Here is a 43,269-nt window from a genome sequence, read left to right as displayed (position 1 = left end):
CTCCCGGAGCGGGGGAGGTCGCGGCCCGTTCGGCGGCGGTGGTGGGGGTCAGGCGCGGGCGCCCGCCGGGGCGGTGCGCGTGTCGCCGTCCGCGAACCCGCCCAGGACGAAGTCCTCGTCCACCTGGGTCGCGAGGTCGATGCCGACCTTGGAGTTGGCCCAACTCTCCGCGTTGCGGCGGTGGAAGAGCACCGCCTGCTCGGTGTAGCGGCGCGCGTCCCGCCGCCCGTACGCCGCGTCGGCCTCGATCCGCAGCTCCTCCAGCACGGCCCGGTCGGCCGTCTCCAGGGACTTCAGCGGCGGTTCGGCGCCCTGCTCCAGGCGGCGCACCCAGTCCGACTGCCGGAAGGTGGTGAGCAGGTCGTCGCCGACCTCGCGGCGCAGGAAGGCCAGGTCGTCCGGCCCCTGCACCTTGTTGCCGACCACCCGCAGCCGCACGCCGAAGTCGCGGGCGTAGTCCTTGTACTGGCGGTAGACGGAGACGCCCTTGCGGGTCGGTTCGGCGACCAGGAAGGTCAGGTCGAAGCGGGTGAACAGGCCGGAGGCGAAGGAGTCCGAGCCCGCGGTCATGTCGGTCACCAGGTACTCGCCCGGGCCGTCCAGCAGGTGGTTGAGCAGCAGCTCCACCGCGCCGACCTTGGAGTGGTAGCAGGCCACCCCGAGGTCCTCCTCGGTGAACGCGCCGGTCGCCAGCAGCCGGACCGAGCCCTCGTCCAGCGCGATCGGGCGGGCGCAGGCGGCGTAGACCGGGTTCTCCTCGACGATCCGCAGCAGTCGCGAACCGCGGCCGGGCGGCGTGGTTTTGATCATCTCGTCGGAGGAGTGGATGAGCGGGTTGCTGCCGCGCAGGTACTCCTTGATCTCCGGCAGGTGCCCGCCCAGTGAGGGCAGGGCTGCGGCCTGATCGTCCGTCAGGCCCAGCGCGGGGCCCAGGTGCTGGTTGATGTCGGCGTCCACGGCGACGACCGGCCGGCCCAGGGCTGCCAGGTGGCGGATGAACAGCGCGGACAGCGTGGTCTTCCCGCTGCCGCCCTTGCCGACGAAGGCGATCTTCATCTGGGGACTCCGGCTCTCGCTCAGGGCCCTCGCTGCGGGCCGTCCGCCCAGGGGCCGCGCGACGCGCTCCCTAGTTGGAAATCGTTATCGTCTCCGATAGTGGCCATGCTAGCCGGGGTTTGGGTGTCGCCGGGGGCGGGAAGTGAGGATTGCCTCTAACGGGTGATGCGGGGTTGCTGTTCCGGGAGGGGCGGCCCGTTCATTACTCTCGGGTAGGTGAGCACTGGAACTGATCCCCTCGCCCCGCTGGCCCAGCTCCCCGGGGTGCCCGACGCGGTCGCCGAGGTGCGCAAGGCCGTCGACCGGCTCTACGGCCACCGGGTGATGCGCCGCCGCGCGGCCGAGGTCACCTCCGAGTCCGCGCTGCGCGGCGCCCGCGCGTCGGCGGCCCTGGCCGGGGCCGACTGGCCGCTGGAGGAGGTCCGCCGCCGCAGCGACTTCGGCGCGGACCCCGAGGCCCGGACGGTCGGCGCGGCCCTGCGGATCGCCGCCGAGGCCGGCCAGCTGCTCAGCATCTGGCGGCACTCGCCGCTTCAGGTGCTGGCCCGGCTGCACCTGCTCGCGGTCGGCGACGGCGATCCGGCCGCCGGTCGCCCGCGGCGGGCCGGGGAGGGCGCGGAGGTGCTGTTCCCGCAGGAGCTGGAGCCGGTGGAGAGCGTCGAGGTCGAGGCCGTCGACGGGCCGCCGCCCGTGCTGCCGCCCGCTCCGGGTGCGGAGGAGGTCGCGGCCCGGCTCGACCAGCTCTCCCGGCTGCTGGTGGCGCGCGCGGAGGGCCAGGGCGTGGGCACGCCGGCCCTCGTCGTGGCCTCGGTGGTGCACGGCGAACTGCTCGCGCTGCGGCCGTTCGGCGCCCACAACGGCGTGATCGCGCGGGCCGCCCAGCGGATCGTGCTGATCGCCGAGGGGCTCGACCCGAAGTCGATCTGCCCGGCCGAGGTCGGCCTGGCCGAGCTGGGCACCGCCGCCCACCGCCGAGCCCTGGCCGGCTACCTGGCGGGAACCCCCGAGGGGATGGCGGCCTGGATCGCGTACAGCGGTCGGGCGCTGCGGCTCGGGGTGCGGGAGAGCACGGCGGTCTGCGAGGCGATGCAGCGCGGGATGGTCTGAGCGCCCCTCTCGGGACGGCGCGCGCGCCCCGAGAGGGGGCGCGCGGAGACGAGGATGCGGCGGCACCTGCTCCTGCCGGGTGCCGCCGCTGGTGCAGATACCGGGTGACCATGCATGCACCGGAAGTGCCGATCAGACGGGGATCCTGCCCGTTCGTCTGGTCCGGCGGCCCGACAGCGGGTCGGCTGCATGTGGGTGCCCGGATATCTGTACGTGCGGTCCGTGGGGCCTGAACTGCGTTGTCGGTTTGACCTCTTAAGGTCCTGACCGGGTCTCGCGGGCCGTGCTTCATTTGTATCGCGTTTCGGGGGAAAGGGGAACCCGAAAAGAGAAGTCTGTCCCGATTGACCGTTTTGTCCAAGGACTGCCGGGCCGCCCGCCTCAGGCGAGGGGGCGCCTCCGGCGGGCCAGGTACCAGATCACCCCGGCGGTCACCACGGCCGTCCCGACCGCCACCGCGGTCAGCACCGAGCCGCTCGGGGCCGAGAACTCGGGCAGTCGGCGCCGCAGTTCCACCGGCTTGTCGAAGACCAGCACCGGCCACTCCCGGGCCTGCGCCTCCTTCCGCAGCGCGCGGTCCGGGTTGACCGCCGACGGATGGCCGACCGCCTCCAGCAGCGGCAGGTCGGTGGAGGAGTCGCTGTAGGCGAAGGAGGCGGCCAGGTCGTAGCCCTCGGTCGCGGCCAACTCCCGAATGGCCGCGGCCTTGTTCTCGGCGTAGGCGTAGTACTCGATCTCGCCGGTGTAGCAGCCGTCCTCGACCTGGAGCCGGGTGGCGATCACGTGGTCCGCGCCGAGCAGCCGGCCGATCGGCTCGACCACCTCGGAGCCGGAGCTGCTGACGATCACCACGTCCCGGCCGGCCGCGTGGTGCTGCTCGATCAGCGAGGCCGCCTCGTCGTAGATGATCGGGTCGATCAGGTTGTGCAGGGTCTCGGCGACGATCTCGCGGACCTGCTGGACGTTCCAGCCCCGGGTGAGCGCGGAGAGGTACTGGCGCATCTTCTCCATCTGGTCGTGGTCCGCGCCGCCGACCAGGAAGACGAACTGGGCGTACGCGCTGCGCAGTACGGCCCGACGGTTGATCAGTCCGCCCTGGTAGAAGGGGCGGCTGAAGGCCAGTGCGCTCGACTTGGCGATGATGGTCTTGTCGAGGTCGAAGAAGGCCGCGGTGCGCAGCCCGCCGGGTCGGGGGCGAACGGGCGGGCGGAGCTCTTCGGGCCCGGTGGCGTCGCCCTGGGACTCGTCGGCGTAGTCGTCGGCGTTCTCGGTGGTGTCCACGGGAACCGAGGATAGAGGGAGCCGCAAAAGACCCCGCCATTCGGCGTACTCGCGGGCGTGCGGGTTTGTGTTTCTGGCCGCTCGGGTACACCATGGAAGTCACGGATCGTTCGCGACCGTGCTAACCCGGTCCGGCTCCTCCCCCCCGAGCCGGGCTGTGGATAGACGACCCCCGCTCTCCCCCCCGGCGGGGGTCGTCGCACGTCCGGGGCCATTTTCAGGGCTTGAACGCCCCTCGCCGCGGGTGCGCCGCCGTCGTGTCGACGGCTTACAGGGGGTGTCGCCACTCCGGCCCGTCGATCGACTTTCGTCACTCTGTGTCGCCATTTGCTCATGCCCGTCGAGGATCGAACGGCTGGTTCCGATCGGTGGTGCGAGCCCGTTCGGAAGCCGTTCGGAAGCGGTGTCCGGAAGGCGGCGGGTGGAGGTCGGGAGAACGGCTGAACGGGACGGGGCGGGTCGCCGGTTCATCTCGGTGACCCCCTTTCGTCAATTCTTCGCCGAATAGCCCCCCGCCCGGGTGAACGTTTTCCTCCACAGCACACGAGTTATCCACAGGCAATCGGAACCCGGATGACGAAATCCGGATCTCCCCCCACCGTGATGACCGGCGGCGGTCGCCGGGCAGGGCCTCACCCCCTTCCTCCCTCAGAGGCCTGTCGGGCGGCCGTCCGCCGGAACCGTCCGACGTGCGCCGTCGGCCACCCCGGTGGCCGGCTGCGCGGAGGGGAGCAACCATGTCGACGCCGATCGCCGACCACATCACCGCCGAGGGCCCCGCGGTCGCCGGGCCGCTCGTCGTCACCGAGGACGAGGGCCTGGCCGAGCACCTGCTGCGGATCTGCGCGGCGGCGGGCACCGAGCCGAGGCTGGTCCGGGGCGCGCCGCCGACGCGGGACCTCTGGGAAGGGGCCTCGCTGGTCCTGGTCGGGGACGACCAGGCCGTCCGCTGCTCCGGGCTGGGGCGGCGCGGCGGAGTGCTGCTGCTCGGGCTGGACCTGGACGACCCCGGGGTGTGGGTCAGAGCCGTCCAACTCGGGGCCGAGCACGTGCTGTTCCTGCCCGACGCCGAGGCCTGGCTGCTCGACCGGATCGCCGACGCGGCCGAGGGCGTCGGCTGCCCGGCGGTCACCGTCGCGGTGCTCGGCGGGTCCGGCGGGGCCGGGGCCTCGACCCTGGCCTGCGCGCTGGCGGTCACGGCCGCGCGGGCGGGCCGGCGGACGATGCTCCTGGACGGCGATCCGCTGGGCGGGGGCCTCGACATCCTGCTCGGCGGCGAGCGGGTCAGCGGGCTGCGCTGGCCCGATCTGGCCGGCTCCCGCGGGCGGGTCAGCGGGGCCGAGCTGGCCCGGGCGCTGCCCGCGCTCAAACGGCTCTCCGCGCTGTCCTGCCTGTCCTGGGACCGCGGCGACACCCTGACGGTGCCGCCGGAGGCCATGCGCAGCGTGCTGGCCGCCTCCAGACGGCGCGGCGGGCTGGTGGTGGTCGACGTGCCCCGGCACCTCGACGCGGCCGCCGGGCAGGCGCTGGAGCAGTCCGACCTGGCGCTCCTGGTGGTGTCGGCCGAGCTGCGCGCGGTGGCCGCCGCCGACCGGGTCGCGGCGGCGGCCCGGATGCGGCTCGGGGACGTCCGGGCCGTGGTGCGGCCGGTGCGGGCCGGCGGGCTCCCGGCCCGGCAGATCGTCCGCGGGCTGCGGTTGCCGCTGGCGGGGGAGCTGGAGCCGGAGCCGGGCCTGGCCCAGGACGTCGTGAAGGGCGTCCCGCCCGGAAGCCGGGAGGGCGGCCCGCTCGCGCGCTTCTGCGCGAGCTTCCTGACCGAGGTGCTGCCGCCGGTGCCGGTGGCCGGAGGAGGTGTGTACTGATGGTCCGTCTGCGCAGAACGGTCCTTCGGAGCGGATCGCCCGGTCCGGGCGGCGGTGCGCGGGAGCACCGGCCGCTGCGGAGCGTGCCGCCGCCCGGCGGGCCGCCGGAGCCCGGGCACGGGCCTTGTCCGTACGGTCGTACGGCCCGCGAGCAGCGGGCGGCGGCCCTGGTGGACGCGGTCCGGCTGCGGCTGGCCGAGTCGGGGGCCGCCCCGACGGCAGGCTCGGTCGCGGCCGCGCTGCGGGCCACCCGCCCGCCGCTCGGCGGGGACGAGGTCCTGGACACCGTGCGCTCGCTGCGCGCCGAACTGGTGGGTGCGGGCCCGCTGGACCGGCTGCTGGCGGCGCCCGACGTCACGGACGTCCTGGTGAACGGTCCGGACGAGGTGTGGGTCGACCGTGGCGGCGGCCTGCAGCGAACCACCGGAGTCCGTTTCGCCGACGCCGAGGCGGTGCGGCGGCTGGCCCACCGGCTGGCCACGGCGGCCGGCCGGCGGCTGGACGACGCCCGCCCGTGGGTGGACGCCCGGCTGCCGGACGGCACCCGGCTGCACGCCGTACTGCCGCCGATCGCGGCCGGCTGCACGCACATCTCGCTGCGGGTCTGCCGCCCCCGGCCCTTCACGCTCGACGAGCTGGTGGCGGGCGGGTCGCTGCCACCGCAGGGTGCGGAGCTGCTCGCGGGCATCGTGCGGGCCCGGCTGTCGCTGCTCGTCTCCGGCGGGACGGGCTCGGGGAAGACCACGCTCCTGTCGGCCCTGCTCGGTCTGGTCGGGCCGGACGAGCGGATCGTGCTCGCCGAGGACTCCGCCGAGCTGCAACCGGCCCACCCGCACGTGGTCCGGTTGCAGAGCCGGCCTCCCAACCAGGAGGGGCTGGGCGAGTTCACCCTGCGGGACCTCGTCCGCCAGGCGCTGCGGATGCGTCCGGACCGGCTGGTGATCGGCGAGGTCCGCGGGCCCGAGGTGTCGGACCTGCTGGCCGCGCTGAACACGGGGCACGAAGGCGGCTGCGGCACGGTCCACGCCAACACGGCGGCGGACGTGCCGGTCCGGCTGGAGGCCCTGGGCGCGCTCGCGGGCCTCGACCGGACGGCGCTGCACGGCCAACTGCGGGCCGCGCTCGATGTGGTGGTGCACCTGGTCCGCGATCCGGGCTCGGGACGGCGCCGGGTGGCGGAGATCCACACGCTGGCCGGGGCCGGTGACGGGTCGGCCGTGACCACACCCGCGGTGGCCTTCCCGGCGTCCGGTGGCCTGAGCCCCGGTGCGGGGTGGGAGCGGCTGGTCGGGCTGCTGGCGGCGCGCGGGGTGTCGCTCGGGCGGGGGCGCCCGTGATCGCGGTGACGGTGGCCGGGCCGGTGGGCGCGGACGTGCGGGTGGTGGAAGTCGCCTTCGCCCTGTTGGTGAGCGGGTGCGCCGTGGGAGCCCTGGTGCTGCTCGGCGGCGCGGGCCGGAAAGACCGAGGTCAACGGAGGTGGGTGAAGTGATGCAGAGTCAGCTCGCGTTCTGCTGGGTGCTGGCGTTGTTCCTGGTGGCCGTCGCCGCGTGGCGTGCGGTGCAGGAGCAGTTGCCGGGCGGGCAGCGCTCCAGGCTGGTGCTGGCGGGCAGCGGGCCTCCGGTGCGGGGGCCCGGCCCGGAGATCGAGGTGCGGTCCTGGGTCAGGGGGCGGCTGCCGGGCTTCCTGGTTCCCGAACTGCTGCTCCTTCCAGTGGGGTTGGCCGCTGGGCAGGCCACCGCCTCGCCGGTGCCGGTGCTCGTGGCCGCGCTGGCCGTCCTACCGCTGCGCAGGTGGCGGCTGCGGCGCCGCCTGGCGGTGGAGGCCCGGCACCGGGCCGCGGCCGTGGTGGAGCTCTGCGCGGGCCTGGCAGGGGAGTTGCGCGGTGGTGCGACACCTGAACAGGCGCTGCACCTGGTCACCGCGCGGCTCGCCGCCGACCCGGAGGGGCTGCGCAGGCTCGGCGAGGAGCCGGTGGCCAGACTGGCGGCGGGCCGTTACGGCGGGGACGTACCCGCCGCGCTGCACCTGCTGGCCGAACTTCCGGGCGGCAGTGGGGCCGCGGCCGTCGCGGCCTGCTGGCGGGTGGCCGAGGGCAGCGGATCGGGGTCGGCCGATGCGCTGGACCGGGTCGCGGAGGCGCTGCGCGGCGAGCGGGCGCTCGCGGAGGAGATCGCCGGGGAACTGGCAGGACCGCGCGCGACGATCGCCGTCCTGGCCGCGCTGCCGGGCGTCGGGCTGCTCCTCGGTGCGGCGCTCGGTGCGCACCCGCTGGAGGTCCTGCTGCACACCCCGGCCGGGCTGGGCTGCCTCGTGGCGGGGGCGGTCCTGGAGGGGCTGGGCGTGCTCTGGACGGCACGCATCGTCCGGGCGGCGGCCCACGGCGCGCTGGAGGCGCCGGCTGGGCGGGGTGGGCGGTGTGCGGCCCCAGGTCGTGCGGGGCCCGCTCTTCGGCCGGGCGAGCGGAACCGCGGGCTGTCGCGGGTGCGCGCACGGGCGCTCGGGGTGGAAGCGGGGGCGAGGTGATGCGGGGCATCGAGTGGGCGGCTTTCGCCCTCACGGCAGGCGTGGTTGCTGCGGGGTGGGCGTCGGTGCGCGGCCGGGTGAGACGCCGACGGGTACTCGTCCGGGCCTGGGGTGGAGAGGGGATCGGAAGGCGAACCAGGGCTGCTGCCTTGGTGGTTGAGCGTCGCCGACGGCTGTTGGTGGCGGGCGTCGCCGGGATCACGGCGGCGGTGCTGCTCGGTGGCGGCCCCGGGCTGGCCGTCGGGGTGCTGCTCGCGGTGGGTGTCCATCGCTGGTCGGCCCGGGTGCGCTCGCCGGCCGATCGCAGGGCGGCCCGCGAGGAGGAGCTGCTGACCAGGCAACTCCCGCTGGGCGCTGAGCTGTTGGCGGCCTGCCTCGGCTCGGCGGCGCTCCCCTCGGAGGCCGTGTCGGCGGTGGGTCGGAGTGTGGGGGCGCCGCTGGGGCCCCGGCTGGCGGCGATCGGGGCCGAACTGGCCCTGGGCGCACCGCCGGAACTGTGCTGGCACCGCCTGGGCGAGCAGCACCCGTCGCTGGCGCCGCTGGCTCGCTGTCTGGAGCGCAGCAGCCTCGGCGGCGTCCCCGCCGCCGGCCCGCTGATCGGGCTGGCGCAGGGGCAGCGCACGGCGGCCGCCCGCGCGGCCCACACCCGGGTCCGCCGGGCCGCGGTGCTCGCCACCGCGCCGCTGGGGCTCTGCTTCCTCCCGGCCTTCGTCCTGATTGGCGTGGTGCCGGTGGTCGTCGGCCTCACCAGCCGCTTCGCCGAGGCGATGTGAAGGATCGTCGGCCACATGAGCGGCCGTCGTACGTCGAGTGACAGGAGAGTTCCATGACTGCAGTGATCGCGATTCGGCCCGGTGCCGGGCGTCCGCTCCGCCCGTTGGCCGAGGAGTGGCGGCGGAGGAGCCACCGGTCGGCCCGTCGGGTGCGCTGGGCAGCCCGCCGGGTCCGCCGGGTGGCGCGCCTCCGGGGCCGCTCGGACGCCGGGATGACCACGGCCGAGTACGCCGTCGGGACGCTGGGCGCGTGCGCCCTCGCGGCCGGGCTGTACAAGGTGGTGACCAGCGACGCCATCACCGGTGCGCTGACCGACATGCTGGTACGGGCGCTCCATGCGACCTGAGGCCGGCTGCCGAACTCCCGCTGGTGGGCCGCCTTCGGCCGGTGGACCCCTGGCGGCGGGCGCACCCCGTGGGGCTGCCTCCGGTCGTCGGTGGCCCCCGGCCGGGCGGTCGGGAGGAGGTTCTGTCCCCGTCTCGCGAGGCACGCGCCCCGGCGGCGCTCCGCCCGTGCTCCGGGCAGGCGGCAGGGGCCTGAGAACGGGCCCAGGCCGGGCGTGGTCGCTGCGCCCGGGGCGGCGCGGCGACGCGGGCTTCGTGACGGCGGAGACGGCGGTGGCACTGCCGGCGCTCCTCCTGCTCGCGGCGATGCTCATCTGGGGCGTGCTCGCGGCGGCCGCGCAGATCCGCTGTGTGGACGCCGCCCGGGTCGGCGCCAGGGCAGCCGCTCGCGGGGAGGCGGACGCCGCCGGGCTCGCCCGCGCGGCGGCCCCGCCGGGCGCACAGGTCCGGGTCGCCCTGGCGGCCGACACGGTCCGGGTCGAGGTGGAGGCGCCGTGCGCTGGGCCGGGCAGGCTCGGCGGGCTGCTCGCCGTCCGGCTCACTGCGGCGGCCGTGGCGGCCCGGGAGGACGTCCTGGTGGCGGGCGCGGAGGCAGGTGGTGGCCCGTGGCCGTCCTGACCGGGCTGCGGGAGGCGGCGGAGCGGCTGGCACGCGCCCGTGCGGCCCGAGCGGTCGCGGTAGGCGGCCGGGGGCCGGACGCCGGCTCAGCGACGGTCTGGCTGCTCGCCCTGGCGATGCTGGGCACGGCGGTGTTCGCCGGGACGATCGCGGTCGGCTCGGTGGTGGCCGCTCGGCACCGGGCCGAGTCGGCGGCCGACCTCGCGGCCCTCGCCGCGGCGGACCGACTGCTGCTGGACCGGGACGGCGGCTGCGCCCGGGCCGCCGGGATCGCCGCCGTCCAGGGCGCCGGGCTGGTGTCCTGTGCGGTCGACCGGTCGGCGGACGCCGTGGAGGTGGTGGCCGAGGTGGAGGTCCGCGGGCTCCCGGCCCGACTGCCGGTCGGCCCGGCGCGGGCGAGGGCTCGGGCCGGGCCGGTACGGGCCCCGGTCACCGGCCCCGAGGACGCGTCGGAGGGCGGGCCGGGCGGGGCTCCGGGCGGAGTCCCGAGTACTGCTCCGGGAGCGGCCTCATGAACTGGCTGGTGCCCCACCGTCCGGTCCCGGGACCGCTTCCGGTCCGTCTGCCTCCGGCCCGTCCGGCCCGTCCGGGGCCCCCGGCCCGTCGTCCGGTGCCTCCGTGGCTTCGGGTGCCCCGGCCAGCAGGACGTCTAGGAGCCGGACGGCGGCGGCCTTGTCCAGCGGGTCGTTCCCATTGCCGCACTTGGGCGACTGGACGCAGGACGGGCAGCCGCGCTCGCACTCGCAGGAGGCGATCGCCGTCCGGGTGGCCGTCAGCCACTGGACCGCCCGCTGGAAGCCGCGTTCGGCGAAGCCGGCCCCACCGGGGTGGCCGTCGTAGACGAACACGGTCGGCAGGCCGGTGTCCGGATGCAGCGGCACGGAGACGCCGCCGATGTCCCACCGGTCGCAGGTGGCGAACAGCGGCAGCAGCCCGATCGAGGCGTGCTCGGCGGCGTGGGCGGCGCCGGGCAGCTGGTCGGGCGGGATGTCCGCGTCGAGCAGCTGGTCCTCGGTGACGGTCCACCAGACCGCCCGGGTGCGCAGTGTGCGGGGCGGCAGGTCGAGCTTGGTCTCGCCCATGATCTCCCCGGTGGAGATCCGCTTGCGGAGATAGCCGACCACCTGGTTGACCACCTCCACCGAGCCGAAGCTGAGCCGGCCCTCGCCCCAGTCCACGGTGGTGTCGGTGTCGAGGACGGAGATGGAGGTGATGTCGCGGGCGGCCGTGGTGTACGGCGGGTCGGCCGGTTCGACCAGGGCGACGGAGTTCTCCAGGTCGAACTCCCGGACCAGGTAGGTGCGGCCCTGGTGCAGGTGGACGGCGCCGGTGTGGACGGTGGTGTGCGCGGCCGCGGCGTCCACCGTGCCGAGCAGCCGGCCGGTGTCGGCCTCGACGATCTGCACCGGGCTGCCGCCGCTGCCGCGCAGGTCCACCGCGTCGGCCGCGCGCTCGCGACGGGTCCAGTACCAGGAGCCGTCGCTGCGGCGGCGCAACAGGCCGCGCCGCTCCAGGACCGGTAGCAGTGGTGCGGTGGACGGCCCGAACAGCTCCAGGTCGGCGTCGGTGAGCGGGAGTTCGGCGGCGGCCGCGCACAGGTGCGGGGCGAGCACGTGCGGGTTGTCGGGGTCGAGCACGGTGGCCTCGACGGGGGCCGCGAACAGCGCCTCGGGGTGGTGCACCAGGTAGGTGTCCAGCGGGTCGTCCCGGGCGATCAGGACGGCCAGCGCGCCCTGGGCCTCCCGCCCCGCGCGGCCCGCCTGCTGCCAGAGCGAGGCCCGGGTGCCGGGGTAGCCGGCCATCAGGACGGCGTCGAGGCCGGAGATGTCGACGCCGAGTTCGAGAGCGGAGGTGGAGGCGAGGCCGAGCAGTCGGCCGGAGTGCAAGTCGCGTTCCAAGGCCCGGCGTTCGTCGGCGAGGTAACCGCCGCGGTAGGCGGCCACCCGTCCGGCGAGCGGGCGGCCGAGCTGGTCCTGGGCTTGGAGCGCGACGAGCTCGGCGGCGCGCCGGGAGCGCACGAAGACGACGGTGCGGGTCTCCCGTTCGACCAGCTCGGTCAGCAGGTGGGCGGCCTCGGCGGTCGCGGTGCGGCGCACGGGCGCGCCGTGCTCGCCGACGTTCTCGGTCAGCGGCGGCTCCCAGAGGCCGAAGACCATCGGCCCGCGCGGCGAGGCGTCCTCGGTGACGGCCACGGCGGGCAGGCCGGTCAGCCGCCGGGCGGTCGCGGCCGGGTCGGCGGTGGTGGCGGAGGCCAGCAGGAAGGCGGGTGACGAACCGTAACGGGCGCAGATGCGGCGCAGTCGCCGCAGCACCTGGGCGACGTGCGAGCCGAACACGCCCCGGTAGCTGTGGCACTCGTCCACGACCACGTAGCGCAGCGCCTTGAGGAAGGAGGACCAGCGGGCATGGCCGGGCAGGATGCCCCGGTGCAGCATGTCCGGGTTGGTGAGCACGTAGGAGGCGTACTGGCGGACCCACTCGCGCTCCTCGGGCGGGGTGTCGCCGTCGTAGAGGGCGGCGCGCACCCTCGGCGGGGCGAGTTCGGCGGCCCGGCGCCGCTGGTCGGCGGCGAGCGCCTTGGTCGGGGCCAGGTAGAGCGCGGTGGCGCCGCGGCCGTTGCGGGCCTCGGTGCCGTCCAGCAGGTCGCTGAGCACCGGGGCCAGGTAGCCCAGCGACTTGCCCGAGGCGGTGCCTGTGGCGATCACCACAGTCTGGCCGCTTTTGGCCAGGTTCATCGCTTCTGCCTGGTGCGCCCACGGCTGTTCGACCCCGACGGCACGAGCCGCGGCCACGACCTCCGGACGGATCGAGTCCGGCCATGGTGAATAACGCGCAGGTCGGGCGGGAAGGTGCTCCGTATGGGTGAGTCGGTCGGACCGCCCCCGGCCGGCGGCCAGGGTCGTGAGCAGTGCCTCGGGCGGGCTGTGTCGGGGCGGCATGAGGACCCAGTGTGTCACCGGCGTGACGGAGAATCGTCGTAAGCCATCGTGCGGGCATGGTCGCAGGTGGTTGAATGTGGCCGTGACGGCCGTATGGCCGTGGGTCGCAGCGCCGAGGCTTGCCACGCGTGGCTGGGCGCGCCCGGGCTCGCGACCATGCGGTGGCGGCCGTCCGGCCGAGGATCGCACATGACGTAGCAAGGCAAGGTGCTGGAGGTTCCGTGGACCTGTCCCTGTCGACCCGTTCAGTCGGCGATCGTACGGTCGTCGAGGTTGGCGGCGAGATCGATGTGTACACCGCCCCGAAGCTGCGGGAGCAGCTGGTCGAGCTCGTCAACGACGGCAAGTACCACCTCGTCGTCGACATGGAAGGCGTTGACTTCCTCGACTCGACCGGCCTCGGTGTGCTGGTGGGCGGTCTGAAGCGAGTGCGTGCCCACGAGGGCTCGCTGCGCCTCGTCTGCAACCAGGAGCGCATCCTGAAGATCTTCCGCATCACCGGCCTGACCAAGGTCTTCCCGATCCACACCTCGGTGGACGACGCGGTCAACGCGACCGACTGACGCGGCCGGGCCGGCCTGTGCGGCCGGCCCCGCTCGTTCTTCGCGTCCGGGTGCCCGGGTCCGTGTGGCCCGGTGCGTCCCCCGGGCGCCCCTGGGCCGGTTCCGCCGGCCCGCACGGGCCGGGTCTCCGGCCCCGGTCGGAGCACCCCGAGGGGGAGAGATGGCAACCGTCGAACTTCGATTCAGCGCGCTTCCCGAGCACGTGCGGACGGCCAGGCTGGTCGCCGCGGCCGTCGCCAGACGGGCCGGGGTCGACGAGTCGGTGCTCGACGAGGTACGGCTCGCGGTCGGCGAGGCGTGCTCCCGCGCGGTCGGACTGCACCAGCGCGGCGGCATCGGCGGCGCGGTCCGGGTCGCGCTGACCGATCAGGAGAAGCGTTTCCTCATCGAGGTCGAGGACGAGGCCGGCCCCGCCGCCGTCCCGGCCTCCGGCGACGCCGAGGGCGGCGAGCCGGACGAGGACACCCTGGGCCTCGCCGTGATCACCGGCCTGGTCGAGGACCTGGAGGTCACCAACGGCGCGGCCGGTGGCCTGATCCGGATGAGCTGGCCGGTTTCGGTCGCCTCCATCGCGGTCTGAGGCGCTGCCTCGACGTCTCCTCGCGTCCCCGCCGCCTCGCGGGCGCTTCCTCGCGCCCGAGAGCGGCCGGGGTCCTGTTCCCGGGCATGCGGTGACACAGCGCTGATCCCGGCGGTTCGCCGCGTCGCGGACGAGGACGTCCACGCGGATCCGCGCCGTGCGGCCGCCCTGGCCGCTCGCGCAGACCACCCCACCGCCGAAGCACCCCACCGCCGAAACACCCGGGCCGGGACGAGTGCGAGCGGGCCTGACCCGGGCCGGGGCGTCGAGAGGGCGGCCCCTGGAGGGCGGGGGAGCCGGGAATCGGGGGACGGACGAATCGGGGGACGGACATCGGCCGTGTAGGTTCGACGACCGATGACGACCGAACCGAAAGGCTTCTCCCGGTGAACAAGCGACTGCTGGCCGTACCCGCCCTCGGCGTGCTGCTCGCGTTCGGCGCCGTCGGCTGCGGCGGCGACGACAACAACAGCAAGCAGCTGGAGTCCTGGGCGTCGAACGTCTGCGGCGCTGCCAAGGACCCGATCGCCCAGGCGCAGACCGCGCTGGCCGACACCGGCCAGGTGAAGACCGGCGAGGCCCCGGCCGACCTCCAGAAGCGGCTCTCCACGGACATCGGGCGGCTGGCCAAGACCAACCAGGACATAGCCGCCGCCATCGACGCGGCCGGGGCACCCAAGGTGCAGGACGGCGCGGCCCTCCAGAAGGACACCGTCGAGGAGCTGAAGAAGGCGGCCGACGGGTACGTGGAGGTCCAGAAGAAGGTGGACGCGCTGCCCAACAACGACCAGGCCAAGTTCGCCGACGGGCTGCGCAGCGTGGCCGACCAGGTGCAGCAGCTGGCCTCGCTCTCCACCCAGGCGCAGAGCAAGCTCCAGCGCGGTGAGCTCGGCGCGGCGATGGCCAAGCAGGAGGGCTGCAAGCCGTCCCCGACCACCGCCCCGAGCGGCGGCGCCACCGGCGGTGCGGGGGCCGGCGCGAGCGGCACCCCGGCCCCGGGCGGCACGACCCCGGCGCCGGGCGCCACCGACACCCCGAGCGCCCCGGCCACCACCCCGGCGCCCGGCGCGACCGACGGCACGAGCCCGGCCGCGGCCGGTGCGACCACCGCTCCGGCCGCCCCGCCCGCCACCCCGGCGAACCCGGCCCCCAGCGCGAGCTGAGCCCGGGCGGACCGGACGGTCCGACGCGCCCGTCCCCGGTACCGGGGACGGGCCCGGTGACGGGGACGGCGAGCCGCCGCCCCCGGAGTCGCCGTCCCGCGAGTCGCCGTCCCGTGATCCGGCGCCCCTGCCACAGGCCCGCCGCTGAACGACTCGGTGCCCCCGGCAGGGCGGCGCGTGGTGGCTTCCAGGGGGCGCGCGAGGTGGTGCGGGCTTCCGTCCGCCGGCCGCGGGGCGCAGCGGCGGCCACCGGGTGGGTGGCGGGGGACAATGGCGGGGTGATCAGTAGCCCCGTTCTCGACCCGACCCGCCTCGCCAAGTTCCGCGAGGCGCTGCTCGCCGCCTCGTTCACCGCCGACGGCTGCCTGGACCTGCTCGGGCCCACCGGCTATTCGGCGTTGGCCCGCAGCGAGGCGGTCCCGGCGCTGCGGGCGACCCGCGGTGGCAGCCCGCTGGAGACGCTGGTGCGGCTGTTCCTGCTGCAGCAGCCGGTCCCGTACCGGGCGGCCGCCGCCGCACTGCCGGTGGAGGACTGCCTGGCGGACGGCTGGCTGCGCCCCGACGGCGATCTGGTGCGCGCCACCGTCGACGTCCGGCCGTACGCCAACGAGGTGGCCGGGATGCCCAGTTCGGATGCCTGGGTGGTCTCCGACCTGGGCTGCGCGGTGGGCGGTGCGGGCGGCATCGGCTCCGGTGAGACCGCGCACGGGGTGGCCCGCAAGGACCTGGTGCTGGGCGTCGGAGGCGCCTCCACCACGCTGGCCAACATCACCGTGCGCCGCCCCGTCCGGGCCGCGCTGGACCTCGGTTCGGGTTCCGGCGTGCAGGCGCTGCACGCGGCCCGGCACGCCGGGACCGTGACCGCCACCGACCTCAACCCGCGCGCGCTGCGCTTCACCGAGCTGACCCTGGCGCTGTCCGGTTTCGACAGCACCGAGGTGTCCGCCGGAAGCCTCTTCGAGCCGGTCGGGGAGCGGAAGTTCGACCTGATCGTCTCCAACCCGCCGTTCGTGATCTCGCCGGGCGGCCGGTTCACCTACCGCGACGGCGGCATGGCCGGCGACGACCTGTGCCGCGGCCTGGTCCGCTCGGCCGCCGACCACCTGGAGCCCGGCGGCTACTGCCAGCTGCTCGCCAACTGGCAGCACGTCAAGGGCGAGGACTGGCACGAGCGGCTGGCCGGCTGGGTCGCGGGCACCGGGCTGGACGCCTGGGTCGTCCAGCGCGAGGTCCAGGACGTGGCCCAGTACGCCGAGTTGTGGCTGCGCGACGGCGGCGACCACCGCGGCCCCGGCGGCGACTACCAGGCCCGGTACGGCGAGTGGCTGGACGCCTTCGAGGCGGGCCGGGTCGAGGGCATCGGCATGGGCTGGATCACCCTGCGGGCGGGCGGCGCCGAGCGTCCGACCGTCCGGGTGGAGGAGTGGCCGCACCCGGTGGAGCAGCCGCTCGGCCCGCACATCGAGGCCTGGTTCGACCGGCAGGACTTCCTCCGCTCGCACGACGACGCGGGCCTGCTCGCGGCCCGTTACGTGCTGGCCGACGAGGTGGTCCAGGAGCAGGTCGGCGCGCCCGGTGCGGAGGACCCGGAACATGTGATCCTGCGTCACAACCGAGGCATGCGGCGGGCCACCAAGGTGGACACCGTGGGCGCCGGCTTCGTCGGGGTCTGCGACGGGACGCTGTCGGCGGGCGAGATCGTGGACGCCATCGCGCGGCTGCTCGGCGAGGACCGGGTGGTCCTGCGGGACCGGGTGCCGGAGTCGCTGCGCCTGCTGACCGAGCAGGGGTTCATCGACCCGGTCCGCTGAGACCTGGTCCGCTGAGAACCGGTCCGCTGAGACCGGAGCCGCCGAGGCCCGCCCCGCCCGGGCCCGCCCCGCCGGGACCGGAGCCGCTGACCGCGGCGGGACCGGTTCCGCCGCGACGCGGCCGGTTCACCGGTCCGTACCCCCTGGTTCGTCCGACCGCCGCCGGGCGGCTGTCTCCCGTTGGTCCTCCGCTGTGAAGCTCTGTCCACAGGCTGTGGACAGAGCTGGGGAGCCGGGGGCCAGAGGTGGACACGACGACGGCGATGGTGGGCGGGTCGGTGCTCGCCCTCTTCGGTGGCGTGCTGCTGCTCTGGTGCGCTGCCGAAGTGGGCCTGCGCCTGCGGGTGCGCCGCCGGGGGGCGTCGGCGGTGGCCACCGTGGTGGCCGAGGACGACGTGCACGGCCAGCTGGACAGCGCGCCGCTGCTGTCCTTCTCGGTGCCGCCCTCGGTGGGCGGCTCCGGCGCGTGCGGGATCGCGGGGCTCGTGATCGCCCGCCCGCGCGGGCACACCCCGCTGCGCCGTCCGGACCGTTTCGCGCCAGGCGCCTCGGTGCGGATCTGTTACGACCCGCGGCGCCCGAGCCGGGTGGTGCTGGCGCCCGGGGAGGTCGGCCGGGCGGCCGTCGTCGACCTGCTGTGGAGCGTCCTGGGCGTGGGGTGCCTGGCGGCGGGCGCCGGGCTCCTGGTCGCGGTCGGCGGCTGAGCCCCGCACTCCGCGAGGGATCCGGGAGGGGCCGGCAGCAGATCCGGGGGCGGGCGCCCAGGGCGGATTCACGCCATCCCGCGCCGACCTGTCGATTTTCCGTTGACAGATCTTGAAATCCGTCATTCCATCCTCCGGAACCTGCCGAAGGCCCCCCTCCACGGGGCGCGAACCTCCGTCATCGGGTTACCGTTCGAGTGGCGTCGGTGAGGCCGGCAAGTGAAAAAGCGGGATCCGTCCGTTTGACAAGGGTGGCCGGGGTACGGTCACACTCCGCTGGTGGGGGTGTCGTGCCGCGGCAGCCCCGGGACGGTGGAGGGGTCGGGCGGAGCGCAGCCCGTGCGGCCGGCGCCGACCAGCCACATAAGGACCGGGAGAGAAGAGCGAAGGTGTCCCCGAGCAGCGAGACCGCGCACGGACAGCGACTCGTCATTGTCGAGTCGCCGGCCAAGGCGAAGACGATCAAGGGCTACCTTGGCCCCGGCTACATCGTCGAGGCGAGCGTCGGGCACATCCGCGACCTCCCCAGCACCGCGGCCGAGGTGCCGGACAAGTACACCGGCGAGGTGCGCCGCCTCGGGGTGGACGTCGATCACGACTTCGCGCCCATCTACGTGGTCAACGCGGACAAGAAGTCCCAGGTCAGCAAGTTGAAGTCGCTGCTCGCGGAGTCCGACGAGCTCTTCCTCGCCACCGATGAGGACCGCGAGGGCGAGGCCATCGCGTGGCACCTCCAGCAGGTGCTCAAGCCCAAGGTGCCGGTGCACCGCATGGTGTTCCACGAGATCACCAAGTCGGCGATCCAGGAGGCCGTGGCCAACCCGCGCGAGCTCAACCAGCGCCTGGTCGACGCCCAGGAGACCCGCCGCATCCTCGACCGCCTGTACGGCTTCGAGGTCTCGCCGGTGCTGTGGAAGAAGGTCATGCCGAAGCTGTCGGCGGGCCGCGTGCAGTCCGTCGCGACCCGCCTGGTGGTCGAGCGCGAGCGCGAGCGGATGGCCTTCCACACCGCCTCGTACTGGGACCTGGTCGGCACCTTCGGCACCGGCCGCACCCCGGCCGACGCGGCCAACCCGGAGACCTTCGGCGCCCGGCTGGCCGCCGTCGACGGCAAGCGGATCGCCAGCGGCCGCGACTTCGGCCAGGACGGCCGGCTGAAGGCCGCCAGCGCGAACACCCTGCACCTGGACGAGCAGGCGGTCCGTCAGCTGGCCGCCGCCCTGGAGCAGACGGCGTTCGCCGTCCGCAGCGTCGAGTCCAAGCCCTACCGCCGCTCGCCGTACGCGCCGTTCCGCACCACGACGCTCCAGCAGGAGGCCAGCCGCAAGCTGGGCTTCGGCGCGAAGCGGACCATGCAGGTGGCCCAGAAGCTGTACGAGAACGGCTTCATCACCTATATGCGTACCGACTCCACCACGCTGTCGGACACCGCGGTCTCGGCCGCCCGGGCGCAGGTCACCCAGCTGTACGGGGCCGACTACCTGCCGGACGCGCCGCGCACCTACGCCAGCAAGGTCAAGAACGCGCAGGAGGCGCACGAGGCCGTCCGCCCGTCCGGCGACCGCTTCCGCACCCCCGCCGAGACCGGTCTGACCGGTGACGACTTCAGGCTCTACGAGCTGATCTGGATGCGCACCGTCGCCTCCCAGATGAAGGACGCGGTCGGCCAGTCCGTCACCGTCCGGGTCGGTGGCACCTCCGCCGACGGCCGGGACGTCGAGTTCTCCGCCTCCGGCAAGATCATCACCTTCCACGGCTTCCTCAAGGCCTACGTCGAGGGCGCCGACGACCCGAACGCCGAGCTCGACGACCGCGAGCGCCGGCTGCCGCAGGTCGCCCAGGGCGACCCGCTGGCCGCCGACCGGATCACCCCGGAGGGCCACGCCACCAAGCCGCCGGCCCGCTACACCGAGGCCTCGCTGGTCAAGGAGCTGGAGGACCGGGAGATCGGCCGCCCCTCCACCTACGCGTCGATCATCGACACGATCATCCAGCGCCGGTACGTCTTCAAGAAGGGGACGGCGCTCGTCCCGTCGTTCCTCTCCTTCGCCGTGGTCAACCTGCTGGAGAAGCACTTCGGTCGGCTGGTCGACTACGACTTCACCGCCAAGATGGAGGACGACCTCGACCGGATCGCCGCCGGTGAGGCGAAGTCCGTGCCGTGGCTGAAGCGCTTCTACTTCGGCGAGGGCGAGGGCAGCGCCGCGGGCGGCGCCGCCGAGGCCGGCAACGGCGACGGCGACCACCTGGGCGGCCTGAAGGAACTGGTCACCGACCTCGGCGCGATCGACGCCCGGGAGATCAGCTCGTTCCGGGTCAGCGACGACATCACCCTGCGGGTCGGCCGCTACGGCCCGTACGTCGAGCGCGCCTCGACGGTCGAGGGCGAGCCCGGCCAGCGTGCCGACATCCCGGACGAGCTGCCGCCGGACGAGCTCACCGTCGAGCTGGCCGAGGAGCTGCTGGCCAAGCCCAGCGGCGACTTCGAGCTCGGCGCGGACCCGGTCAGCGGCAACATGCTGGTCGCCAAGGACGGCCGCTACGGCCCGTACGTGACCGAGATCCTGCCCGAGGGCACGCCGAAGACCGGCAAGAACGCGGTCAAGCCGCGCACCGCCTCGCTGTTCAAGACGATGTCGCTGGACACCGTCACGCTGGAGGACGCGCTGCGGCTGCTCTCGCTGCCGCGGGTGGTCGGCACCGACGCCGAGGGCGCGGAGATCACCGCGCAGAACGGCCGCTACGGCCCGTACCTCAAGCGCGGCACCGACTCCCGCTCGCTCACCGACGAGGACCAGCTCTTCACGATCACCCTCGACGAGGCGCTGGCGATCTACGCCCAGCCCAAGCAGCGCGGCCGGGCCGCCGCCGCCCCGCCGCTCAAGGAGCTGGGCAACGACCCGGTCAGCGAGCGCCCGGTGGTGGTCAAGGACGGTCGCTTCGGCCCGTACGTGACCGACGGCGAGACCAACGCCACGCTCCGCAAGGACGACGAGGTCGAGACCATCACGCCGGAGCGCGGGTACGAGCTGCTCGCCGAGAAGCGGGCGCGCGGACCGGTGAAGAAGGCGGCGAAGAAGGCCCCGGCGAAGAAGGCCGCGGCCAAGAAGACGACCACCGCCAAGACCGCGGCGACCAAGACCGCCGCGAAGAAGACCGCGGCGAAGAAGACCACCACCACCAAGACGGCGGCGGCGAAGAAGACGGCGGCAAAGAAGACCACCGCGAGCAAGACGGCGGCCGGCCAGGCCACCGCCACCGACGAGGGCTGATCCCAGGTCACGGCAGCCGGGCCCGTGCCCCCGATCCCGGGGGTGCGGGCCCGAGGTCCGTCGGGTCCGTGCGGGCTACGTCACAACCCGGTGATGAGCGCGATCCGGAAGCCCGTTCGCAGCGTTCCGGCCAGGCCCCGCCCGCTACGCTGACCGTATGACGAGCGAGGAGCAGCCCACCCCCAGCGCCGTCCCGGCCGCCAGAGCCCGGGCGTTCGACCTGCCCGAGGTCGCGCCCGCCGGGAGCCCGGCGGACCGGGCCAGGGCCCTGCTGCGGACACGCGCCTACCGGCGCCTGTGGACCACCCAGCTGATCGGCGGCACCGCCGACCGGCTCGGACTGCTGGTGCTGCTCGCGCTCACCGTGATCGCCGCCGCCCAGGGCGGACAGTTCGGCAGCCTGCCACGCAGCCTCGCCTTCGCCCTCGCCGCGGTCCTCGCCGTCCGGGTGCTGGCCACCGGGCTGGTCGGCGTCGCGCTGCTCGGCCCGGTGCACCGGCTGGTCACCGGCCGGCTGGACCGGCGCTGGACGCTGTTCGGCGCCGACGTGCTGCGCGCCCTGCTGATCGGCCTCGCGCCCTGGTGGAGCGTCTGGCTGGGTTCCGCCGCCAAGCCTTCCGGGGCCGCCGTCTACGTCCTGCTCGCCACCGTGTTCGTGACCGGTGCCGCCGAGCGGGTCTGGGGGATCGCCAAGTCCGCCGCCGTCCCGGGCCTGCTGCCGCCGGCCAACCCGCACCTGCCGGCCGCCGAGCAGCGCCCGGCCGCGGCCAACCTGGACAGCGTCCGGAGCATCGACCGCTTCACCGGCTGGGTGACCGTGCCGCTCGGCGCCGTCGGCCTGGTCGCCCTCACCCTGCTCAACAACATCGGCGCGGCCGTCGGCTCCGACTGGCTCCGCGCCCACCAGCTCACCTTCGCGGCGCTCGGCGCGGCCGGGCTGTTCGCCGCCTCGGCGGTCCGCGGCTACCTCCAGCAGCTGCCCGGCGGCCCGGTGACCGTCGCCCCGGTCTCCCCGTTCCAGGGCCTGCGCGCGCCGACCGACGCGACCCCCGGCCCCGCGCTCGGCAAGGGCCGCACCGGCAGCGCCCCGTACTTCACCTTCGCCGTCGCGGCCGGCTACGCCTCGATGGCGGGCGTCGCCGCGCTCGCGCTGCTGACCGCCGCCGAGCACCGCGCCGGGCCGATCGGCTACGGCCTGCTGGTGCTCGCCGCCGCCGGGACGCCCGCCCTGGGCACCCGGCTCACCCGGGCCACGCTGCCCTCGCTGTCCCGCCGCCGACTGCTCGCGCTGGCGCTGCTCACCCAGGGCGTCGCGCTGATCCTGGCCGGCCTGGTGCTCGACTTCGTGCTGGTCCTGCTGCTCACGGTGCTGGCCGGCCTGGCCGCCGGGATCGTGGTCTCGGCCGGGCGCACCCTGCTCGCCCAGGAGGTCGAGGAGGCCCGGCTGCCGAAGGTCACCGAGCACCTGTTCGCGGTGCTCCGGGCCGTGGTCGCCGCCGCGCTGGTCGTCGTCCCGCTGATCGCCGCCGCCTACGGGGACGTCGAGTACGGCACCGTCGAGCCCGGCTCCTTCACCTTCATCCACGGCGGCGCGGCCCTGGCCGTCGCCACCTCCGGGCTGCTCACCCTGGTGCTCGCCGCGGTCGTGCTGCTGCGCACCGACGACCGGCGCGGCACCGCGCCGTTCGTCCGGGACCTGGTGGACTCGGTGCGCGGCGCGGGCGGCCCGGTGCCGCACCAGGGTGCGGGCACCGGCTTCTTCATCGCCCTGGAGGGCGGCGACGGCGCCGGCAAGTCCACCCAGGCCCAGGCGCTCGCCGAGTGGATCCGCGGCAAGGGGCACGAGGTCGTGCTCACCCGTGAGCCCGGCGGCAGCCCGGTCGGCCAGCGGCTGCGCGGCCTCGTCCTGGACGTCGGCAACACCGGCCTGTCGCACCGCGCCGAGGCGCTGATCTACGCCGCCGACCGCGCCGAGCACGTCGAGAACGTCATCCGGCCGGCCCTCGCCCGCGGCGCCGTGGTCATCACCGACCGGTACATGGACTCCTCCATCGCCTACCAGGGCGCCGGGCGCGACCTGGCCGCGACCGAGGTCTCCCGGATCTCCCGCTGGGCCACCGGCGGGCTGCTGCCCGACCTGACCGTCGTCCTGGACGTCGACCCGACCAGGGCCCGCGAGCGCTTCACCGAGGCGCTGGACCGGCTGGAGTCCGAGCCCACCGAGTTCCACCAGCGGGTCCGGGCCGGCTTCCTCTCCCTCGCCGCCGCCGACCCGGCGCGCTACCTGGTCGTGGACGGCAGCCAGGCCCCCGACTTCGTCACCACCGCCATCCGGCACCGGCTCGACCGCGAGCTGCCGCTCTCCGAGCAGGAGAAGGCCGCCCGCGCCGAGCAGGAGCGGCTGGCCAAGGAGGAGGCCGAGCGCCGCGCCGCCGAGGAGGCCCGCAAGAAGGCCGAGGAGGAGGCCGCCGAGCGCAAGCGGCAGGAGGTGCTGGCGCAGCTGCGGGCCGAGCAGGCGGAGAAGGAGCGGCTGGCCAAGGAGGAGGCCGAGCGGGCCGCCGCCGAGGCCCGGCGCAAGGCCGAGGAGGAGGCGCGCCGACGGGCCGCGGAGGAGGCCGAGCGCCGCGCCGCGGAGGAGGCCAAGCTCCGTGCGGCCGAGGAGGCCCGGCTGGCCGCGGAGGCCGTCGAGCGCAAGCGGATCGCCGACGAGGCGGCCGCCCAGGCCGAGCTCCAGCGGCAGCGCGAGCTCGCCCGTGAGGAGCAGCGGCGCCGGGCGGAGGAGGCGCTCCAGCGGGCCGAGGAGGCGCGGCTGGCGCAGGCCGCCGCGCTCGCGGCTGCGGCCGCCGCGGCGGAGTCGGCGGAGGGCCGGGCCGAGGGGCGGCCGGGGTCGGGTTCCGGCTCGGGTTCGGGCTCGGCGGGTTCGGGTTCGGCGTCGGGGGAGGCGACCACGGAGCTGCGGGCGGTCCGGGACATCCCGAAGGACGCTCCGCGGGACGCGGCTCAGGCCTCGTCGGGCGGGCTCGGGGACGAGGCGACGCGCGAGCTGTCGCCGCGGGACCGGCAGGCCGCCGTCCGGGCGGCCGAAGCCGCCGAGGCGCGCAAGGCTGCCGAGGCGCGTCGGGCCGCCGGTGCGGTCGACGAGACCACCAGGCTGCCGGTGGTACCGGCCTCGGCGGTGGACGAGACGGCCGTGCTGCCGAAGGTCCCGGCGGAGGCCGACCGGACCGCGGTGCTGCCGCGGATCGAGCCCGGGCGCGTTGAGGGCCGTACGGACGGCCGCGGCGAAGGGCGGGCCGAGGGCCGGGCGGCGCAGGCGCCGAGGCGCGCGGAGCCGGTCGACAGCACCCGTGAGCTGCCGGTGATCGGCGCGGAGCCGGCTTCCGGGCCGCAGTCGCCGTCGCAGCCGGCCGCCGAGCGGCCGCGGCCGGAGTGGGCCGAGGAGACGCCGATGGACGACCTGCCGAGCCTCACCGACACCCTGCTCGGCTCGCACGACGAGTGGGCGCGCTGGGAGCACGGCGGCCCGGGCCAGGGCGGTTCGTACGGCGGCCCGCAGAGCGGCGCCCAGGGCGGTGCGGAGCGGCCCGAGGTCCGTGGGAACGCCCAGGGCGAGGGTGACGGCAAGGGCAAGGGCCGTCGCTGGGGCCGCCGGGGCTGACCGGACACGCGTGCGCGGCGCCGTCGGGGCGGGTCCCCGGCGGCGCCGCCGCGTTCCGTCGGGCGGTCGCCGGTGGGGTCGCGGTCCGTCGGGTGTCGGTTCGTCGGGTGTCGGTCCGTCGCCCGCGGAACCGGCCTTCCCGTCCACCTTCCCGTCCGCCGTGTCCTCCGCCGTCCCCCGGACGGAGCAGTGGGTGTCGGAGCGGAGACGTATGCTCGACGGCGGGGAAGAGGCGCCACCGGCGCTGTCGTACGGAGCTTGGGAGCAGCAGTGGCCGTCTGGGACGACCTGGTGGGCCAGGAGCGGGTGGTCGAGCAGCTGACCGCCGCAGCCCGGGCGGCCGGGGCGACGATCGAGGCCGGTCGCGGGGCCGCCCCGGTCGAGGGCGTGAACGCCTCCCTGATGACGCACGCCTGGCTGTTCACCGGCCCGCCCGGCGCCGGGCAGGTCACCGCCGCGCGCGCCTTCGCCGCCGCCCTCCAGTGCACCAGTCCGGACCTCGCGCTCGGCGGCACGCCCGGCTGCGGGTTCTGCGACGGCTGCCACACCGTGCTGGCCGGCAGCCACGCCGACGTCAAGTACGTCCGGACCGACGGCCTCTCCATCGGCGTCGGCGACATGCGCGACCTGGTCATGCGCGCCTCCAGCTACCCGACCGGCGGCCGCTGGTCGGTGATCCTGGTGGACGCCGCCCACCGCCTCACCGAGGCCGCCGCGAACGCGCTGCTCAAGGGCGTGGAGGAGCCCTCCCCGCGCACCGTCTGGCTGCTCTGCGCCCCCTCCGTCCAGGACGTGCTGCCGACCATCCGTTCGCGCTGCCGCCTGCTGGTGCTGCGCACCCCCGCGGCCGAGGCGGTCGCCGACACCCTGGTCCGCCGCGACGGCGTCGACCCGGAGACGGCCCGGCTCGCCGCGCTCGCCGGTCAGGGCGACATCGAGCGCTCGCGCCGCCTCGCCGTCGACGAGCAGGCCCGGACGCGCCGGACGGAGGTGCTGCGCATCCCGCTGGAGGTCGGCGACATCGGCGGCTGCCTGACCGCCGCCCAGCGCCTGGTCGACACCGCCAAGGCCGATGCCGAGGCGCTCGCCGAGACCCAGGACGCCAAGGAGACCGACGACCTCAAGGCCGCCTACGGCGCCTCCGAGGGCAGCAAGGCGCCGCGCGGCATGGCCGGCGCGGTCAAGGAGCTGGAGAAGCGGCAGAAGAGCCGGGCCACCCGCACCCGCCGGGAGACCCTGGGCGTCGCCCTGCTCGACCTGCTCGGCTTCTACCGGGACGTGCTCGCCATCCAGCTCGGCTCCACCGGCGCGCTCGCCAACGAGGACCAGCGGCAGGCGCTGAACCGGGTGGCCCAGGCCGGGCCCGCGGAGGGCACGCTGCGCCGGATCGAGGCGGTGCTGGCCTGCCGCCAGGCGCTGGACCGCAACGTGGACCCGCTGCTCGCGGTCGAGGCGATGACGGTGGCGCTGCGCGCGGGCTGAGGGCCGGGCGGGGCCGTTCTTCCTGGATTGCTCCGGCGGGCGGTACCCGTACGCCTCCCGGGGCGATACGCCGTCCCACCTTCGAGTGAACGAGCGACACTCGCCGGGCACACCGTCGTGTGACGGTCCGCCCGTTGTGCACGCTGGGGGCCGACTGCGCCCGCTGCCGGGGCGGTCGCCTCCCGTACGCGCCGGTTCCGGTTCGGCGCGGCCCCCTCCAGAGGTGGTGCGTCCCGTGGTTCGTTCGCTCCTCGTCATTCCCCTGCTGGCCGCCGCCCTCGGCGGGATCTGGCTGGCCCGGGGTGCCCAACAGCGCTGGCGCGACCTGCGCGCCGCCGAGACCTACGAGCTGGCCGGCGACCGCCTGCCGATGCTGGTGCGGGCGGCCGGGGCGATGGTCTGCGGGGTGTGCGTCACCGCCCTGACGGTGCTCACCACGCTCGGCGCCTTCGGCGGCCTCGGCCGGGACGTCCAGGCGCCGGACCGGGCGGAGCCGGTGGTGGACGCGGGGAGCGCGGGTGCGGGGGCGGGCGGCGGGACCGGTGCGGGGACGGCGGCCCGGCCGCAGCAGGCGGCGCCGCCGGTGGCCGCCGAGTCGGCCGCTGCTGCCGGTGCTGGCGCCGGTGCCGGCGCCGCCCCGGTCGCCCCTGCCGCCGTCGGAGCGGCCGGAGCTGTCGGAGCCGCCGGACCCGCTGCGGCTCCCGCCGTGGCCAGCCGCTTCGACAGCGTCGGCCACCCCGGCGGCGGCGAGCTGCTCCAGTCCGCCGTGCTCGGCCCCGACGGCCACCCCCGCAACGTCCGGGTCTGGCTCCCGCCGCAGTACGCCAAGGAGCCGAACACCCACTTCCCGGTCGTCGTGATGCACGCGGCCGCGCCCCAGAAGACCGCCGACGCCGAGGTCCCGGACGTCTTCGAGGGCATCGGTTCGGCCCTCCAGACCGGCAGGACCCGCCCGTTCATCCTGGTCGCCCCCGAGGCGCCGAACGGCACCGCGCACCCCTGCGAGCTGGTCGCCGCCGCCCCGGCCGCCGTCGCCGACGACGCGACGCTGCGCGGCACCATCGCGGCCTCCTTCCGCACCCTGCCGCCCGGCCCGGCCTCCTGGGGCGCCCTCGGCGTCGACGGCGGCGCGCCCTGCGCGGCCGCCGCCGGACTGTCCCGGCCCGACCTGTACGGCGCGGCCGCGGCGGTCTCCGGCCGCTACGACGCCATCGCGCTCACCCAGACCGGCGCCGAGGCCCCGGCCGGCAGCTCCGCCAAGCTGCTGCTGGCCGCCGCCAAGGCCGACTCCGCCGGGCTGGACGCGGCCCGCAAGCTCCAGTCCGCGCTGAAGGCCGGTCCCGGAGCGGCGGCCAAGGCCGACGTGCGGATCTCGGACAACGTGCAGGACTTCACCCCCGACCGGGAGCGGCTGCGGCTGGTCCGGCAGGCGGCGCAGTTCCTGGCCGAGGCGCTGGCCAAGCCGTCCTGAGTGCCCGTCCGGCGGCGCTACGCTGCCCGGTACCCCGGGGGAGGGGTGCCGGGCAGCGGCGTTTCCTCCGGGGTGCTCCACTGGTTGTTCCACGGGTTGTTCCACGTGCTGGTCGATTGCGGAGTGGTGGCGGATGAGGGCCTTCGGGCGGGCGCCGGTACGGGCGTGGGCACGGACGCGGGCGCAGGCACGGACGCGGGCGCTGGCCGCGGCGCTGGTCGTCGCCGGGCTGCTGGCGGGCGGGTGCGGCGCCGATCCGTCCGAGGCGCCGGGGGCGTCCCCGTCGGACCCGGCCGGCTCCGGCAGGCCCTCCGCCCCGGCGACTGCGGCGGCGTCCGGGGCTGCCGGGGCCGCCGGGGCGACCCCGTTGGAGCCGCTGCCCGCCGCCGTCCCGGCCGCGCTCGCGCCGTACTACGCGCAACACCTGGCCTGGCAGCCCTGCGACAGCGGGTTCGAGTGCACCACGTTCCGGGTGCCGCTGGACTACGACCACCCGGGGGACGGCGACCTCACCCTGGCGGCCGCCCGCGCGGCGGCGGAAGCCGCCCCTTCCGCCTCCCCGCCCGCTTCCCCGGGCGCGCGGCTCGGCTCCCTGCTGCTCAACCCGGGCGGGCCCGGCGGCTCGGCGATCGAGTACCTGGAGGCCGCCGCTCGGACGTACGACCACGGGGTGCGCGCCCGGTACGACCTGGTCGGCCTCGACCCGCGCGGGGTGGGCCGCAGCAGCCCCGTCAGCTGCCTGAGCGGCGACCGGATGGACGCCTACACCGCCGTCGACCTGACCCCCGGCGACCAGCACGGGATCGACGCGCTGATCGCGGCCGACAAGGAGTTCGCCGAGGGCTGCCGGAAGCAGGCCGGGGCGGCGCTCGGCCACCTCGGCACCGTCGAGGGCGCCCGCGACATGGACGTGCTGCGCGCCCTGCTCGGCGACGAGAAGCTGAACTACGTCGGCAAGTCCTACGGCACCTTCCTCGGCGCCACCTACGCCGGGTTGTTCCCGAGCCGGGCCGGACGGCTGGTGCTGGACGGCGCGATGGACCCGGCGCTCGACTCCGCCACCGGCAACCGCACCCAGGCGGGCGGCTTCGAGACCGCCTGGGCCGCCTTCGCCCGGGACTGCGCCACGCGCGAGGACTGCCCGCTCGGCCGCACCGAGCAGCAGGTCGGCGAGCAGCTCACCGCCCTGCTGGAGGGCGTCCGCGCCGCCGCGCTGTCCACCGCCGAGGGCGGCCGCCGGCTCACCGGGTCCCAGGCGACCACCGGCGTCATCCAGGCCATGTACGCCGACTTCCTCTGGCCCAAGCTGCGCGCCGCGCTCGCCGACGCCAAGGCGGGCGACGGCACCGGTCTGCTGAAGCTCTCCGACAACTACTACGGGCGCGAGGCGGACGGCTCGTACCCCAACCTGATGTTCGCCAACACCGCGGTGAACTGCCTCGACCTGCCCGCCCCGTTCCGCGGGCCGGAGGACGTCCAGCGGGCTGTGCCGGAGTTCGAGCGGGTCTCGCCGCACTTCGGGCGCGACATGGCCTGGATGGCCCTGACCTGCGCGTACTGGCCGGTCCGGGCCACCGGTACGGCGCACACCATCCGCGCGGCCGGCGCCGCCCCGATCGTCGTCATCGGCACCACCCGCGACCCGGCCACCCCGTACGCCTGGGCCCGGTCGCTGGCCGACCAGCTGGAGTCCGGCCGCCTGCTCACCTTCGACGGCGACGGCCACACTGCGTACGGCCGGCACAGCACCTGCGTGGACGGAGCGGTGAACCGTTTCCTGCTGACCGGGGAGGCCCCGGAACAGGGCAAGCGCTGCGACCGGTAGGGCGTGCCCGGAGCCGGGAGACCGACAGGTGGTTCTCACTTCAACCGATTACCGGTACGACGTTACGATGAGCGCCCCCTGTCACCCTCCCCTGCACCGGAGCTCATCGTGCTCGGAGTCAACGACCTGGCGACGTACGTCCTCGGCGCCCTCGTCATCATCCTGCTGCCCGGCCCCAACTCCCTGTACGTGCTGTCCGTCGCGGCCCGCAAGGGCATCCGCACCGGCTACCGAGCCGCGGCCGGCGTCTTCATCGGCGACCTCACCCTGATCAGCCTCACCTCGCTGGGCGCGGCCTCCCTGCTCAAGGCCAACCCGGCCGTCTTCGCCGTGGTCAAGTTCGGCGGCGCCGCCTACCTGCTCTGGATCGGCTACGGCATGCTCCGCGCCGCCCGCCAACTCTGGCGCGACCGCCGCGCCGCGGCCGACCCCACCGCCGAACCGGCCCCCGAATCCACCGAGAACCCCTTCCGCCGGGCCCTGGTGATCAGCCTCCTCAACCCGAAGGCCATCCTCTTCCTGCTCTCCTTCTTCACCCAGTTCGTCGACCCCGGCTACGGACAGCCCGCCCTCTCCTTCGCCCTCCTCGGCGGCATCCTCCAGACCTTCAGCTTCCTCTACCTCTCCCTCCTCATCTTCGCGGGCACCACCCTCGCCACCGCCTTCACCCGCCGCAAGCGCCTCTCCGCCACCCTCACCAGCGGCGTCGCCGTCCTCTTCGCCGGCTTCGCCGCCAAACTCGCCGTCTCCTCCGCCTGACCACCGCCCCCGGATACCGGGTACGGATCACCCGCGAACCTGTGTAGACTGGCCCGCGTTGCCGCCACACACGGCAGCGGTGCCGCCTTAGCTCAGTTGGCCAGAGCAACGCACTCGTAATGCGTAGGTCGCGGGTTCGAATCCCGCAGGCGGCTCAGTGAAGGCCCAGGTCAGGAAGTTCTGACCTGGGCCTTTTTGCGTGCCCCGGGGGGTGGGGGTTACTGGTCGAGGTAGGTGAGGACGGCCAGGATGCGGCGGTTGGCGGTGTCGGTGGGGTGGAGGCCGAGCTTGGTGAAGATGTTGGTGATGTGCTTGGCGACGGCCTTCTCGGTGATGAAGAGGGATTGGGCGATGCCGGTGTTGGAGCGGCCCTGGGCGAGGGATTCGAGGACTTCGCGTTCGCGGGGGGTGAGAGTGGCGAGGGCGGTGTCGCGGTCCTTGCGGACCAGGAGTTGGGTGACGACCTGGGGGTCCATGGCGGTGCCGCCGGCGGCGACGCGGTGGATGGCGTCGAGGAACTGGGTGCCGTTGGTGACGCGGTCCTTGAGCAGGTAGCCGACGGCGTGGCCGCCGGTGGCGAGGAGTTCGCGGGCGTAGAGGGGTTCGACGTACTGGGAGAGGAGCAGGACGGGGAGGTCGGGGGTGGCGCGGCGGGCGGTGAGGGCGGCGCGCAGGCCCTCGTCGGTGAAGGTCGGCGGCAGCCGGACGTCGACGATCGAGACGTCCGGCCGCTGCTCGGTGAGGGCCCGGAGGAGGTCGGGGCCGTTGTCCACGGCGGCCGCCACCTCGTGGCCGTGGGCCTGGAGGAGGCGGATCAGGCCGTCCCGGAGGAGGAAGTGGTCTTCGGCGAGGACAATGCGCACGGAAGCTCCAGGGTCACCGTGGTCGGACCGTCGGGGGGACTGCTGACGGCGACGACCCCGTCGAAGGTGGCGAGCCGCCGTTCGACGCCGCGCAGGCCGGTGCCGCGGCGGGCGTCCGCGCCGCCCCGCCCGTTGTCGGAGACGGTGATGCGCAGTACGCCGCGATCGTAGCGGAGTTCGATTCCGGCGCGGCCGGCGTCGGAGTGCTTGACGACGTTGGTGAGGAGCTCCGAGACGGCGAAGTAGGCGGCGGACTCGACGGGCATCTCGGGGCGGCCGGGGAGGTCCGCCGAGACCTCGGTGGGGACCGGGCAGACCATGGCCAACGCCCGTACCGCGTCGGTGAGTCCGCGGTCGGCGAGGACCGGCGGGTGGATGCCGCGGACCAGGTCGCGGAGTTCCTCCAGGGCCTTCGCGGAGGACTGGCGGGCCTCGACCAGCAGGGCGCGGACGGCCTTCGGGTCGGTCTCCAGGAGGTGTTCGGCGGCGTCCAGGGTCATGCCCATCGCGACCAGTCGGGCCTGGGCGCCGTCGTGCAGGTCGCGCTCGATCCGGCGGATCTCGGCCATCCGGGTGTCGACGGCGGTGCTGCGGGTGGCGGTCAGGTGGGCGATCCGGCCGGCCAGCAGCTCCTGCTCGCCCGGGGCGAGCATCGAGCGGATGTGGCGGGCGTGCCGGCGGACCGTGCGGGGCGCGAGCCAGAGCGCGAGCGGGAATTGGAGCAGTCCGAGGACGCCGGCGAGGACGGCGGTGGCGGTGCCCTCGATCGGGATGAACTGGTACCAGAGGCCGTCCCACTCGGTGGACAGCTGGACGCCGAAGAAGGCCAGGAAGACGCCCCAGAGGCCGTTGAGCAGGACGGCGACCGGCAGGAAGGCGAGCAGGCTGCCGACGAACGGCTCGGCGAAGACCCAGCAGAACTCCCGACGGGTCTGCGGGTCGCGGGTGATCCAGCGGTAGCGGGCGAGGACGCCGGAGGCCCACTCGGGCACCGGCGGCAGCGGGCCGGGCGGTCCGGGGAACCGGACGTCGGACCACTCGGCGGCCAGGGCGCGCTGACGGTCGGCCAGGTCGCGCACCCCGGCCATGGCGCGGGGGACCAGGCCGAGGCCCGGCCCGACGAGGGAGATCGCGCACGTGACGCTGAGGGAGTGGACGAGGGCGAGGGCGGAGAGCCGACTGAGGGTCAGGGACCGTCGGAGGGCGGTGAGTCCGGTGGACACCGAGAAGCCCGTGGCCCTGTTCGGTGTGGTGCCCTCCTCGCTCGGCGCCGGGCCCTCCCCGTTGTGCATCGTGCTGTTCACGGACGCGATCCCCTCCCGGTGGTGCCGTTGTGCGGCCCGGTCGCGCCGGCCCGTGAGGCCATTCTGACGACTGCGGGGAGGCCTTGTCGGTGGGAGAAACTCCCCCTTTGGTCATACGGGATATCTGCCGAACGGCAGATGGCAGAAGCCCGCGGACCGGCCAGGCTTACGAGCGTGCTCACGTGCCCCAGGAAACGCGCCCGGAGCGGCGCATCCGACCCCGACCGCAAGGAGGACGACGTGGACCGACGTACGAGAACCGGATACGGGCCGGTCGTTCTCGTGGTGGTCGCGCTGCTGTCGCTCGCCGGCTGCGCCGACGCGATGGACGCCGCGCCCGAGGACAGGACCTTCGAGTTCGCCGCCCAGAGGCTGAACGTCGTGTCGCACGGTGCCCCCGCCGACCTCGTCGCGGTCGACCGGAAGGACGTCAAGGTCACCCGCTGGTTCGAGACCAGCGGCAAGGTCGGCAGCGCCAAGGCCTCCTGGGAGCTGAAGGACGGGGTCCTCGACCTCCGGGCGGGGTGCTCGGGGATCGCCAACTGCGACACGAAGTACCGGGTCGAGGTGCCCAAGGGCGTGGCGGTCCTGCGGGACGGGCGCGAGACGGAGCTCAAGGGGTGAAGGCGATGACTCCTGGCGGAGGGACGGGGAACATGCTCGAACTGGTTGATGTCACCAAGGTCTACAAGGGCGGCAAGCGGGCCGTCGACGGCGTCACGATGCGCCTCGGGCCGGGAATGGTCGGGCTGTTGGGGCCGAACGGCGCCGGGAAGTCGTCGCTGATGCGCATCGTGGCGACGGTCACCCGGCCCACGGGCGGGCAGGTCCGGTACCAGGGCGCCGACGTGGTGGCCGAGCCGGATCGCTTGCGCCGGGAACTCGGCTACCTGCCACAGGACTTCGGGGTCTACCCGAACCTGACCTCGCGGGAGTTCCTGTCCTACCTGGCGGCCGCCAAGGGGATCGGAGCCCGTTCCGCCCGGGCCCGGATCGACGAGCTGATCCAGCTGGTCAACCTGACCGAGGCGGTCAGGCGCCCGCTCGGCACCTACTCGGGCGGCATGCTCCGCCGGGTCGGCATCGCGCAGGCCCTGCTGGCCGACCCCAGGGTGATCGTGGTCGACGAGCCGACCGCCGGCCTGGACCCGGAGGAGCGGGTGCGCTTCCGCAACCTGCTCAGCGAACTCGCGGCGGAGCGGGTCGTGATGCTCTCGACCCACATCGTCTCCGACGTCGAGTCGGTGGCCTCCGACATCGCCGTGGTCGCGCACGGCCGGCTGCTGCGCCGGGGCGCGCCCGACGAGCTGCTCCGGGAGATCGACGGACAGGTCTGGGAGGCGGTGGTCGCACCGGCGGACCTCCTGGAGGTCCAGGCCCGCCACGTGGTCAGCCGGATGGTGCGGACGGGGAACGGCGTGCGGGTGCGGCTGCTCGCCGCCGAGCCGCCGCGGCCCGACGCGGTCCGGGTCGTGCCGGATCTGGAGGACGCCTACCTGGGCGTCATCCACCGGCCCGGCGGCTCGGCCCGGGCCGAGCAGCGGGCGGTGCGGCGATGAGGGCGACGGTGACGGTGACAGGTCCGGCGGTCGGGTCGGCTTCGGGGTCGGGGTCGGGGGTCGGGTCGGCGTTGGCCAGGCTGGCGGTCGGCGACTTCCGGGACCGGGTGCGCCGACCGGTGTACGCGGTGACGCTGCTCGCCGCGGTCGGGCTCGGCTACCTGGCCGTACCGGACGCCGGCGGCCACTGGACGATCATGGACGTGGGCGGCCACCGGGGCATCTACAACAGCGCCTACGTCGGCGCGGTCACGGCCCTGGCCGGTGCGCTCTGGCTCACCTTCGGCGGCTTCTACGTGGTGCGCAGCGGCATCGCGCGGGACGAGGCGAGCGGGGTCGGCCAGGTCCTCGCCGCCACCCCGCTGCGCAACTCCCGCTACCTCCTGGCCAAGTTCCTGAGCAACCTGCTGGTGCTCGCCTCCATGGTCGGCGTGCTGGCCGTCACCGCGCTGCTGATGCAGCTCGCCCGCGGTGAGGACCGCGCGGTCGACCCGATAGCCCTGGTGGTGCCGTTCCTGCTGCTCGCGCTGCCCCTGATGGCGCTCACCGCGGCGGCGGCGCTGCTGTTCGAGACGGTGCCGCTGCTGCGGGGCGGCTTCGGGAACGTCGTCTGGTTCGTGCTGGCCATGGTGCTCGCGCTCAGCGGGCAGTCGGCCTCCGCACCGCTGGACGGCCTCGGCGTGCACCAGGTCGCGCGGTCGATGGGCGCGGCGCTGGAGGCCCGGCACGAGTCGGTCGGCGACGGCGGGTTCAGCCTCGGACTGACCAAGGTCGACAAGCCGCTGGGCACCTTCCTCTGGGACGGTTTCGACCCGTCCGCCGGGTTCGTCCTCGGGCGGCTGGCCCTGGTGCTGCTGGCGATCGGCCTGGCGCTGCTGCCGGCCCTGTGGTTCGGCAGGTTCGATCCCGCGCGTGCCTCCGGCGGTGCGTCCGGGGGTGCGGCTGCCGCCGGGGCCGGGGCCGGGGCCGTCGCGGAGGTGGTGGCCGGGGAGCCGTCCGCGTCCGAGGGGACGGAGACGGCGGGGGCGCGCTGGGCGACCGTACCGGGCGCTCGGCTACGGACCGAACCGCAGCGGACCGCCCTGCCGCAGGCCGAAGCGCGGCGGGCCGGGGCGTTCGGGCGGCTGCTGGCGGGGGAGGCCCGGATCCTGGTGCAGGGCGTCTCCCGCTGGTGGTGGCTGGTCGCCGCCGGGCTGACGGTGGCCGGGTTCGTGCTGCCGATGGACGCCGTCACCGGCCTGCTCCTGCCCCTGGCGTGGCTGTGGCCGGTCCTGATCTGGTCCCGGCTCGGCAGTCAGCAGGTCGAGAACGGTCTGGAGGTGCTGCTCGGCGCCTACCCGTCGGCCCGGCGCAGGCTGCTCGCCGAATGGGCGTCCGGGCTGGTGCTCACCGCGGTGACGGGCGCCGCCCCGCTGATACGCATGCTGGCGGCGGGCGACGGTGCGGGGACGGCCAGTTGGCTCGGAGGCGCGCTGTTCGTCCCCTCGCTGGCCATGGCGCTCGGGGTGGTGAGCCGGAGCCACCGGCTCTTCCAGGTGGTCTACCTGCCGCTCTGGTGGGTCCTCGTCAACAACGTCGCCGCCGTCGACTTCATGGGGGCCGTGCGCGTGAACGGCAGCCCGGGCGGTCCGGGGCCGCTGCTGGTCGGGGCGCTGTCCGCGGCCATGCTCGCGGTGGTGTTCCTGGTCGGCGCAGCCCGACGGAACGTCAAGGGCTGACCGGAGACGGGCGCCCGGGCCGTCGGCGGACGGTCCGGGCTGCCCTCGGGCTTCGGGGCACACCCAGGGGGTGTCGCCCGCCTGCCCGTCGTCTCCTTCTCGCCGTCTCCTGCGCGCCGTCTACTACTCGTCGTCGCCGAGGTCGCCCGCGAGGTCACCCGAGAGGTCGCCGTCCGGGGTGCCGCTGATCGCGTAGCCCTGCCGGCGCGCCTCGTAGCAGGCCACCGTCGCGGCCGCCGAGACGTTCAGCGAGCCGACCCGGCCCAGCTGCGGCACGAACACGACCTGGTCGCAGAGCGCCAGCGCCTCGGGGGTGATCCCGCGGTCCTCGTGCCCGAGCATGAAGGCCACCGCCGGGGTCAGCTCGGCGGCGAACATCGGCACCGCCTCGTCCGCCAGCTCCAGGCCGACGACCTTGAAGCCGTCCGCCTTGGCCGCCGCGACCGCCTCGGCGATGGTCGGGAAGTGCTCCACCTTCAGGTACTTGTCGGTGCCCATCGCGGCCTTCTGCGCGCCGGAGGAGCGCACCGACGGGGTGTCCCCGACCAGGTACAGCTTCTCGGCGCCCATCGCCGCGCCGGTGCGGACCACCGAGCCGACGTTGAACGGCGACTGGAGGTTCTCCAGGATCATCGCGAGCCGGAACTCGTTGCTGCGCCGCCACGAGCGGTGCAGACGCTTCAGTTCGGTCCCGCGCAGCTGCTTCACGTCGTCGTACCTCGTCCACTCTCGGAGCCCTCGCCCACCTCGGGGCGGGGCCGCGCTTCCAGAATCCGGCACCCGTTGACCGACGTGACCCGACTGGTCGGGTAGCCCTGCTCGTTCAGCCACTTCTGGAGCGAGTCCGAGCCCAGGTGCTTCTGCACCACCAGGAACGCCGAGCCGTCCGGGGTCAGCCGGTCGAGCCAGTGCGTGAGCAGGCGGCGCAGCGCGGCCTTGCCGATCCGGATCGGAGGGTTGGAGTAGATGGTGGCGAAGCGGACGTCCTCGGGGACGTCGTCGGGCAGGGAGGCCTGGACGTTGCCGAGCCCCAGCGCCTCGGCGTTCAGCCGGACCAGCTCCAGGGCGCGCTCGTTGACGTCCACCGCCCAGACCGGGAGGCGCTTGCGGCGGCTCGCCCAGGTCAGCGCGATCGGACCGTAGCCACAGCCGATGTCCAGGATCGGGCCGCGCACCCGCGGCTGCGGGGCGTGCTCCAGCAGGATCCGGGTGCACGGGTCGAGCCGGGTGCGGGAGAACACCCCGGTGTCGGTGGTCAGTTCCAGGGTGAGGTCCGGCAGGGAGACCGTGATCGGCCGGCGGTCGCTGGCGACCTCGGGTGCACCGGTGAAGTAGTGCGAGCCGGACATGATTTCCCCGTCGTTCGTATGGGCCTCGGGGCCACCGGGTGGGTGTGGGTTAGCCCTTTGTACGGCACCGATCGTACCCCCGGTGGCCCGGACGGCGTTCCGGCCGCCGCCCGGGACGGGTGCTCCCGCCGGTGCACTCGCCGTCGCCCGGGACGCGGCTCGGGAACGGCGGTGCGGACGGCGGTGCGGACGGCCGTGCGGCGCGGACGGTGGGCGCGGTCAGGCGGTGCCGGGGGTCTTGCGGGTGGCCACGTTGATGCGGTTCCAGGCGTTGATGGTGAAGCAGACCGAGATCAGCTGCGCCAGCTCGGCCTCCGCGAAGTGTGCGGCGGCCCGGGCGTACACCGCGTCCGAGACGCCGCCGTCGATCCGGGCGACCTCCTCGGCCAGGGCCAGGGCGGCCCGCTCGCGCTCGGTGTACACCCCGGCGGGGGCGTCCGGCCAGACCGGCAGCAGGTAGATCCGCTCGTCGGTCTCGCCGGCCTTGCGGGCGTCCTTGGCGTGCATGTCCAGGCAGTACGCGCAGCCGTTCAGCTGGGAGGTGCGCATCTGGACGAGCTCGACCAGGGCCGGGTCGAGGCCCTCGCGGGCGGCGGCGTCCAGGGCGATCATCGCGCGGAACACCTTGGGGGCGGTGCGGGCGTAGTCGAGGCGGGCGGTGCCCGCGAGGGCCTCGGTGGTCCGGGCGGCCTCGGTGGTCCGGGCGGTCCGGGTGGCTTCGGTGGCCCGGGTGCTCTCGTTCGTCGTCATGGCTACGACCCTAGGAGCGGAATGCACCCGTCCCCTGGGTCATTCACGATGCTGTTTCGTGGGTCAATCAGGCCGGTCGGCCGGGGGTCCGCCGGAGTCCCGGCAACGCCGGAGCGTCGTCGGCGCGTCGCGTCCCGGCGCCGGGCGGCGGATACTGCGAGTACGCCAGCCGGGCCCGTGAAGGCCTCCGAACAGTGAGGACGGATGCCATGCCGCAGGAACAGCACGAGGAATACCTGATCGACGAGACCGCCGAGACCGTCGAGCCCGACGAGCCGGCACCCGAGGGCGACACGTACGACGAGGTGGCCGAACGCCGGGCCGTCGGCGCGGACCCGGCGACCAACGTCGCGGACGTCGTGGAACAGACCCAGCCGGTCCGGCACGACGAGGAGGAGTACCGGGAGTAGCGGGGTCCCAGGGAGCGGAGCGGGAGCGGCGGGGCCCCGGAGCGGCTACAGGGCCCGGCGCCGTTGCAGCCAGGCCAGGGCCGCCCAGCCCGGCAGCACCGGCAGGATCAGCGTCAGCAGGCGGAACAGCGCCACCGCGGCCAGCTCGCCGCCCGGCTCCATCGACGTGGTCTGCTGGAGCAGCGTGAGCAGCATCCCGTCCACCGCACCGGCCCCGCCCGGGGTCGGCGCCGCGCTGCCCACCGCGTTGCCCACCAGGAACACCACCGCGACCGCGGCGAAGGACGGCTCCCGGCCGATCGCCCGGACACAGCAGTACAGGCAGGTGATCAGGCAGATCGACACCAGCAGCTGCCCGGTCACCCCCACCGCCAGTTTGGACGGGCTGCGCAGCAGGTCCAGCAGGCGCGGCACCACCTCGGCCGTCAGCGGCCGCAGCCGCGTCGCCAGCCACCGCCGGGCCGCCGGGATCGCCGACACCACCGCGAGCAGCGCCGCCGCCCCCGCCAACCCGCCGACCACCGCGGGCAGCGCGTCCAGCTCGGAGCTGCCCGGGACGAAGTCCAGGAGGTAGACGAAGGCGCCGAGCTGCAACAGGTGCAGCACCAGCCCGATCAGGTTCCCGACGCCGACGCTGGACAGCGCCTGCGCGGTCGGGATCCCGGCCCGCTGCAACAGGCGGGTGTTCAGCGCGATCCCGCCGACGCCGCCGGGCGACACCAGCTTCACGAACGACCCGGCCACCTGCGCCAGTACCGCGTTGCGGAAGTCCAGCCGCTCCGGGACGAAGCCCACGAAGCCCATCGCCGCCGCGACGTGGCTGGCCGCCGCCGCGGCCAGCGCCAGCAGCAGCCACCAGGGATCGGCGTCCGCCAGCGCGGAGACCGGGTTGTCCTCCGCCGCGAACAGCTGCGGGATCAGCAGCCAGCCGGCCACCACCCCGCCCACGACGACCAGCAGGGTCCGCGGCCGCAGCCGCTCCAGCCGCACCGGCCGACCCACCACTCGCGGGCGGGTGCGCAGGACCTCGGCGCGGATCTCGTCGAGCAGGCCGCTGGGGGCGGGGGTGTGGTGCTCGGGGGCCGGCTCGGTGGTGGTGGCCTCCGGGGGCGCCGGGGAAGCGGTGGTGGCGACGGGCCCGTTGCCGCCGGTGGGGGAGCCGGCTTCGGCCGCAACGTCGACACCGGCCGGACCGCCCGACGGCTCGGCGGCCCGGGCGCCGGTGTGCTTCGCGTGCTGCTTGAGGGCGCGGCGGGTGGTGTGGGTGAGGGCGATGGGCTGGAGCAGGGGGAGCGCGGCGCCGACGGGGTCGGGGCCGAGGACGGCGGTGGCCGTACGGACGGAGCGGGCGGCGCCGGCGCGCAGGGCGAGGGTGGTGAGGAGCTGGGCGAGGTCGCAGTGGAGGACGAGTTCGGTGGCGGCGATGTCGCCGTCGGCGAAGTCGACCAGGTGCACCGCGCCCGAGTCGTCGATCAGCAGGGAGGAGGGGACGAGCGCGCGGTGGGCGATCTCGCGGCGCTGGAGCAGGGCGAGCTGCCGCCAGGCGTCGGTGAGCAGCTCGTCGGTGATCTCCTCGTCGGGGAGCTCGTCCAGGGTGCGCCCGGCCAGCCGCTCGTACGCGATGAGGGCGGTGTCCTGGCCGATGCCGGCGGTGGCGGCGATGCGGCGGGTGCGGACGCCGGCCGCGAGGGCCGCGTACGCGACCAGGGCCTCGTGCTCCAGCCCGGTGCGGGGGGAGCGCAGGACGCGCGGGTCGGGGGCGGTGCGCAGCCGCAGCCGGCGCCAGGCGCGCTGGACGGCGGCGGCGGTGACGGCCTGCCGGTCGAGGAGCTGGACGTCGAGGTCGGGGCGGTCGTCGGCCTGTCGGACCAGGTAGCGGTCGGGGCCGGCCGGCTGGGCCTCGACCGGGCGCAGGCCGCTGTCGCGCAGGGCGCGCAGGACCTCGCCGGGCCGGGGGCAGGGGTCGGGGGTGCCGACCGCGTACAGGGTGCCGTGGGCGCCGGTCCAGCCGATCAGCAGCCCGAGCAGGAGCGCGGTGGGGGTGGCGTACCCGCCGGTCAGTCCGGCGAGGCCGGAGAGGGCGAGGACGGTCCAGGGCAGGCGGCGTTCCCGGCTGCCGGAGGCGGTCATGAAGGCGAGGACCGGCGCGAGGTAGCCGTAGACGGGCTCGGTGTGCCCGAGTCCGCCGTCGGGCAGCGCGTGGGTGAGCGCGGTGAGCAGCGAGAGCGGGGCGAGGTCGTCGGCCCACAGGTCCAGGCCGAGGGTGGCGCCGTACGCGAGGACGGCGGCGAGCAGTCCGTCGGAGACCTGCTGGACGGCGCGCCGCCGGTCGGGGCCCAGCAGCCGGCGGACGGCGAGGCCCACCGGGAGCAGCAGGACGGCGGCGGTGGTGAGCCCGCCGGCCAGGCCCGCCAGCGGGCGCGGCACCAGCGCGGCCGCCTCGGCGACGTCGGCGGCGATGCCGCCGGTGGTGGCGCGGGCGTAGTCGGCGAGCAGCAGGGTGAGGGCGATGGCGAACAGGCCGCCGATCAGCCGGATCAGGGCGACGGGCTGCCGGACCCGGTCGGTGGCGGGCAGTGGGCGGGCCCGGAACCGGCCGGGTCCGGGGCCGGTCTGCTCGGGTATCCGGGCGGTGGCCGTTCCGGTGCCGCCGTCGGCCGGTACCCCGGTCCGTTCGTCGCCGCCGTCGGCCGGTGCGCCGGTTCGTTCGTCGTCGCGGGCGCTGTCACCGCTGCCGCGTTTCCGCCGCGCGGGCGCACCGCCCGGGTCGCCCCCGCCGGTGTCGCCGTCCGTTCTCCCCGTCACGATCGCCACGGATGGCATGCTCCCATGCCACCCGTGGGCGAGGAGTGGGGATTGCGCAGTGCCGGTACGACGGGGCCTTAGGCCTGGCGGGTCGGCAGGACGACCAGGTGGCGCAGGTTGACGTGCCGGGGGCGGCTGACGGTGTACGCGATGAGGTCGGCGACGTCCTCGGCCGCGAGGGCCGGGATGGCGTCGAACATGCCGCCGAGCTGTTCGCGCAGCACCGGGTTGTCGATGTGCCCGGCGAGTTCGGTGTCGGTCAGTCCGGGCTCGATCGCGCTGACCCGGACGTCGCGCGGGCCGAACTCGCTGCGCAGGGCGGCGGACAGCTGGGTGAGCGCGGCCTTGGTGGCCCCGTACACCGCGTAGTCGGGGAAGACCACGTGCGAGGCGATCGAGGAGACGTTGACCAGGTCGGCGGTGCGGCCCTCGGCGGCGGCCGCGGTGAGGTCGGAGCCGAAGGCGCGGACGATCCGCAGCGCGCCGGTGAGGTTGGTGTCCACCATGCGGGTCCACTCGTCGATCCGGCCGTCGGCGAGCGGGTTGGGCAGCATCACCCCGGCGTTGTTGACCACCAGATCGACCGGGCCGTAGGCGTCGTGGACGGCCTTCGCGGCGGCGTCCACCGAGGCCTGGTCGGTGACGTCGGCGGTGACGGCGAGGGCCTGCCCGCCCGCGGCGGCGATCTCCTCGGCGAGGGAGTCCAGCCGCTCGGTGCGGCGGGCGAGCAGGGCGACCCGGGCGCCGGAGGCGGCGAGCAGCCGGGCGGTGGCGGCGCCCATGCCGCTGGCGGCCCCGGTGACGACGGCGGTGCGGGCGGCGAGGGACGGGTGGCTCATCGGGGGCTCCAGAGGGTTCGGCCGGGCTGACGCCGACCACTCTGCGCGGGCCGCGACCGGCTACCCAGGGGTGCGTTCCTCCCGGGCACCGCCGTCCTGGGACGGGCCATCCCGGGACCGGGGAGCCTGGGAAAACCGGTGCCACCCTCGGGGCACCCCTCCGGGGCTACCCTGCCCGGCATGGAGAACACCCTGGGGGACTTCCTCCGCTCGCGCCGGGCCCGGATCCTGCCGGAGGAGGTGGGCCTGCCCTCGCACGGCCGCCGCCGGGTGCGGGGCCTGCGCCGGGAGGAGGTGGCGCAGCTCGCGGGCGTCAGCGTCGACTACTACGTCCGGCTGGAGCAGGGCCGGGGCGGCAGCGCCTCGGACGCCGTGCTGGACGCGGTGGCCCGGGTGCTGCGGCTGGACGGGGTGGAGGCCGCGCACCTGCGCTCGCTGGTCCGTCCGCCCAAGGCGCCGGCGGCCTCCGCCGCCCGGGTGCGGGGGCGGCAGCGGGTCCGGCCGGGGACGCGGCTGCTGCTGGACCTGATGACCGGGGTGCCGGCCTTCGTGCTGGGCCGCCGGATGGACGTGCTGGCCTGGAACGCGCTGGGCGACGCGGTGAACGGTTTCTCCACGCGTTCCGACGCCGGCCCGGACGGCCTGCCCAACCAGGCCCGGCACGCCTTCCTCGACCCGTCCGCCCGGGAGTACTACGGGCAGTGGGACGCGGTCGCCGCCGAGACCGTCGCCTTCCTGCGCCGGGACGCCGGACTGCACCCGGAGGACCCGGAGCTGGCCGCCCTGGTGGGCGAACTGTCGCTGCGCAGCGCGGAGTTCGTCCGGCTCTGGGCGGACCACCTGGTGCGGGAGAAGACCCACGGGGTCAAGCAGGTGAACCACCCGCTGGTCGGCGGACTCGACTTCGGCTACGAGACCCTGGGCGTCAACGGCTCGCCGGAGCAGCTGCTGGTCGTCTACACCGCCCCGGCGGACTCGCCCACCGCCCAGAAGCTGGCCCTGCTGGCGAGTTGGACGGCTCCGGGAGCGGCGGCCGGGGGCGCGGGAGCGGTGACCGAGGGTGCGGGAACGGACGGGGCGGCCGCCGAGGGGGCGGAAGCGCCCTGAGCGGGCGATCCGCGCCGGGGCGGCATAGCCTTTCAGTCATGAGCGCCTGCGAAGACCTCGCTCTGGCTCCTCAGGACATCGAGCCCCGGCCGCCCGCCGACGGTTGCGCCGACTGCCTGGCGCAGGGCCGCCGGGACTGGGTGCACCTGCGGATCTGCCTGGACTGCGGTCACATCGGCTGCTGCGACTTCTCGCCGCAGCGACACGCGACCGCGCACTTCCACAACTCCTCCCACCCGGTGATCCGCTCGTACGAGCCGGGGGAGGACTGGCGCTGGTGCTTCGTCCACGAGGTCATGGGCTGAGGCGGCCGGCCCCGGACGGCGCCTCCACCTGCCCCCGCGCGTACGGCGCCCACCCCTGCCCCCGTAGCGGCAGGTCGGCTTCTCCGCGGTGGCACGGGCCCGCAACCCGGATAAAATCCGGACATAACGCCCGTGCGGCCCCTCCGGCCGGCATCCGTCCGGCCCGGAGGCCGACGAAGGGAGGCCGACGATGACCAAGCGAACGCCCGGCAGCACCGCCAAGCTCCGCCAGGGCACCCAGGACCTGCTGGAGCGCCGGGGCATGGCGAGCCCGCCCACCCGGCTCGCGCCGGAGCCGAGCGCCGGCTCGATGTCCTACGCCGCCGCCGGGTACGGCGTCGGCGAGGCCTTCCGGCACGGCGGCCGGGACGCGGCAGGCGCGACGGCGCACGCGGCCCCGGCGATGCACGCCGAGCTCAAGGGGCACCGGCACCGTGGCGCGGAGAAGCACTCCGCCCACTGAGTCGC

The 43,269-nt window shown here is 75.0% G+C and carries 36 protein-coding genes and 1 tRNA gene; 27 read left to right on the top strand and 10 right to left on the bottom strand.

From position 1 onward, the window contains the following. Positions 1-48: 48 nt before the first annotated feature. Positions 49-1,056, bottom strand: coding sequence for an ATP-binding protein (locus tag ACFU7Z_RS03655; protein ID WP_380775709.1), 1,008 nt, complete (start codon positions 1,054-1,056; stop codon positions 49-51). 216 nt (positions 1,057-1,272) lie between these two features. Here ACFU7Z_RS03655 and ACFU7Z_RS03650 point away from each other — a divergent pair, with 216 nt between their 5' ends. Next, the gene (locus ACFU7Z_RS03650; RefSeq protein ID WP_074001781.1) at positions 1,273-2,163 is read left to right on the top strand and encodes an oxidoreductase; all 891 of its coding nucleotides are present in this window, start codon (positions 1,273-1,275) and stop codon (positions 2,161-2,163) included. Positions 2,164-2,544: 381 nt separating this feature from the next. Here ACFU7Z_RS03650 and ACFU7Z_RS03645 read toward each other — a convergent pair whose 3' ends face one another. Beyond that, entirely contained in the window at positions 2,545-3,342 is a 798-nt protein-coding gene (locus ACFU7Z_RS03645) for an HAD family phosphatase (RefSeq protein WP_049660070.1), read from the bottom strand. Between the two features lie 839 nt (positions 3,343-4,181). Between ACFU7Z_RS03645 and ssd the strand changes: the two genes are divergently transcribed. The 7 genes from ssd to ACFU7Z_RS03610 all read left to right on the top strand — a co-directional run bounded on the left by ssd (position 4,182) and on the right by ACFU7Z_RS03610 (position 10,080). Further along, positions 4,182-5,306 (top strand): septum site-determining protein Ssd, encoded by a 1,125-nt coding sequence (gene ssd, locus ACFU7Z_RS03640; RefSeq protein ID WP_074001780.1) that lies wholly within the window; start codon positions 4,182-4,184, stop codon positions 5,304-5,306. Next, positions 5,306-6,643, top strand: a complete 1,338-nt coding sequence (locus ACFU7Z_RS03635; RefSeq protein WP_079271966.1) for a TadA family conjugal transfer-associated ATPase — start codon at positions 5,306-5,308, stop codon at positions 6,641-6,643. Before ssd ends, ACFU7Z_RS03635 begins: the two co-directional genes overlap by 1 nt. A gap of 151 nt (positions 6,644-6,794) precedes the next feature. Then, positions 6,795-7,829, top strand: a complete 1,035-nt coding sequence (locus tag ACFU7Z_RS03630; RefSeq protein WP_380775715.1) for a type II secretion system F family protein — start codon at positions 6,795-6,797, stop codon at positions 7,827-7,829. Between the two features lie 152 nt (positions 7,830-7,981). Then, positions 7,982-8,602, top strand: coding sequence for a type II secretion system F family protein (locus ACFU7Z_RS03625; protein WP_380775707.1), 621 nt, complete (start codon positions 7,982-7,984; stop codon positions 8,600-8,602). A 53-nt stretch (positions 8,603-8,655) separates the two neighbouring features. Further along, positions 8,656-8,949 carry a DUF4244 domain-containing protein gene (locus ACFU7Z_RS03620; RefSeq protein ID WP_082346309.1) on the top strand — a complete coding sequence of 98 codons (294 nt, stop codon included), beginning with the start codon at positions 8,656-8,658 and terminating at the stop codon, positions 8,947-8,949. 190 nt (positions 8,950-9,139) lie between these two features. Then, complete coding sequence (locus ACFU7Z_RS03615; RefSeq protein ID WP_380775713.1) at positions 9,140-9,565, top strand: TadE family type IV pilus minor pilin; 426 nt, start codon at positions 9,140-9,142, stop codon at positions 9,563-9,565. Then, the gene (locus ACFU7Z_RS03610; RefSeq protein ID WP_380775705.1) at positions 9,553-10,080 is read left to right on the top strand and encodes an Rv3654c family TadE-like protein; all 528 of its coding nucleotides are present in this window, start codon (positions 9,553-9,555) and stop codon (positions 10,078-10,080) included. The genes ACFU7Z_RS03615 and ACFU7Z_RS03610 overlap by 13 nt, the downstream gene beginning before the upstream one ends. Here the strand turns inward: ACFU7Z_RS03610 and ACFU7Z_RS03605 are convergent. Further along, entirely contained in the window at positions 10,075-12,504 is a 2,430-nt protein-coding gene (locus tag ACFU7Z_RS03605; RefSeq protein WP_380775703.1) for a DEAD/DEAH box helicase, read from the bottom strand. The genes ACFU7Z_RS03610 and ACFU7Z_RS03605 overlap by 6 nt on opposite strands. 221 nt (positions 12,505-12,725) lie before the next feature. Here ACFU7Z_RS03605 and bldG point away from each other — a divergent pair, with 221 nt between their 5' ends. The 12 genes from bldG to ACFU7Z_RS03545 all read left to right on the top strand — a co-directional run bounded on the left by bldG (position 12,726) and on the right by ACFU7Z_RS03545 (position 29,947). Further along, positions 12,726-13,067 (top strand): anti-sigma factor antagonist BldG, encoded by a 342-nt coding sequence (gene bldG / locus ACFU7Z_RS03600; protein ID WP_049659132.1) that lies wholly within the window; start codon positions 12,726-12,728, stop codon positions 13,065-13,067. 160 nt (positions 13,068-13,227) lie between these two features. Continuing rightward, positions 13,228-13,647: an ATP-binding protein gene (locus ACFU7Z_RS03595; protein ID WP_049659131.1), complete on the top strand. Its 420-nt coding sequence runs from the start codon at positions 13,228-13,230 to the stop codon at positions 13,645-13,647. Positions 13,648-14,033: 386 nt separating this feature from the next. Beyond that, positions 14,034-14,810 carry a hypothetical protein gene (locus ACFU7Z_RS03590; protein ID WP_380775701.1) on the top strand — a complete coding sequence of 259 codons (777 nt, stop codon included), beginning with the start codon at positions 14,034-14,036 and terminating at the stop codon, positions 14,808-14,810. A 278-nt stretch (positions 14,811-15,088) separates the two neighbouring features. Next, the gene (locus tag ACFU7Z_RS03585) at positions 15,089-16,621 is read left to right on the top strand and encodes a methyltransferase (RefSeq protein WP_380738362.1); all 1,533 of its coding nucleotides are present in this window, start codon (positions 15,089-15,091) and stop codon (positions 16,619-16,621) included. 245 nt (positions 16,622-16,866) lie between these two features. Beyond that, positions 16,867-17,325, top strand: coding sequence for a DUF3592 domain-containing protein (locus tag ACFU7Z_RS03580; protein ID WP_117488501.1), 459 nt, complete (start codon positions 16,867-16,869; stop codon positions 17,323-17,325). Positions 17,326-17,714: 389 nt separating this feature from the next. Then, positions 17,715-20,597 carry a type I DNA topoisomerase gene (gene topA, locus ACFU7Z_RS03575; RefSeq protein ID WP_074001774.1) on the top strand — a complete coding sequence of 961 codons (2,883 nt, stop codon included), beginning with the start codon at positions 17,715-17,717 and terminating at the stop codon, positions 20,595-20,597. A gap of 157 nt (positions 20,598-20,754) precedes the next feature. Beyond that, the gene (tmk, locus tag ACFU7Z_RS03570; protein ID WP_380775699.1) at positions 20,755-24,255 is read left to right on the top strand and encodes a dTMP kinase; all 3,501 of its coding nucleotides are present in this window, start codon (positions 20,755-20,757) and stop codon (positions 24,253-24,255) included. Between the two features lie 270 nt (positions 24,256-24,525). Continuing rightward, entirely contained in the window at positions 24,526-25,737 is a 1,212-nt protein-coding gene (locus tag ACFU7Z_RS03565) for a DNA polymerase III subunit delta' (RefSeq protein ID WP_049660729.1), read from the top strand. Positions 25,738-25,972: 235 nt separating this feature from the next. Next, entirely contained in the window at positions 25,973-27,208 is a 1,236-nt protein-coding gene (locus ACFU7Z_RS03560) for a hypothetical protein (protein WP_380775697.1), read from the top strand. A gap of 133 nt (positions 27,209-27,341) precedes the next feature. After that, positions 27,342-29,033, top strand: a complete 1,692-nt coding sequence (locus tag ACFU7Z_RS03555) for an alpha/beta hydrolase (protein WP_380775695.1) — start codon at positions 27,342-27,344, stop codon at positions 29,031-29,033. A gap of 108 nt (positions 29,034-29,141) precedes the next feature. Beyond that, positions 29,142-29,792 carry a leucine efflux protein LeuE gene (gene leuE, locus ACFU7Z_RS03550; RefSeq protein ID WP_380775693.1) on the top strand — a complete coding sequence of 217 codons (651 nt, stop codon included), beginning with the start codon at positions 29,142-29,144 and terminating at the stop codon, positions 29,790-29,792. Between the two features lie 81 nt (positions 29,793-29,873). After that, positions 29,874-29,947: transfer RNA gene (locus tag ACFU7Z_RS03545), tRNA-Thr, on the top strand. Positions 29,948-30,010: 63 nt separating this feature from the next. On the opposite strand, the gene ACFU7Z_RS03540 is transcribed toward ACFU7Z_RS03545, so the two are convergent. Both ACFU7Z_RS03540 and ACFU7Z_RS03535 read right to left on the bottom strand, forming a co-directional pair. Continuing rightward, positions 30,011-30,655 carry a LuxR C-terminal-related transcriptional regulator gene (locus ACFU7Z_RS03540; protein ID WP_380775691.1) on the bottom strand — a complete coding sequence of 215 codons (645 nt, stop codon included), beginning with the start codon at positions 30,653-30,655 and terminating at the stop codon, positions 30,011-30,013. Next, positions 30,607-31,947, bottom strand: coding sequence for a sensor histidine kinase (locus tag ACFU7Z_RS03535; RefSeq protein ID WP_380775711.1), 1,341 nt, complete (start codon positions 31,945-31,947; stop codon positions 30,607-30,609). Before ACFU7Z_RS03535 ends, ACFU7Z_RS03540 begins: the two co-directional genes overlap by 49 nt. A 252-nt stretch (positions 31,948-32,199) precedes the next feature. Here ACFU7Z_RS03535 and ACFU7Z_RS03530 point away from each other — a divergent pair, with 252 nt between their 5' ends. From ACFU7Z_RS03530 to ACFU7Z_RS03520, 3 genes are all read left to right on the top strand, one after another. Continuing rightward, positions 32,200-32,583 (top strand): hypothetical protein, encoded by a 384-nt coding sequence (locus ACFU7Z_RS03530; protein ID WP_380775689.1) that lies wholly within the window; start codon positions 32,200-32,202, stop codon positions 32,581-32,583. A 32-nt stretch (positions 32,584-32,615) separates the two neighbouring features. Next, entirely contained in the window at positions 32,616-33,518 is a 903-nt protein-coding gene (locus ACFU7Z_RS03525; RefSeq protein ID WP_380775687.1) for an ABC transporter ATP-binding protein, read from the top strand. Positions 33,519-33,589: 71 nt separating this feature from the next. Next, positions 33,590-35,236, top strand: coding sequence for a hypothetical protein (locus tag ACFU7Z_RS03520; protein WP_380775685.1), 1,647 nt, complete (start codon positions 33,590-33,592; stop codon positions 35,234-35,236). Between the two features lie 123 nt (positions 35,237-35,359). On the opposite strand, the gene ACFU7Z_RS03515 is transcribed toward ACFU7Z_RS03520, so the two are convergent. The 3 genes from ACFU7Z_RS03515 to ACFU7Z_RS03505 all read right to left on the bottom strand — a co-directional run bounded on the left by ACFU7Z_RS03515 (position 35,360) and on the right by ACFU7Z_RS03505 (position 37,335). Then, complete coding sequence (locus ACFU7Z_RS03515; protein WP_049654411.1) at positions 35,360-35,944, bottom strand: TrmH family RNA methyltransferase; 585 nt, start codon at positions 35,942-35,944, stop codon at positions 35,360-35,362. Beyond that, on the bottom strand, positions 35,941-36,585 hold the full coding sequence (locus ACFU7Z_RS03510) for a class I SAM-dependent methyltransferase (protein ID WP_049654410.1): 645 nt from the start codon (positions 36,583-36,585) through the stop codon (positions 35,941-35,943). The genes ACFU7Z_RS03515 and ACFU7Z_RS03510 overlap by 4 nt, the downstream gene beginning before the upstream one ends. A gap of 219 nt (positions 36,586-36,804) precedes the next feature. Further along, entirely contained in the window at positions 36,805-37,335 is a 531-nt protein-coding gene (locus ACFU7Z_RS03505; protein ID WP_117488487.1) for a carboxymuconolactone decarboxylase family protein, read from the bottom strand. Positions 37,336-37,544: 209 nt separating this feature from the next. Between ACFU7Z_RS03505 and ACFU7Z_RS03500 the strand changes: the two genes are divergently transcribed. Beyond that, on the top strand, positions 37,545-37,745 hold the full coding sequence (locus ACFU7Z_RS03500; RefSeq protein ID WP_380775683.1) for a hypothetical protein: 201 nt from the start codon (positions 37,545-37,547) through the stop codon (positions 37,743-37,745). Positions 37,746-37,790: 45 nt separating this feature from the next. On the opposite strand, the gene ACFU7Z_RS03495 is transcribed toward ACFU7Z_RS03500, so the two are convergent. Together ACFU7Z_RS03495 and ACFU7Z_RS03490 are read right to left on the bottom strand one after the other, a co-directional pair. Then, positions 37,791-40,559 (bottom strand): lysylphosphatidylglycerol synthase domain-containing protein, encoded by a 2,769-nt coding sequence (locus tag ACFU7Z_RS03495; protein ID WP_380775681.1) that lies wholly within the window; start codon positions 40,557-40,559, stop codon positions 37,791-37,793. A 68-nt stretch (positions 40,560-40,627) separates the two neighbouring features. Then, positions 40,628-41,389, bottom strand: coding sequence for an SDR family oxidoreductase (locus ACFU7Z_RS03490; RefSeq protein WP_049660175.1), 762 nt, complete (start codon positions 41,387-41,389; stop codon positions 40,628-40,630). A gap of 180 nt (positions 41,390-41,569) precedes the next feature. On the opposite strand from ACFU7Z_RS03490, the gene ACFU7Z_RS03485 reads away from it, so the two are divergent. From ACFU7Z_RS03485 to ACFU7Z_RS03475, 3 genes are all read left to right on the top strand, one after another. Then, positions 41,570-42,496, top strand: coding sequence for a helix-turn-helix transcriptional regulator (locus ACFU7Z_RS03485; RefSeq protein ID WP_380775679.1), 927 nt, complete (start codon positions 41,570-41,572; stop codon positions 42,494-42,496). A gap of 38 nt (positions 42,497-42,534) precedes the next feature. Beyond that, entirely contained in the window at positions 42,535-42,801 is a 267-nt protein-coding gene (locus ACFU7Z_RS03480) for a UBP-type zinc finger domain-containing protein (RefSeq protein WP_049660172.1), read from the top strand. Between the two features lie 190 nt (positions 42,802-42,991). Continuing rightward, positions 42,992-43,264 carry a hypothetical protein gene (locus ACFU7Z_RS03475; RefSeq protein ID WP_049660170.1) on the top strand — a complete coding sequence of 91 codons (273 nt, stop codon included), beginning with the start codon at positions 42,992-42,994 and terminating at the stop codon, positions 43,262-43,264. Positions 43,265-43,269: the final 5 nt, after the last annotated feature.

This window comes from Kitasatospora sp. NPDC057518 (assembly GCF_042802075.1).
Classification (GTDB): Bacteria; Actinomycetota; Actinomycetes; order Streptomycetales; family Streptomycetaceae; genus Kitasatospora.
The sequence above is the reverse complement of the archived record's forward strand: the minus strand, read 5'-3'. Positions and strand labels throughout refer to the sequence as shown.

Bases quoted from the DNA above. Each gene is read 5' to 3' on its own strand.
- ACFU7Z_RS03630 (WP_380775715.1), top strand. From the start codon at position 6,795: ATGCAGAGTCAGCTCGCGTTCTGCTGGGTGCTGGCGTTGTTCCTGGTG.
- ACFU7Z_RS03620 (WP_082346309.1), top strand. From the start codon at position 8,656: ATGACTGCAGTGATCGCGATTCGGCCCGGTGCCGGGCGTCCGCTCCGC.
- ACFU7Z_RS03535 (WP_380775711.1), bottom strand. From the start codon at position 31,947: ATGCACAACGGGGAGGGCCCGGCGCCGAGCGAGGAGGGCACCACACCG.
- ACFU7Z_RS03595 (WP_049659131.1), top strand. From the start codon at position 13,228: ATGGCAACCGTCGAACTTCGATTCAGCGCGCTTCCCGAGCACGTGCGG.
- ACFU7Z_RS03480 (WP_049660172.1), top strand. From the start codon at position 42,535: ATGAGCGCCTGCGAAGACCTCGCTCTGGCTCCTCAGGACATCGAGCCC.
- ACFU7Z_RS03500 (WP_380775683.1), top strand. From the start codon at position 37,545: ATGCCGCAGGAACAGCACGAGGAATACCTGATCGACGAGACCGCCGAG.
- ACFU7Z_RS03490 (WP_049660175.1), bottom strand. From the start codon at position 41,389: ATGAGCCACCCGTCCCTCGCCGCCCGCACCGCCGTCGTCACCGGGGCC.
- ACFU7Z_RS03510 (WP_049654410.1), bottom strand. From the start codon at position 36,585: ATGTCCGGCTCGCACTACTTCACCGGTGCACCCGAGGTCGCCAGCGAC.
- ACFU7Z_RS03555 (WP_380775695.1), top strand. From the start codon at position 27,342: ATGAGGGCCTTCGGGCGGGCGCCGGTACGGGCGTGGGCACGGACGCGG.
- ACFU7Z_RS03485 (WP_380775679.1), top strand. From the start codon at position 41,570: ATGGAGAACACCCTGGGGGACTTCCTCCGCTCGCGCCGGGCCCGGATC.
- tmk (WP_380775699.1), top strand. From the start codon at position 20,755: ATGACGAGCGAGGAGCAGCCCACCCCCAGCGCCGTCCCGGCCGCCAGA.
- ACFU7Z_RS03605 (WP_380775703.1), bottom strand. From the start codon at position 12,504: ATGCCGCCCCGACACAGCCCGCCCGAGGCACTGCTCACGACCCTGGCC.
- ssd (WP_074001780.1), top strand. From the start codon at position 4,182: ATGTCGACGCCGATCGCCGACCACATCACCGCCGAGGGCCCCGCGGTC.
- ACFU7Z_RS03655 (WP_380775709.1), bottom strand. From the start codon at position 1,056: ATGAAGATCGCCTTCGTCGGCAAGGGCGGCAGCGGGAAGACCACGCTG.
- ACFU7Z_RS03525 (WP_380775687.1), top strand. From the start codon at position 32,616: ATGCTCGAACTGGTTGATGTCACCAAGGTCTACAAGGGCGGCAAGCGG.
- ACFU7Z_RS03635 (WP_079271966.1), top strand. From the start codon at position 5,306: ATGGTCCGTCTGCGCAGAACGGTCCTTCGGAGCGGATCGCCCGGTCCG.
- ACFU7Z_RS03505 (WP_117488487.1), bottom strand. From the start codon at position 37,335: ATGACGACGAACGAGAGCACCCGGGCCACCGAAGCCACCCGGACCGCC.
- ACFU7Z_RS03475 (WP_049660170.1), top strand. From the start codon at position 42,992: ATGACCAAGCGAACGCCCGGCAGCACCGCCAAGCTCCGCCAGGGCACC.